This is a genomic window from Klebsiella sp. GB_Kp056, assembly GCF_040064755.1.
In the GTDB taxonomy this organism is placed as follows: domain Bacteria; phylum Pseudomonadota; class Gammaproteobacteria; order Enterobacterales; family Enterobacteriaceae; genus Klebsiella; species Klebsiella quasipneumoniae.
Window position 1 is genome coordinate 1 of the sequence record NZ_JBEAJA010000048.1, and the last position, 57,053, is coordinate 57,053.

53 protein-coding genes (1 of these 53 running past the window's edge) are annotated in these 57,053 nt (G+C 59.2%); 13 read left to right on the forward strand and 40 right to left on the reverse strand.

Features of this window, described 5'->3' with window-relative positions; translation table 11 throughout:
• Positions 1–102: 102 nt before the first annotated feature.
• Positions 103–1,302, reverse strand: coding sequence for an S-methyl-5-thioribose kinase (gene mtnK, locus ABLV52_RS11880; RefSeq protein ID WP_348890421.1), 1,200 nt, complete (start codon positions 1,300–1,302; stop codon positions 103–105).
• Between the two features lie 101 nt (positions 1,303–1,403).
• On the opposite strand from mtnK, the gene mtnA reads away from it, so the two are divergent.
• The gene (mtnA, locus tag ABLV52_RS11885; protein WP_117127642.1) at positions 1,404–2,432 is read left to right on the forward strand and encodes an S-methyl-5-thioribose-1-phosphate isomerase; all 1,029 of its coding nucleotides are present in this window, start codon (positions 1,404–1,406) and stop codon (positions 2,430–2,432) included.
• A gap of 58 nt (positions 2,433–2,490) precedes the next feature.
• On the opposite strand, the gene ABLV52_RS11890 is transcribed toward mtnA, so the two are convergent.
• The 7 genes from ABLV52_RS11890 to codB all read right to left on the reverse strand — a co-directional run bounded on the left by ABLV52_RS11890 (position 2,491) and on the right by codB (position 11,017).
• Positions 2,491–3,759: a histidine phosphatase family protein gene (locus ABLV52_RS11890; RefSeq protein WP_348890422.1), complete on the reverse strand. Its 1,269-nt coding sequence runs from the start codon at positions 3,757–3,759 to the stop codon at positions 2,491–2,493.
• 26 nt (positions 3,760–3,785) lie between these two features.
• Complete coding sequence (locus ABLV52_RS11895) at positions 3,786–5,144, reverse strand: MFS transporter (RefSeq protein ID WP_023288801.1); 1,359 nt, start codon at positions 5,142–5,144, stop codon at positions 3,786–3,788.
• A gap of 110 nt (positions 5,145–5,254) precedes the next feature.
• Entirely contained in the window at positions 5,255–6,064 is an 810-nt protein-coding gene (locus ABLV52_RS11900; protein WP_023288802.1) for an inositol monophosphatase, read from the reverse strand.
• Between the two features lie 121 nt (positions 6,065–6,185).
• Positions 6,186–7,142: a LacI family DNA-binding transcriptional regulator gene (locus tag ABLV52_RS11905; protein WP_072096504.1), complete on the reverse strand. Its 957-nt coding sequence runs from the start codon at positions 7,140–7,142 to the stop codon at positions 6,186–6,188.
• Between the two features lie 145 nt (positions 7,143–7,287).
• A complete protein-coding gene (codA, locus tag ABLV52_RS11910; RefSeq protein WP_348890423.1) occupies positions 7,288–8,526 on the reverse strand; it encodes a cytosine deaminase in 1,239 nt (412 codons plus the stop codon).
• Positions 8,523–9,758 carry a PucR family transcriptional regulator ligand-binding domain-containing protein gene (locus tag ABLV52_RS11915; protein ID WP_023288805.1) on the reverse strand — a complete coding sequence of 412 codons (1,236 nt, stop codon included), beginning with the start codon at positions 9,756–9,758 and terminating at the stop codon, positions 8,523–8,525. The genes codA and ABLV52_RS11915 overlap by 4 nt, the downstream gene beginning before the upstream one ends.
• Positions 9,755–11,017: a cytosine permease gene (gene codB / locus ABLV52_RS11920; protein ID WP_044521587.1), complete on the reverse strand. Its 1,263-nt coding sequence runs from the start codon at positions 11,015–11,017 to the stop codon at positions 9,755–9,757. The genes ABLV52_RS11915 and codB overlap by 4 nt, the downstream gene beginning before the upstream one ends.
• Before the next feature lie 452 nt (positions 11,018–11,469).
• Here codB and ABLV52_RS11925 point away from each other — a divergent pair, with 452 nt between their 5' ends.
• Genes ABLV52_RS11925 through ABLV52_RS11935 form a run of 3 tightly spaced genes read left to right on the forward strand, consistent with a single transcriptional unit; the run spans position 11,470 to position 14,615 of the window.
• The gene (locus ABLV52_RS11925) at positions 11,470–12,078 is read left to right on the forward strand and encodes a methylthioribulose 1-phosphate dehydratase (protein WP_008805607.1); all 609 of its coding nucleotides are present in this window, start codon (positions 11,470–11,472) and stop codon (positions 12,076–12,078) included.
• A 12-nt stretch (positions 12,079–12,090) separates the two neighbouring features.
• The gene (locus tag ABLV52_RS11930) at positions 12,091–13,587 is read left to right on the forward strand and encodes an FGGY-family carbohydrate kinase (protein ID WP_348890424.1); all 1,497 of its coding nucleotides are present in this window, start codon (positions 12,091–12,093) and stop codon (positions 13,585–13,587) included.
• Positions 13,584–14,615, forward strand: coding sequence for a 2-hydroxyacid dehydrogenase (locus ABLV52_RS11935; protein ID WP_348890425.1), 1,032 nt, complete (start codon positions 13,584–13,586; stop codon positions 14,613–14,615). Before ABLV52_RS11930 ends, ABLV52_RS11935 begins: the two co-directional genes overlap by 4 nt.
• A gap of 41 nt (positions 14,616–14,656) precedes the next feature.
• On the opposite strand, the gene ABLV52_RS11940 is transcribed toward ABLV52_RS11935, so the two are convergent.
• The 5 genes from ABLV52_RS11940 to ABLV52_RS11960 are packed head-to-tail and all read right to left on the reverse strand — an operon-like array spanning position 14,657 to position 20,124.
• A complete protein-coding gene (locus tag ABLV52_RS11940) occupies positions 14,657–15,598 on the reverse strand; it encodes a sugar kinase (protein WP_023288809.1) in 942 nt (313 codons plus the stop codon).
• A gap of 11 nt (positions 15,599–15,609) precedes the next feature.
• Positions 15,610–16,614 carry an ABC transporter permease gene (locus ABLV52_RS11945; protein WP_348890426.1) on the reverse strand — a complete coding sequence of 335 codons (1,005 nt, stop codon included), beginning with the start codon at positions 16,612–16,614 and terminating at the stop codon, positions 15,610–15,612.
• A complete protein-coding gene (locus tag ABLV52_RS11950; protein ID WP_132134030.1) occupies positions 16,611–17,600 on the reverse strand; it encodes an ABC transporter permease in 990 nt (329 codons plus the stop codon). Before ABLV52_RS11950 ends, ABLV52_RS11945 begins: the two co-directional genes overlap by 4 nt.
• Entirely contained in the window at positions 17,597–19,099 is a 1,503-nt protein-coding gene (locus tag ABLV52_RS11955) for a sugar ABC transporter ATP-binding protein (protein ID WP_074186689.1), read from the reverse strand. Before ABLV52_RS11955 ends, ABLV52_RS11950 begins: the two co-directional genes overlap by 4 nt.
• A 44-nt stretch (positions 19,100–19,143) precedes the next feature.
• Complete coding sequence (locus ABLV52_RS11960; protein WP_023288813.1) at positions 19,144–20,124, reverse strand: sugar ABC transporter substrate-binding protein; 981 nt, start codon at positions 20,122–20,124, stop codon at positions 19,144–19,146.
• A gap of 408 nt (positions 20,125–20,532) precedes the next feature.
• On the opposite strand from ABLV52_RS11960, the gene ABLV52_RS11965 reads away from it, so the two are divergent.
• Entirely contained in the window at positions 20,533–22,842 is a 2,310-nt protein-coding gene (locus ABLV52_RS11965) for a molybdopterin-dependent oxidoreductase (RefSeq protein ID WP_348890427.1), read from the forward strand.
• A 107-nt stretch (positions 22,843–22,949) separates the two neighbouring features.
• Here the strand turns inward: ABLV52_RS11965 and ABLV52_RS11970 are convergent, their stop codons facing one another.
• Entirely contained in the window at positions 22,950–23,492 is a 543-nt protein-coding gene (locus ABLV52_RS11970) for an acireductone dioxygenase (RefSeq protein ID WP_023288815.1), read from the reverse strand.
• Positions 23,489–24,178, reverse strand: a complete 690-nt coding sequence (gene mtnC, locus ABLV52_RS11975) for an acireductone synthase (protein ID WP_348890428.1) — start codon at positions 24,176–24,178, stop codon at positions 23,489–23,491. Before mtnC ends, ABLV52_RS11970 begins: the two co-directional genes overlap by 4 nt.
• 141 nt (positions 24,179–24,319) lie before the next feature.
• Here mtnC and ABLV52_RS11980 point away from each other — a divergent pair, with 141 nt between their 5' ends.
• Positions 24,320–25,465 (forward strand): pyridoxal phosphate-dependent aminotransferase, encoded by a 1,146-nt coding sequence (locus ABLV52_RS11980; RefSeq protein WP_074186690.1) that lies wholly within the window; start codon positions 24,320–24,322, stop codon positions 25,463–25,465.
• Here the strand turns inward: ABLV52_RS11980 and ABLV52_RS11985 are convergent, their stop codons facing one another.
• The 4 genes from ABLV52_RS11985 to dsbG form a co-directional block, all read right to left on the reverse strand.
• On the reverse strand, positions 25,466–26,092 hold the full coding sequence (locus ABLV52_RS11985) for a ParB/RepB/Spo0J family partition protein (RefSeq protein WP_110211977.1): 627 nt from the start codon (positions 26,090–26,092) through the stop codon (positions 25,466–25,468).
• A complete protein-coding gene (locus ABLV52_RS11990) occupies positions 26,077–27,300 on the reverse strand; it encodes a DUF3440 domain-containing protein (RefSeq protein ID WP_048334386.1) in 1,224 nt (407 codons plus the stop codon). The genes ABLV52_RS11985 and ABLV52_RS11990 overlap by 16 nt, the downstream gene beginning before the upstream one ends.
• A gap of 113 nt (positions 27,301–27,413) precedes the next feature.
• Complete coding sequence (locus ABLV52_RS11995; RefSeq protein ID WP_348890429.1) at positions 27,414–28,346, reverse strand: LysR family transcriptional regulator; 933 nt, start codon at positions 28,344–28,346, stop codon at positions 27,414–27,416.
• Between the two features lie 180 nt (positions 28,347–28,526).
• Positions 28,527–29,276 (reverse strand): thiol:disulfide interchange protein DsbG, encoded by a 750-nt coding sequence (dsbG, locus tag ABLV52_RS12000; RefSeq protein WP_023288821.1) that lies wholly within the window; start codon positions 29,274–29,276, stop codon positions 28,527–28,529.
• 410 nt (positions 29,277–29,686) lie between these two features.
• Here dsbG and ahpC point away from each other — a divergent pair, with 410 nt between their 5' ends.
• A complete protein-coding gene (gene ahpC, locus ABLV52_RS12005; protein ID WP_002894394.1) occupies positions 29,687–30,250 on the forward strand; it encodes an alkyl hydroperoxide reductase subunit C in 564 nt (187 codons plus the stop codon).
• Between the two features lie 370 nt (positions 30,251–30,620).
• The gene (gene ahpF, locus ABLV52_RS12010) at positions 30,621–32,186 is read left to right on the forward strand and encodes an alkyl hydroperoxide reductase subunit F (protein WP_017899084.1); all 1,566 of its coding nucleotides are present in this window, start codon (positions 30,621–30,623) and stop codon (positions 32,184–32,186) included.
• 76 nt (positions 32,187–32,262) lie between these two features.
• Here the strand turns inward: ahpF and uspG are convergent, their stop codons facing one another.
• The 4 genes from uspG to dcuC form a co-directional block, all read right to left on the reverse strand.
• Positions 32,263–32,691 (reverse strand): universal stress protein UspG, encoded by a 429-nt coding sequence (gene uspG, locus ABLV52_RS12015; protein WP_002894401.1) that lies wholly within the window; start codon positions 32,689–32,691, stop codon positions 32,263–32,265.
• Between the two features lie 188 nt (positions 32,692–32,879).
• Entirely contained in the window at positions 32,880–33,290 is a 411-nt protein-coding gene (gene rnk / locus ABLV52_RS12020; RefSeq protein ID WP_032455114.1) for a nucleoside diphosphate kinase regulator, read from the reverse strand.
• A 177-nt stretch (positions 33,291–33,467) separates the two neighbouring features.
• Entirely contained in the window at positions 33,468–34,265 is a 798-nt protein-coding gene (gene rna, locus ABLV52_RS12025; protein ID WP_348890430.1) for a ribonuclease I, read from the reverse strand.
• Between the two features lie 92 nt (positions 34,266–34,357).
• A complete protein-coding gene (gene dcuC, locus ABLV52_RS12030) occupies positions 34,358–35,731 on the reverse strand; it encodes an anaerobic C4-dicarboxylate transporter DcuC (RefSeq protein ID WP_023288824.1) in 1,374 nt (457 codons plus the stop codon).
• 335 nt (positions 35,732–36,066) lie between these two features.
• Between dcuC and pagP the strand changes: the two genes are divergently transcribed.
• Both pagP and cspE read left to right on the forward strand, forming a co-directional pair.
• Positions 36,067–36,588, forward strand: a complete 522-nt coding sequence (pagP, locus tag ABLV52_RS12035; RefSeq protein ID WP_223171797.1) for a lipid IV(A) palmitoyltransferase PagP — start codon at positions 36,067–36,069, stop codon at positions 36,586–36,588.
• 194 nt (positions 36,589–36,782) lie between these two features.
• Positions 36,783–36,992, forward strand: a complete 210-nt coding sequence (gene cspE / locus ABLV52_RS12040) for a transcription antiterminator/RNA stability regulator CspE (RefSeq protein WP_002439184.1) — start codon at positions 36,783–36,785, stop codon at positions 36,990–36,992.
• 68 nt (positions 36,993–37,060) lie between these two features.
• Here the strand turns inward: cspE and crcB are convergent, their stop codons facing one another.
• Complete coding sequence (gene crcB / locus ABLV52_RS12045) at positions 37,061–37,444, reverse strand: fluoride efflux transporter CrcB (protein WP_002894459.1); 384 nt, start codon at positions 37,442–37,444, stop codon at positions 37,061–37,063.
• 89 nt (positions 37,445–37,533) lie between these two features.
• Here crcB and ABLV52_RS12050 point away from each other — a divergent pair, with 89 nt between their 5' ends.
• Both ABLV52_RS12050 and tatE read left to right on the forward strand, forming a co-directional pair.
• Positions 37,534–38,322, forward strand: a complete 789-nt coding sequence (locus ABLV52_RS12050; RefSeq protein ID WP_348890431.1) for a deaminated glutathione amidase — start codon at positions 37,534–37,536, stop codon at positions 38,320–38,322.
• A gap of 242 nt (positions 38,323–38,564) precedes the next feature.
• Positions 38,565–38,771 carry a twin-arginine translocase subunit TatE gene (tatE, locus tag ABLV52_RS12055; protein WP_023288827.1) on the forward strand — a complete coding sequence of 69 codons (207 nt, stop codon included), beginning with the start codon at positions 38,565–38,567 and terminating at the stop codon, positions 38,769–38,771.
• A gap of 190 nt (positions 38,772–38,961) precedes the next feature.
• Here tatE and lipA read toward each other — a convergent pair whose 3' ends face one another.
• From lipA to leuS, 15 genes are all read right to left on the reverse strand, one after another.
• On the reverse strand, positions 38,962–39,927 hold the full coding sequence (gene lipA / locus ABLV52_RS12060; RefSeq protein WP_023288828.1) for a lipoyl synthase: 966 nt from the start codon (positions 39,925–39,927) through the stop codon (positions 38,962–38,964).
• A gap of 180 nt (positions 39,928–40,107) precedes the next feature.
• Positions 40,108–41,067 carry a YbeF family transcriptional regulator gene (locus tag ABLV52_RS12065; protein WP_348890432.1) on the reverse strand — a complete coding sequence of 320 codons (960 nt, stop codon included), beginning with the start codon at positions 41,065–41,067 and terminating at the stop codon, positions 40,108–40,110.
• Between the two features lie 129 nt (positions 41,068–41,196).
• A complete protein-coding gene (gene lipB / locus ABLV52_RS12070; protein WP_065882532.1) occupies positions 41,197–41,841 on the reverse strand; it encodes a lipoyl(octanoyl) transferase LipB in 645 nt (214 codons plus the stop codon).
• 104 nt (positions 41,842–41,945) lie between these two features.
• A complete protein-coding gene (ybeD, locus tag ABLV52_RS12075; RefSeq protein WP_002894474.1) occupies positions 41,946–42,209 on the reverse strand; it encodes a DUF493 family protein YbeD in 264 nt (87 codons plus the stop codon).
• 112 nt (positions 42,210–42,321) lie between these two features.
• The gene (gene dacA / locus ABLV52_RS12080) at positions 42,322–43,521 is read right to left on the reverse strand and encodes a D-alanyl-D-alanine carboxypeptidase DacA (RefSeq protein WP_023288831.1); all 1,200 of its coding nucleotides are present in this window, start codon (positions 43,519–43,521) and stop codon (positions 42,322–42,324) included.
• A 139-nt stretch (positions 43,522–43,660) separates the two neighbouring features.
• On the reverse strand, positions 43,661–44,809 hold the full coding sequence (gene rlpA / locus ABLV52_RS12085; RefSeq protein WP_348890433.1) for an endolytic peptidoglycan transglycosylase RlpA: 1,149 nt from the start codon (positions 44,807–44,809) through the stop codon (positions 43,661–43,663).
• Between the two features lie 11 nt (positions 44,810–44,820).
• Complete coding sequence (gene mrdB, locus ABLV52_RS12090) at positions 44,821–45,933, reverse strand: peptidoglycan glycosyltransferase MrdB (protein ID WP_004885876.1); 1,113 nt, start codon at positions 45,931–45,933, stop codon at positions 44,821–44,823.
• Positions 45,933–47,834, reverse strand: coding sequence for a peptidoglycan DD-transpeptidase MrdA (gene mrdA / locus ABLV52_RS12095; protein ID WP_023288833.1), 1,902 nt, complete (start codon positions 47,832–47,834; stop codon positions 45,933–45,935). Before mrdA ends, mrdB begins: the two co-directional genes overlap by 1 nt.
• A gap of 27 nt (positions 47,835–47,861) precedes the next feature.
• A complete protein-coding gene (rlmH, locus tag ABLV52_RS12100; RefSeq protein ID WP_002894620.1) occupies positions 47,862–48,329 on the reverse strand; it encodes a 23S rRNA (pseudouridine(1915)-N(3))-methyltransferase RlmH in 468 nt (155 codons plus the stop codon).
• Positions 48,330–48,332: 3 nt separating this feature from the next.
• Positions 48,333–48,650, reverse strand: coding sequence for a ribosome silencing factor (rsfS, locus tag ABLV52_RS12105; RefSeq protein WP_023288834.1), 318 nt, complete (start codon positions 48,648–48,650; stop codon positions 48,333–48,335).
• A 222-nt stretch (positions 48,651–48,872) separates the two neighbouring features.
• Positions 48,873–49,502 (reverse strand): adenosylcobalamin/alpha-ribazole phosphatase, encoded by a 630-nt coding sequence (locus ABLV52_RS12110; protein ID WP_348890434.1) that lies wholly within the window; start codon positions 49,500–49,502, stop codon positions 48,873–48,875.
• A 72-nt stretch (positions 49,503–49,574) separates the two neighbouring features.
• Positions 49,575–50,225 carry a nicotinate-nucleotide adenylyltransferase gene (gene nadD / locus ABLV52_RS12115; RefSeq protein WP_181404711.1) on the reverse strand — a complete coding sequence of 217 codons (651 nt, stop codon included), beginning with the start codon at positions 50,223–50,225 and terminating at the stop codon, positions 49,575–49,577.
• Complete coding sequence (holA, locus tag ABLV52_RS12120) at positions 50,218–51,249, reverse strand: DNA polymerase III subunit delta (protein WP_032428664.1); 1,032 nt, start codon at positions 51,247–51,249, stop codon at positions 50,218–50,220. The genes nadD and holA overlap by 8 nt, the downstream gene beginning before the upstream one ends.
• Positions 51,249–51,839, reverse strand: a complete 591-nt coding sequence (lptE, locus tag ABLV52_RS12125) for an LPS assembly lipoprotein LptE (RefSeq protein WP_004885890.1) — start codon at positions 51,837–51,839, stop codon at positions 51,249–51,251. Before lptE ends, holA begins: the two co-directional genes overlap by 1 nt.
• A gap of 14 nt (positions 51,840–51,853) precedes the next feature.
• Positions 51,854–54,436: a leucine--tRNA ligase gene (leuS, locus tag ABLV52_RS12130; RefSeq protein WP_044521615.1), complete on the reverse strand. Its 2,583-nt coding sequence runs from the start codon at positions 54,434–54,436 to the stop codon at positions 51,854–51,856.
• Positions 54,437–54,664: 228 nt separating this feature from the next.
• Here leuS and ABLV52_RS12135 point away from each other — a divergent pair, with 228 nt between their 5' ends.
• The gene (locus ABLV52_RS12135; protein ID WP_032455125.1) at positions 54,665–55,147 is read left to right on the forward strand and encodes a zinc ribbon-containing protein; all 483 of its coding nucleotides are present in this window, start codon (positions 54,665–54,667) and stop codon (positions 55,145–55,147) included.
• Between the two features lie 366 nt (positions 55,148–55,513).
• On the opposite strand, the gene ABLV52_RS12140 is transcribed toward ABLV52_RS12135, so the two are convergent.
• On the reverse strand, positions 55,514–57,053 hold the 3' portion of the coding sequence (locus ABLV52_RS12140) for a filamentous hemagglutinin N-terminal domain-containing protein (RefSeq protein WP_348890435.1). The gene runs 239 nt beyond the window's last position; 1,540 of the gene's 1,779 nt are visible here — the last part of the coding sequence; its start codon lies beyond the right edge, outside the window — the gene reads right to left on this strand; the stop codon is at positions 55,514–55,516.

A 57,053-nucleotide genomic window follows, 5' to 3' on the forward strand; every position in this document is an offset into this window, starting at 1 on the left:
CGCAAGCGCAGCGCCGCCGGGCAATCCCTGAAGATTGCACTTTTTTAGGGTTTGCGCCCTCTCCCTGGGGGAGAGGGCTGGGGTGAGGGCAACAGGCCGCGCTCAGCTGTACTGGCGCACCCGCGCCAGCAGCTCGTCGACGCTGTCGATACGCTCGGCCAATACGATCAGCGCTTTGCCCAGGGTAATGGCGTGGCGCAGGCACTCATGCCGCATAGCGTCATCCTGGATAGTGTCGATATCCGCGACGTGCGACAGCCCGACGCTGCGGCGGATCAGTTCGCTGCCGCAGAAGCCGACCGCGTCCGCCCAGACCTTTTTCAGAAAGGCGGAGGCGTAGCCGGGGTAAGCCAGCGCCGCGTCGCGGGTTTTCTCCGCCGCCAGCGCCTGGAAGCGCTCGGCAAAGGTGGTCCACAGCTGGTGGATGTCGTTCAGCCGCTGCTCGCGCGCGGCGGCGGCGTCGCGAATGCCCAGCTGGCCCGGCAGGCCGCAGTAGTTCAGCAGCAGGTTGCCGATGGCGGTGCCGATATCGAAGCCGATGGGGCCGAAGTAGCCGAACTCGGCGTCGATGGCCTTCAGGCTGCCTTCGGCAACGAAAATCGACCCGCTGTGGATATCGCCGTGCAGCAGCGCTTCCGCATGGGCAAAGAAACGGTGCTTCAGCGCCGCCACCGCCAGCTTAAGCTGGGCGTCGTCGTGCAGGGCGGCGACATCGGCCTCCAGCTCCGCCGGGTAGTTATTGCGCGCGTGGATCTGATACGGGTCGTTAAAGAACAGATCCTCGGTGATCTCGCACATCGCCGGGTTAATAAACTGCGCCACCTGCGCCTTTTTCTCGTGGGGATGGAGATAGAAATCGCTGGTGTGAAACAGCACCTGCGCCAGATAGTCGCCAAGCTGGCGGGCCGCCTGAGGGTAGTAGACGTTAGCGATAAGCTCCCCGCGCCAGATGCGGTGGTCAGAAAGATCTTCCATCACCATCACCGCCAGTTCGGGATCAAAGTGATGGATTTTTACCGTGTGCTGCGGGCTGTGCTGATAGTGGGCGACCAGGGTCTGCGCTTCCAGACGGGCGCGGTCAAGGGTCAGCGGCCAGGATTCGCCGACGCAGCGCACGTAGGGCAGGGCCTGTTTGACGATCGCCCGGCTGACGCCCTGGCGATCGAACACTTTAAACACCAGATTGAGGTTGCCATCGCCCACTTCCTGCGCGCTGACCAGCTCAGATGGGTTGTCGATGCCGGCGAACTGCTGCGCGTAAGCCACGGCGTCGTGGGCGGTGAAGGTATGGTATTGCGACATTGCCTCGATCCTCGAATTCTGATTAAGCCGTTCAGACGTCTATACTTCTGGATTTCATCCTGACACAATGTGATACAACAACGCAACAGGGATTTAACGACATGCAGACATTACAGACCACCAGCCTGCGGGTGAGTGAAAATCAGCTTTTTATTCTCGACCAGCAGGCCTTGCCGCAGGAAAAACGCTGGCTGGCGGCGGATAACGTTGCGCTGCTGGTGGACCATATTCACGCCCTGCGGGTGCGCGGCGCGCCGTTGATTGGCCTGTCCGCCAGCCTGCTGCTGGCCCTGCTGGCCCAGCGCGGCCTGAGCCGGGATGAACTCCAGCAGGCGCTGGAGACGCTGCGCGCGGCGCGGCCGACGGCGGTCAACCTGATGAATAATCTGGATCGCATGAAGCAGGCGCTGGCCCGGGAGGATTACCCGCAGGCGCTGGAAGCGGAAGCCCTGCGTCTGGTCGAAGAAGATAAACAGCTGTGCGACCGCATCGCTGAGGCGGGCAGTGCGCTGGTGAAGCCCGGTAGCCGTCTGCTGACCCACTGCAACACCGGTGGCCTGGCGACCGCCGGGGTGGGGACCGCCCTGGGCGTTATCGCGCTGGCGCACCGGCAGGGAAAGGTGGCCAACGTGTGGGTCGATGAAACCCGGCCGCTGTTGCAGGGCGGACGTTTAACCGCGTGGGAGCTGGGCGAACTGGGCGTGCCCTATCAGCTGATCACCGATTCAATGGCCGCCAGCCTGATGGCGCAGGGACAGGTGGATGCGGTGTGGGTCGGCGCCGACCGTATCGCCGCCAACGGCGATGTGGCGAATAAAATCGGCACCTATTCGCTGGCGGTTTTGGCCCATTACCACCAGATCCCGTTCTACGTCGCTGCGCCGCAGACGACCCTCGATCGCCATTGCCCGAACGGGGCGGCCATCCCCATTGAGCAGCGCGCCGCGGCGGAAGTGACCGGGGTGGCGGGCAGCTTTGGCGCGGTACAGTGGGCGCCGACCGGGGCCGCCGTTTACAATCCGGCGTTCGACGTCACGCCTGCCGGGCTGATTAGCGGCTGGGTGCTGGACAGCGGGGTGGTCACCCCGGCGCAAGTTGCCGCCGGGGCGTTTGCGCCGGACCACGGATAGCGGACCCTGTGCCGGGCCTGGAAAAACGGTTTCCCGGGCCCGGGCAATCGCCAGGCCGCTACGGCAGGACCATCGCTACCGCCGGGGCGGAGGGCCGGTCGATACGCTGACCCAGCGCAGTGATAGCCGCCTGGAAGGGACACAGCGTACCGACGTCGGTCTGACGGCAGCCCGGCTGACGCCACTCCTGACGCAGCATCGGGTGCTGCGCATCCGGCGTCTGCAGACGACGCAGGTCGTCGAGGCCTTGCGCCTGGAAATAGACCCGCAGATAGCGTTCCCCGCTCTTCGCGTCGCGCCAGCGCTCCAGCACCAGGCTACTGCCCGGCGGGATATTTCCCCGGCTGTAGCCCGGCAGCTGCCAGCTAAAGTTCATCAGCGTGCGCACCATGGCGATATTGGTGTCATGGGCCACCAGCAGCAGCCAGCGTACGTTCGGATTCGCCTCTGGTTTGACGCCGTCGAGCATGGCGTTGAGCAGCACCGACCCGCGTTTTTGCGCGGTATACAGCACGTCGTTGCTCAGATCGTAGTTTTCCGTTAACAGCGGCAGCAGGGCGGTGATCTGACTGGCCTGGGTGATCTTGCCCCACGCCAGCTGGCTGAGAGGCAGGTTTTCACTCCAGCCGAGACGCAGCGTCTCCACCATATTGGCCATCACGCTCAGTCCGCTAATGGTGGTTTTCCCGCTTTTGCTCTGCTCGACCTGCCACGGGGTGTCGAAGACCGGGCAGGGCTTATCGGCCTGACAAACCGCCTGTTTCAAAAGCTGGATGGCCGGCGCCAGCGCCTGCCGACGCTGCGCCAGATCCCCGGCCTTCTCTTTTACCGCCGCCAGCTGGCGGGCGGGGTCGGTTTGCGTGGCGGCGAATTTGTCGGTCTGAAACAGCGGATCGGCGTCCCCGCTGACGTAATGGATAGCGACGCCGCAGCCGGGGAAGGCGCCATCCACCAGCGCCTGGGCGGTCGCCCGCGTCCGCTGCAGCGGGCTGGCGCGCACGTAAATCGACTCCGCCGTCGGGCATCCCGCCTGCAGCAGGCCAAGCTGGCGATAGTGCTGGCCTTCCTCACGCCCTTTATTGACCACGGCGGCATAGCCATGACCGGTGAGCTCGCCGTCATGGGTGGTCCACTCGGTCCACGGTCGTCCGGTGGCGGCCTCGATGGCTTCCCGGTTGCCGGCCGTCGGCGGACGAATCCCGTGGCGGCTAAGCTCCACCACTTTCTCCAGCTGCCAGTCCGCGGCGGCGGCAGATTGCAGCGCCAGCAGCGGCAGCGCGCAGGCGATAAACAGGCGTAACAGCCCCTGATGTCTTGCAGGCATCATATCTTCTTCCTTAATTCGTTAATCGGTTATGAGGAGAACGAGGTCTGCCGTTCGACGGCATGGCGCCGGGCGACGATGGCGGCAGTGGTAAAACAGAGTAGCGCGGAACCCAGACCGGTACCCACCCAGAACAGCGCCAACGTGCTGAAATCATACAGCGTTTTGCCGTTCTCAAGGATAGCCGTTTTATCAATAATGATCCCGGTGAGAAACTCGCCCAGGCCGGCGCCGGCGTAGCTGGCGATGCCGATGGTGCCGAGCGCGGCCCCCGCCGCTTTGCGCGAGGAGATATCGACGGCGATCAGCCCGCCGAGGAAGCAGGTCAGAGCGCCAATGGTTGCCCCGAAGATAATCATCGCCAGAATATCAGTGTAATAATTGTGCGGCGACCAGAGCATCAGGGCGAAGCCGGCGGTGTTCAGCAGGCTGATAAACCCGGCCATCACGCTGCGGTTGCGCGGGAAAAAGCGGTCGGAGAGCATACCGGCGATGATGGTCCCGGCGATGCCGGCGATGGCGTTGACGCCGATAATCCCGGAGGCCTCCAGCGTGGAATAGGCTTTATCCTGCTCCAGAAAGAAGATCCCCCAGGAGTTGACGGCGTAGCGGTCGATGTACATAAAGGCGGAGGCGAGGGCGAGGGTCCACAGCGCCGGGTTGCGCAGCGCCAGCAGCTGGTTTTTAAACACCGAGCCGCGGGCTTCGGCCTCCTCCTGCGGTTCATCGCGGATGACGTTGATGGACGGGAAGCCGCTGCTCTGCGGCGAATCGTGCATGAACAGCACCAGCAGCACCACGCCGGCGGCGCCGAGCGCGGCGGTGGACAGGTAGCCCATCTGCCAGCCAAACCCGGCGATCACCGCGGCGATCACCATATAGGTGACGGCCTCGCCGATATTATGCGCCGTCGACCAGATGCCATAGAAGGTGCCGCGCTCCTTAACGCCGTACCAGCGCGCCAGCGAGACCGCGCAGGGGCCGACGCCCATCGACTGCGCCCAGCCGTTGATCCCCCAGAAGATTGCCAGCAGCAGGGCGTTGGTGGTCATCCCCATCATCAGGTTCATCCCGGCGCTGAGCAATAAACCGAGGCTCATATAGCGCACCACGTTGGCGTGATCGGCGATAAAGCCGTTGACCAGTTTGCCGATGGCGTAGCTGAAGAACAGGGTGGAGCCGATCATGCCGAGCTCCGTCGGGGTGATCCCCAGCTCCACCAGCGCGCTTTTGGCGACGGTGAACGATAACCGGCAGACGTAAAAGGTGACGTAGGCCAGGGTCATGGCGATAAAGGTTTGCCAGCGCACCCGGCGAAAACGGTGTTCATCAAACGCGGCGCCCGCTTTCGGCGGCGACGCCCGGAAAAAAGCGATAATTCCAGACATAGGTGGTTCTCCGCAGGTCGGAGGCCTGACTGATTGATGTGGTTCGTCCGTGAATGAAGTTATCGTTACTGTGTAGAGTACATAATCAGAAATAGCCTGACCCGTAAGGGTTAATGTAATGGTTGTAGGATCATCTTTTTCAGCTGCGGGTAGAGCGTCTGGCTGGCCAGCAGCAGCGGGTTGCCGCGCTGGATCCCCTCCTGCGCCAGAAAATCGTTGCTGGCGCCGCCCGCTTCGCGCATCAGCACCAGCCCCGGCAGGGCGTCCCATGGGTTCATGTGCGGCTCGTAGTAGCCAATCAACCGGCCTGCCGCCGCCCAGGCGCTCATCAGCGCGCCGGAGCCGTTGCGGATAAACATGCCGCCGTCGCTGAGCAGCGCCTGCAGAAACGGCAGAAAGTCCGCCGGGGTGACGCGATGCGAGGTGCCGACGCCCATCACCCCCTCCCTGACCGTCGTCGCGGGGTGCGGACGGATCGGGGCGTCGTTGAGCCAGGCGCCATGGCCCCGCAGGGCGTGAAACAGCTCGCGATGGTTGGGGTCATAGACCACGCCGATGACCGGTTCGCCGTCGGCGACGATCGCCAGCGACAGGCACCAGGTGTGCAGGCCGTTGAGGAAACAGCTGGTGCCATCGATGGGGTCGACCACCCATAGCACCCGCGCGTCGGACAGGCGGGCGCCGCTCTCTTCGCCGAGAAAGCCATCCTCCGGAAACGCGCTCTGAATGCGCTGTTTCACAAAGGCCTCCACCCGCTTATCGGCCACGCTGACCACATCCTGCAGATCGTCGCCCTTATGGTCGACGGTCAGCGCTTCGCGTTGTTGATAGTATTCAAACGCCAGCTCAGCCCCCGCTTTCGCCAGCTCGCAGGCCAGGCGGTAGCGGGCCTGTAGCGCTTCTGATTCCTGAGATTGCATAGTGACTCCCTATTTTGCACACGTGTGCATTTTGCGTGAAAAAAACAGCCCCGAAGGGCCGAATGAGTGTGGCCGGGTTTCACAGAAGATTCTGTGATCGATCCAGCATAAAATGATTTTTTCATTTCGCACTTTGACGAATAATTAGTTTCACCGGCACTTCGCGATGGCGCGAGGGCAGGCTGAAGCGGGCGATCCGCGTCATCAACAGATCCACCGCGTGGTGGGCCAGCAGGGCGGTATTCTGTTGAACGGTGGTGAGCTGATAGGGGCGCCAGTCCGCCTGCGGGATATCGTCAAAGCCGACGATGGCCGGTAGCGGGGCGGCGGCGGGGGCGTCCCGCAGGCCGTCCAGGGCGCCCAGCGCCAGCATATCGGTGGCGCAGAACAGGGCCTGCACCCCGGGGTTTTCAGCAACTAATTCTCTGGCGGCCTGGTGGCCGGCCTGATAACCGCCGCCGTCGCAGAAGCGGCTGGTGACCGTCATGCCCGACGTCTGAGCGATGAAAGCGTCATAACGCTGGCGGGTGCTGAAGTTCTCGCGATTTTCGCCAATAAAGCCAACCTGCCGCCAGCCTCGACGACTGAACAAGCCCGCCACCAGCTTCGCCCCCTGGGCGTTATCGCTGCACACCCGGTCGCAGCCGGCGAGGTCCGCATGACGGTTGATCAGGGTGACGGGGATCTTGCGCGCCAGGTACTCTTCCGCCAGCGACAGCGGCGGCGCGCCGGAGGTGATGATCACGCCGGCGACGTGGTAGCTCAGCAGCTGTTTAAGCGAAGGGGCGAGCTGCTGCGGATCGTCAGCGTTCATCAGCAGCGGCATAAAGCCGTTGAGCGCCAGCTGATGGACCAGCGGCGCCAGCAGTTTGCTGCGAAACGGGTTGTCAAAACCGGCGGTGACGATGCCGATAAAATTACTACTGCCGGTGATCATCGTCCGGGCGATGATATTCACCTGATAGCCCAGAGCTTCCGCGGCGCTCAGCACCTTCTGCCGGGTCTTCTCCGACACCGAGGCGCCGGGGGTGAAGGTCCGGGAGACCGCCGAGCGAGAGACGCCGGCCAGTCTGGCCACATCCTCGGCCTTAATCCATTTTTTATCGCTCATCGTCGTTTCGCGCCGTCTGTTTTCCAGGAAGCCGACGCCCGGGCGGGCGTCGGTCACGCACACTGCCTGAAAAGGTATCACAGAAAGGCGCCGACGCGCAGCGCCTTGCGCCTTATGCCGGGTAGCGGATGTGCTCCACCTCACGCTGTAAAATCACCTTACCGTGGCGAATAGAGGTTAGCACCCGCGCCTGGCGGCGGACGGCCTCGTAGTCGTTTTCCGCATCGAGGATCAGCAGGTTAGCCGGGCGGCCTTCGGCGAGGCCGTAGTTATCGCCCAGACAGAGCGCTCGGGCGCTGTTGTCGGTGACGAAGTCAAGGCAGCGCTGCAGATCGTCATAGCCGAGCATATGACAGATGTGCAGTCCGGCATCCAGAATGCGCAGGATATTGCCGTTCCCCAGCGGATACCACGGATCCTGAATTGAGTCCTGAGCAAAGCAGACGTTGATGCCGGCGCGATCCAGCTCCGCCACCCGAGTGACGCCGCGCCGTTTCGGCCAGCTGTCAAACCGGCCCTGCAGATGAATGCTTTCGGTCGGGCAGGAGATAAAGTTGATCCCCGAGGCTTTCAGCAGGCGAAACAGCTTCGAACAGTAGGCGTTGTCATAAGAGCCCATCGCGCAGGTGTGGCTGGCGGTGACCTGCGCCCCCATACCGCGCACCCGGGCCTCTTCCGCCAGCACTTCGAGGAAACGCGACTGCGGATCGTCGATTTCATCGCAGTGGACATCCACCAGGCGGCCATAGCGCTGGGCGAGGTCCATCAAAAACATCACCGAACTGACCCCTTTGTCGCGGGTGTTTTCATAGTGCGGAATACCGCCCACCACGTCGGCGCCCATCTCGATGGCGCGCGTCATCAGCCCCCGACCGTCGGGGTAGGATTCAATCCCCTCCTGCGGAAAGGCGACAATCTGCAGATCGATGAGATCGGCGGCCTCTTTTTTCACCGCCAGCAGCGCCTGCAGGGCCGACAGCGACGGGTCGGTGACATCCACATGGGTCCGGACGTGCTGGACGCCGAAATCGCGCAGCATGCCGATGGTTTTTAGCGCCCGCTGGCGGGTGTCCTCCGGGGTGATGCTCGCTTTGCGCTGGCTCCAGCGGGTGATGCCTTCAAACAGGGTGCCGCTGCGGTTCCACTCCGGCTCGCCCGCGGTGAGGGTGGCGTCAAGATGAATATGCGGCTCGACGAAGGGGGGGATCGCCAGCCGGCCCCGGGCGTCGATATCGCCGGCGTCGGCGGTCTGCATCGCGGTTTGGGCGGTCATGCGCTGAATGAGGCTGTCCTGCAGCTCAAGGGTAAACAGCGCCTCCTGGCGGCGCAGGCGGGCGTTAACAATTTTCATGGTTGGTCCTGTAAATGGTTTTGCGATAAACGCCAGATCACCAGCGCGACCGAGGCGTTGAGATGAAACTGAGGGTGGCTGACCGGGTAGCCGGTCAGTTTTTCAATACGCTGGATGCGCTGATGCAGGGTGTTGCGATGGAGACCCAGCCGGTCGGCAGCCCGCACCACGTTGCCGTTCTCCTGCTGCAGCGTCTCGAGGGTCTCCAGCAGCAGCCACGGCGCTTTACGGCCCGGCTCGATCAGGCAGCCCAGGGTGTCGTGCATAAAATCGTTGAGCAGCGCCGGGTCGCTGACCGCGGACAGCAGTTTGATAAACCCCAGCTGCTGATAGTCGCTGATCCGCTGGGTCGGCCGCAGGGTATCGCAAAGATCCAGCGCCTGTCGCGCCTGCGACAGCGCCCGCGGGTAGCCCTGCAGCTGCCTGACCGGCGCGGAAAGGCCGCAGAGCAGCGACAAACTCTCTTCTCCCTCCGCCAGCGTCTGCAGCCACTGCTGTAGCCACTTTTTCTGCTGAAAGCCTTCCCCCTCCTCATCCGGCAGCAGGAAAAGGAACATGTTGCTGCGCTCCAGCAGCGGGAAGGGGTTGCCCTGCTGGTTGAGCTGCAGCTGCAGCTGCTGGCGCACGCTGCGGTGGGCCTGCTGCAGCCAGGCTTCGGCCTGTTCGGGCGGAAACTGGCGAAACAGGCGGGACAGTCCCTCCAGGCGCAGCGCCGCCAGCCGCAGCGGGCGGGTAAAATCGAGCTGCTGGTGGAGGGCGCGCTGGTGGAGCATCTGCAGGTCCGGATAGTCGCCGGTGACCAGCTGCATCAGGATGTCGCGCTGCGACTGCAGGGCGCTTTCGCTGCGGACCAGCGCGGTGCCGACCCGCTCGGTGACAATCACCATCTTCAGCAGGTAGGGCTGCTCGATCAGCGGAATGCCCAGCTCGTCGGCAAGCGCGATCAGCGTGGCGGGAATGGCGTGGATATAGGCCTCGCCGGTGAGGATCACCATCCCGGCGATGCCGCGCTGTTTGCCCTCCATCAGCAGCTGGATCAGGTTGGCTTCATCCCGGGGATGGTTGATGCCGGTGATAAAGACCAGCTCGCCGCCCATGATCCACTCGGCGATATGCTCATTTTCCGCCACGTAGTACCAGCGTACCGCCCGCTGCAGCCCTTGCTTTCCCGCCCGCAGACGCAGGGCGGAGAGTCCCTCAAGGGCCAGCAGTTCGCTGACCGTCAGGCTCATGGCTCCTGCTCCGCGACGGCGGCAGGCTGACGCTTGCTTAGCAGGGTCAGGGCGATATAGACCAGCGCGGAGACGGTGATCCCCACCAGCGGCGCGATCCACGGCGACAGATAAGCCACCACCGCGCCGGCGGCGTAGGCGCCGAGTCCCAGCCAGTTAAAACGCGGCAGGCGGGCGTTCTGCAGCAGGGGATAGCGTCCGCCGCGGGCGAACCAGTAGTCGGCGAGGATCACCCCGCCGATGGGCGGGATAATGCTGCCCAGCAGCACGAGGAACGGGATCAGCATTTCGTACATACCGCCAATGGCCAGCACAATGCCCACCCCGGCGGCGGCGAGGGTCAGCGTGCGGCGACGTTCGCTGCGCAGCAGATGGCAGGCGGCGGCGGAGACGTTATAGATGGTGGGGCCCTGGATGGTCAGCAGATTGAGACACAGCATGATCACCGCGGCCACCGACAGCCCCTGCAGGATCAGCACTTCGACGATATCGGCCTGTTGATAGACGATAGCGCACCAGGCGCCGGCGACGATCATCAGCCCGTTGCCGACGAGGAAGCTGCCCATGCTGGCGAGAATGGCGGTACGGCTGGAGTTGGCCAGCCGGGTCCAGTTTGTAGCCTGGGTGGCGCCGCTGGCGAAGGTGCCAAAGACCATGGTGATGGCCGCCGACCAGGTCATGGCGTCGCCTGGCGCAATGCGGGTCATCGCCTGCCAGCCGCCGGCGTGGCGCAGCGCCAGATACATGGAGACCACCAGCAGCACGAACATCAGCGGCACCGACAGGCGCGACAGCGCGTCCAGCCCCTTGTAGCCCACCAGCGCGGTGACGCAGAACAGAATGCCAAACAGCACCATCAGCGGCAGGGTCAGCGCCTCGGGCAGAGCGAGGATCTTCACCAGCGAGATAGCGACCGTGGCCGTCCCCCACGCGTACCAGCCCAGCTCGGCGAAGCCAAGGATAAAATCGGCCAGCTTGCTGCCGATCTCGCCGAAGCAGAAGCGGCCCATCAGCACCGTATTGAGACCGCTGCGCGCGGCGATCCAGCCCAGCGATGCGGCATACAGGGCCAGCAAGGCGTTGCCGATGAAGGCTATCCACAGCAGATTGACGATGGAAAAGGAGACGCCGAGTTTACCGCCGGCGAACATCGTGCCGGTGAAAAAGGTAAAGCTGAATAACACCATGGCGATGGAAAATACGCCTTTACGTCCGGCGGCGGGCGCTTCGACGAGGGGAAAATCATTGCTGTTTGACATCCTGGAACCTCTGGCTGGTTAGATGGGCGGTGATAGCCGGAAGTAGCAAGAGATGTGCCAGGAAAAACCGGGCACGGGGAATAGCGCGCGGTGTGCAATATGCACAGTTATTGCAGGATGCAGGGGGAGTAATGCCATTTTAGTGTGCATCCTGCCATGTTTTGCACCAGTCGGGGGCAGAGGAGAGCGGCGACGGTATTCCCGGCGCAGGCGGAGAATTTCAGTCAGCAGAATCCGCCAGCGTTTTGGCGCCAGACAGGAGGGAATCGTAGCGGACTCACCGCGGTTGGTTAAATTGCTGTGAATAAAGGTTATTTAATATGCATTTATGATATAACCATTTGTCTTATGTGTGTTTCCTGAAATATTGTTCCCTCCGGTTAGCGGTGTTAGTATCGGGTAAATAGCCATTTAGACGGCTAAATAAATCATCGCTAACCTAAGGAACTGCTATGTGGCAAGAAAGACTCGCGCAACTGGTTACCACCTGTCATTGGATCGGCGCGAAAGGCTGGGCGCCGGCGACCGGCGGCAATATGTCGGTGCGTCAGGATGACACCTGGTGCTGGCTAAGCGAGTCGGGCCGCGACAAAGGCAGCCTGACGACCGAGGATTTCCTGCAGGTGGAGATCGCCACCAACCAGGCCCCTTCCGGACGGAAACCGTCGGCCGAGACCGGCCTGCACACGCTGGTCTATCGCCTGTTCCCGGAGGCCAACGTGGTGCTGCATGTGCATACCGTCAACGCCACCGTGCTGTCGCGCATCGAAAAAAGCGACACGCTGGCGCTGCAGGGGTATGAAATGCAGAAAACCCTCAGCGGGCAGCACAGCCATCTCGACACCGTTCCGGTCGCCATTTTCGATAACGATCAGGATATTGACGCCCTGGCGGCGCGGATTGCCGATTATGCGCAAACCCGCCCGCTGCGCTACGGCTTTCTGCTGCGCGGACATGGCCTGACCTGCTGGGGCAAAGATATTCAGGAGGCCCGCCGACAACTGGAAGGGCTGGAGTTCCTGTTCGAGTGCGAGCTGATGCGCCGCCGCTACGAGCCTTGAGCCGGAGCAGGTATGGATTTTTATCTTGGTATCGATATCGGCACCTCCCGGGTGAAAGCGGTGCTGTTTGATCAGCATTTCACCGCGCGCGCCAGCGCCGCGGAAAACACCTCTCCCCGCCTGTCGGCCAATGGCTACGCGGAACAGGATATGACCCAGCTGTGGCATTCGGTGCTGGCTATTCTGCGCCAGATTGCCCGCCACCCGGCGCTGCAGGCGGGGCGGCTGCGGGCCATCGGCCTCGCCGGGCAAGGGGAGGGAGTCTGGCTCAGCGATGAGCAGGGCGAACCGGTGGGCCCGGGGATCCTGTGGAGCGATACCCGCAGCCACGCGCTGATGAGCGACCTGCTGCGCCGGCCCGGCTTTGACCGCCGCTATTTCGCCGATACCGGCACCCACCTGCAGCCCTGCAATACCAGCCTGCAGCTGTACTGGCTGAAACAGTATCAGCCGGAGCGGCTGGCGGCCGCGCGCTATCTGTTTTTCGCCAAGGACTGGATCCGCTTTCGCCTGACCGGCGTGGCGGCGCTGGAGCTGACGGACGCCAGCAGCTCGTTACTCAATCAGCAGAGCGGCAGCTGGTCCTCGGTGGTGATGAACGAGATGGGGCTGGACGAACTGCTGCCGCTGTTTCCCCCGCTGCTGGCCCCGGATGCTCCGGCCGGCACGCTGAGCGACGCGGTGGCGGCGCTGACCGGGCTGCCCGCCGCGACGCCGGTGGCCGCCGGGGCGCTGGATGTCTGCAGCGCCGCGCTGGGCTGCGGCGCGGTCAACGAAGGGGACATCTACACGATCCTCGGCACCACCTGCTGCACCGGGATCGTCTGCCGCGGCCCGCAGACGGTGAACGAGGCGACGCGCTTTGTCACCCATACCGAAGCCGGACAGGTGATCTCGCTGTTTCCGATGCAGGCCGGTACGCCAAACATTGACTGGCTGCAGCAGCATATTTCGCTGGACGCCGATCTGGGTCGGCTGGAGCAGGCGATCGCGGACGTGGAGCCGGGCAGCGGCGGCGTCTTCTGGCAGCCGTACCTCAATGGCGAACGCGCGCCGTTTTACAGTCCCGACGCGCGGGCCGGCTTTATCGGCATTAGCCCGCACACCACCCGCGCCGAACTGCAGCGCGCGGTGTTTGAAGGCCTGGCCTTCGCCATTGTCGATGCGCTGCAGGGTTATCCGCAGGGCGGCGAGCTGTATCTGACCGGCGGCGGCGCCGCCTCGGCCACCTGGCTGCAGATTATCGCCGACTGTACCGGGCGCACGGTGGTCTCCAGCGCCTTTAACGAACTGAGCGCGCGCGGGGCGGCGATTCTGGCGGCCCGCAGCGTCGCTGCGCTGGCCGAGACGCCTCCGCTGGCGCAGACCCGCTATCAGCCGCGCCCTCAGGCGCATGCCCGCTATGTGGCGCTGTATCCCGTTTATCGCCTGCTGCGCGAGCAGATGCTGCCGGTATGGCAGGCCAGGCAGGCCGCTCTTCAACGTCTTTCTCAGGAAGTACAACCATGAAAATCGTTTTTACCGCCGAGCATGCTGGCGACCTTAGCGCTTTCCACCAGCTGGGCGAACTGCTGGTGGAGGGATGGGCGCTGGGCAAACCGAAACTCAGCGCCGGCCAGCTGATTGAGCTGGCCCACGACGCCGAGGTGCTGGTGACCAGCTATGATGAAGTGACGGACGCGGTGATGGCCGCCTGTCCGCACCTGCAGGTGATCGCCTGTACCCGCGCCAATCCGGTGAATATTGACACCCAGGCCGCGCAGGCGCGCGGCATCCGGGTGCTCTACACCCCGGGGCGCAATGCCGATGCCGCCGCGGAGCTGACGCTTGGCCTGATGCTCAGCCTGGCGCGCCACATTCCGCAATCCCATGCGGCGCTGAAGCGGGGGGAGTTCACGCAGGCTGATAATGCCGCCGCCGCCGCCACCCAGCAGGGCCTGCGGCGGGATGTGGTCTGGGACGTAAGCCCGGAAAGCCCCTATGAAGTGTTTAAGGGCAGTGAACTGCGCAATAAAACGTTGGGGCTGGTGGGCTATGGCAACATTGGCCGCCGGGTGGCGCGTATCGCCCGGGCGTTCGGCATGGCGGTGTGGGTGGTGGATCCGTTCGTCGCCGCAGAGGATATTAATGAGCCAGGGCTACAGAAAACGACCCTCGAGGCGCTGTTCCGCGACGCGGATATCGTCAGCCTGCATCTGAGCAGCGGACCGCACAGCGACGGGCTGGTGAATGCGGCGCTGTTAAACAGCATGAAGCCCGGCGCGCTGCTGATCAATACCTCCCGCGCGGCGGTGGTCGACGAAGCGGCGCTGATTGATGCCCTGCGTCACGGCCCGCTGGGCGGCGCGGCGCTGGACGTGTATCACCGCGAACCGCTGTGGCGCGATCACCCATTTGTCACCGAGTTTGATAACGTGATTATTACGCCGCATATCGCCGGGGCTACCCGGGAGAGTGTCGCCAAACACACGGCGATGATTGCCGCCGATCTTCAGCGCTATGTCGCCGGGGAGCCGCTGCTGTACCAGTGGCGTTAAGCCGCTTGCGCCGCCGCGCCTGCGGCGGCGCGGGTCCAGCGTCAGGGGCGATGGGCCGCCATAAAAGCCTGGGTCTGTTCCCAGTCCACCACCCCGGCATCCGATCCCATCCCGGTCGCCACCAGCGCGGCCACCGCCGAGGCGACGTCGCACGCCGCTTTCACGCTGAGTCCGCGCGCCAGCGCGGCTATAAACCCGCCGCAGTAGCTGTCGCCGCAGCCGGTGGTATCCACCGCCTCGACCGGCCACGGCGCAATATGCTCCAGCGCGCCATCGCGGCCGATAAGCCAGGAGCCGTTCTCGCCGTCTTTCAGAATGCAGGTGCCCACGCCCAGCGCAAAGAAAAAGCGGGCGATGGCCTCCGGCTGCGTCTCCCCGGAGAGAAAGGCGGCTTCCTCCAGGGAAGGCATGAAATAATCCACCGACGGCAGCAGGGGCCGCAGCAGTTCCAGAGTGTGTTCATTCGGGGCGATAAGATCAAAGCTGGTGGTGACCCCGCGCGCTTTGGCCGCCTGCAACAGCCGCGCGCTCTGTCCCTGGTCCATTGCCGCCAGCAGTCCGGTCCCGCCGTGATGCAGGAAGCGACAGTCAAGGACGGCGTCAAATTCCGCCTCGCTGACGAACAGGGCGTCAGACGCGCCCCGGCAGTGCAGGGCCGGACGTTCGCCGTTGGGGCGAATCGGCAGGATCGTCGCCGAGGTCTCCTTCAGCGCGGTGCGCTGGATAAGCGAGCAGTCGATGCCCAGCCGGGCATAGCTGGCGAGGATAAAGTCGGCTTTTTCATCTTCGCCCAGGCAGGCCACCGCTGCGGTGCGGATCCCGAGCTTCGCGGCGTTAATATTGGCCCCCGCGGCGGTACCGGCGGGGTTGAGGCGAATTTGCTCAATAAAGGCGACGCCGCCGCGCGGCGGGATCGCCACCACCGGGCGCCCGGCGATATCCAGAATAGTCAGGCCGACAAACACGGCGTCAAAGGTTGCCATCGTTCTCCCGTTTAGCGATGCGTTTGGCGCAGGCGCGCCTGCCAGAAGGATAGGGCGAGGGCCACCACCAGAATCACCCCGACCAGCGCGTCCTTCACCAGATAATTGAGCCCCATCAGATTCAGACCATTATCAATAATGGCGAGGAACAGCACGCCGCCCAGCGTGCCGGCGATGCTGACCCGGCCCAGACGGTTAAAGGCGGTGCCGATAAACACCGCCGCAATGGCGTCCATCAGATAAGACTGCCCGGCCAGCGGGGTAAATTGCCGCAGGTTGGCGGAGAGGATCACCCCGCCGACGGCGCAGAGGGCCGAGGCGGCCACCAGCACGCCGAGCATGGTCAGGCGATCGCGGATCCCGGCGATGCGCGCCGCTTCGCTGTTCTGACCGATGGCGCGGATATATTTGCCCCACAGGGTACGCTCGGTGACTAGCCAGGCCGCCAGCCACAGCGCCAGCACGATCGCGACCGGCGTGGGGATGCCGCCAAGGTTACCCACCGCCAGGTCGTGATACTCGGGGGCCATCCGCCGATAGGCTATCGCGCCGCCGCCATCGGTATAGATGCGTTCCGCGCTGCTGGCGATAAACCAGGTGCCAAGGGTGGCGAGGAAGGGGCGGATCCGGCAGATGAGGATCAGAAAAGCATTGAGCAGGCCAATCAGCACCCCGCCGAGCAGGGCGCAGCCCACCGCCGCCTGCCACGGCAGATGCCAGGTTTTCAGGGCGACGAGGGCGAAGGCGGCGCCAAAATCGAGCGCGACGCCTACCGACAGGTCAATCGCGCCCGCGCTGACGATCAGGGTCATCGCCATCGCCACAATCAGCAGGATCGCGCTGCCCTGCAGCAGGTTGGCCCAGTTATCCACGGTTAAAAATACCGGATTCGCCCAGCCGAACAGGGCAATGGCCAGCAGGGTGATGACGCCGAATCCGGCCCGCGACAGCCAGGCCAGCGGGCTGCTGGCCGTCTGTTCCGCAGGCGCTGGGGTTTTCAGGGTGATTTGGCTCATGCCTCGCCTCCTTTGTGTCTGACCGCCGATGCCGCCAGCACCACCAGGATCAGGCCGCCTTTAATGGCGCCCATCCAGAAGATATTGACCCCCAGCAGGCCGAGCCCGTTAGAGAGGGCGTTAACAAGGATCGCCCCCAGCAGCGCGCCCCAGATGGTGACCACCCGACGACGCGAGAAGGCGGCGCCGATAAAGGTCGCCAGCACGGTTTCCAGCAGCAGCGGCGTGGCCGTTCCGCTGGAGCTGCCGGAGCCCTGGCTGAGCAGCGGCAGAATAGCCAGCCCGGCGGCGATGCCCGCTAACAGCCAGACCAGCAGGGTTAAGCGGCGCACGTTCAGGCCGCTCATCTGCGCCATATCGCGATTGCCGCCCACCGCCTGCACATGCTGGCCGAAGCGGGAGTGATGGAGCAGGAACTGGAACAGGATAAACACCCCCAGCAGATAGACCAGCGGCCAGGGCAGGCCCAGCACGCTGTTATCGCGAAAGGCGACCATCAGCGGATCGCTGACCGCGATGCGCCGCTGGCCGGTCAACAGGTCCGTCAGGCCGGTAAACGCCACCGAAGTCGAGAGGGTGGCCAGCAGCGGCGGCAGGCCGGCCGCCAGCACCAGGAAGCCGTTGATCGCCCCGCAGAGCAGGCAAACCGCCGCCAGCAGCGCCAGCAGCAGGAGATACGGCGCGTGCCATTCGGCCAGCCCAAGGCTGAGCAGCGCGACGCCGAGCACCGCGGTCGCCGGCAGGGAGAGGTCGATGCCGCCGGAGACCACGTCATCTCCGCCAACGGCGATGACGCAGACCAGGCCGAAACAGAGGATCGCCAGCGGAACGCTCTGGACCAGCATCAGGCTGATATTTTGCCAGCTGAGGAAGTAGGGCGACTGCACGCTCAGCCACACCAGCAGCGCCAGAAACAGGATCAGGGGGAATTTTTCAATAAGCGTCGCCAGGCCCGGACGGCTGCGACGCTGGATAGCGGTACTCATGGTGAAGGCTCCTGTCCGCCGTTGATCGCCACCAGCAGGGCGTCGAGGGTCAGCCCGCGGGTGGGCAGATTGGCCGCCAGCGCGCCGCGCCAGAGGACGAGGATCCGGTCGCATAGTCCGAGTAATTCGGTGGCGTCGCTGGAGGAGACCAGCACCGCCCGTCCTTGATCGGCCAGCTGGCGCGTACGTTGATAAATATCGCGGCGGGCGCCGATATCAACCCCAAGGGTGGGTTCATCGAGAATAAACAGCCGGGCATCGGTGCCGAGCCAGCGGGCGAGGATCGCTTTTTGCTGGTTGCCGCCGCTCATGTAGCGTACCGGCAGGGCCGGGCGTCCCGGGCGGATCGCCAGCTGCGCTATCCAGTCGCGCGCTTTCTGCTCGGCAAGCCCCCGCCGCTCCCAGCCAAAGGTGGCGGTCTCGGGCAGCGAGGCGAGATTAATGTTGTCAGCGGTGGTGAAAGGCAGGATCAGCCCCTGATGACGGCGGTCACGCGGGACCAGCGCCATTCCGGCGCGGATCGCCTGCTTTGGCGTACGGATACGTCGCGGCTGGCCGTCGAGGTGGATCGTACCGCGCTCCGCCGGGCGCAAGCCGTAGAGTAAGTCAACCAGCACATCGCGCCCGGCGCCGAGCAGACCGGCGACGCCGACGATCTCCCCCGGGTGAATATCAAAAGAGAGGTCCTGTAGCTGCCGTCCGTCGCTCAGCTGGCGCACCGAGAGTAATGGAGCCGCCCCGTTGTCTGCCGCCGGGCGCTGGCGCGGGGTATACAGCTGGTCGATTTCCCGGCCGACCATCATGGCGATCAGCGCCTCGGTATTCTGCAGCAGGTCGCGGTCCGGGTAGCCGACCACTTCCCCGTTGCGCAGCACGGTGCCGCGGTCGCAGAGGGTGGCTATCTCATTGAGGTAGTGGGAAATATACAGAATGGCAATGCCCTGGTCGCGCAGGCGCAGAATGGCGGAGGAGACCAGACTGGCCTCCTGGGCCTCGAGGGGGGCGGTGGGCTCGTCGAACACCACCAGCCGCGCCGCGCCGTCGATCAGCGCGCGGGCGATTTGCACCAGCTTGCGCTCGGCCAGGCTCAGATCCCGCACCAGGCGTTCGGGGTCGATCGCCAGCTGCCAGTTTTGCTGGAAAAATTGCGCCGTGGCGGCCCTCATCCGTCGGCGATCCAGCGCCCCCCAGCGGGTGCGATACTCCTGACCCAGAAACACCGATTCCGCGACGGTAAAGTGCGGGATCAGGTTGAGCTCCTGGTGGATCACGCGGATGCCGGCGGCTTCGATGGCTGCCGGGTTGCCGAGGGGCAGCGGGCGGCCGTCGAGGGTCGCGCTACCGCTGTCGGCCTGATAGACGCCGGCGAGGATTTTGATCAGCGTCGATTTACCGGCGCCGTTCTCGCCAATCAGGCCATGAATTTCCCCCGGATTGAGGCGCAGGGTAACCGCATTAAGCGCCGTTACGCTGGCAAAACGTTTGCCGATCTGGTCCATGACCAGACCCGCGGCGGGGCGCTCCCCGCCAGGGTGTTGATTTATCACTGCAGTTCGCCGTATCCCAACTGTTTATACACCGCTTTCGCTTCCTGCGGACCTTTCACCGGTATGACCGGGATAAAGGTTTGCACCGGCAGTTTCTGACCGGCAAAGTAGCGGGCCACGTTATCGGCGGAGGTCTGGCCGATCAGATGCGGCTGCTGCGCGACGTTAGCCACGAAGGGGCTGCCGGGCTCCGCCATGATCTCCAGTGTCTCCGGGCCGGCGTCGATGGCCGTCACTTTCACGTCCTTATCACGACCGGTCTCTTCCAGCGCCTGGACGATGCCGATGGCCGGTTGATCCCAGCAGGCGACATGGATGGCATCCAGTTTGCCTTTCGGATACTGGCTGAGTAATTCGAGGGTTTTCTTCCGCGCGTCTTCCGGCGAGTTGGCGAACTGTTCCGCGAGCTCAGGCTGGATAATATGAATATCCGGGTAATCCTTAAGGACATATTTCCACTGATCGTAGCGAATTCCGCAAATACGCAGCGCGCTGGAGAACGCGTTAAATACAGCCACATTACCTTTGCCGCCTAATTCGTCCGCCATGTAGCGACCGATGGTGGAGCCCAGAGTGTAGTTATCGGAGGTGGAATTGTTGACCGAATATTGTGAAACATGATCCACGGTGAATACCGGGATGCCGGCATCACGTAATGCTTTAAATTTGGGTTCGACGGCGCTGTCGCCGAGAATACTAATTACCGCGTCCACCTTGCGTGACAGTAAAATATCGTGATTATTGGCATGAACCTGATTATCCCGGCCGCCATCGACGCCAATGACTTTGCCCCCCAGCTTCTCCACTTCCTCTGTCGCGCCTTTGAAAGCCTCGCGATCCCAGAAATGCTGGGTGCCTACGACGGCCACGCCAATGGTTTTTCCCTGTAAGGAGAGGGCGTCAGCGGCGGTGACGCTCAGCGAGGCAAGGGAAAGCAGTCCCAGCGCGGCAGGCAATAATTTTCTCTTCTGCGACATTGTTATTATGATCCTGTGATGAAGGTGGTTGCGGACCAGTAGCATGACAAGAAGCACCTCGCCACCTCAAATACAAAATAAGTCTAAGTTATGCCGGCAATGTTATATCGCGGAAACGCCAGAGAAAAAGTTTATTTTGTCATGAAGAACCTGAAAATATTTCATGATGCCGGGTAGGCCTTTTTATTTTGTGGTTTTATTTTTGGTTTGTTCTGTGTTTATTTAGCGGATAAAGACAATTTTCTTAATATTATGAGTGCATGGGAAATACGGCCTCTACTGCGAAAAAGAGAAGATTGCGCGGGCTAACGCTTTTTTTAGCAGAGCAATGTCTGGCCGGGTAAGGAATATTACCGCATTTCCCCGCTTTATTTTAACGAACCTTAGGCTGAGAAGAACGCGGGCGCTATGAAGAAACAGCATAATTATACGGTGATGCACTGGGGAACCTGGCAGGTGGAGAGCCGCGAGGGCGAGATCGTGGCGGTTAAGCCGGTGCCCTGGGATAAAAACCCCTCACGCATCGGTCAATCGCTCCCCGACGCGGTGACCAGCCAAACGCGCATTCGCCGCCCGGCGGTGCGCGCCGGCTATCTGCAGCACGGGCCGGCGTCACGAGAAGGGCGAGGCAAGGAGCCCTTTGTCGAAGTCAGCTGGGAGGTGGCCCTGGACCTGGTGGCTCGCGAGCTGCGCTCGGTCAAGGCGCGCTGCGGCAATGAGGCGATTTACGGCGGCTCCTACGGCTGGGCCAGCGCCGGGCGCTTTCACCATGCGCAGAGCCAGCTGCACCGTTTTCTTAAGGGCTTTGGCGGGTATACCGCCAGCACCAATACCTATAGCAGCGCCGCGGGCGAGCGCATTCTGCCGCATATTCTTGGGCCGCTGAGCCCGCTGCACCGTCAGCATACCCATTTTTCCGAGCTGGCGCGGGAGTGTCAGCTGTTTGTCGCGATTGGCGGTCTGCCGCTGCGCAATGCCCAGGTCAACGGCGGCGGCGCCAATGACCATATGCTGCCGTACTGGCTGGATAAGATGCAGGCCAACGGCACGCGGTTTATAAACATCAGTCCGGTGCGCAATGACCTCAGCGCGGTGGCCGACGCCGAGTGGCTGGTCATTCGGCCGGGTACCGATACCGCACTGCTGCTGGCGCTGAGCTATGTGCTGATCGCTGAGTCCCTCTACGACCAGGCGTTTGTCGCCAGCCATACCGTCGGGTTTGCCCCCTATCGCGCCTATCTGTTGGGCGAGCATGACGGCGTGGCGAAAACCCCGGCGTGGGCGGCGGCGATAACCGGCCTGGACGCGCAGCGCATCGCCGACCTGGCGCGGGAGATGGCCCACCACCGGACGATGGTGAATATCTCCTGGTCTATCCAGCGCGCCCGTCAGGGGGAGCAGGCCTACTGGGCGACGGTAGCCCTGACCGCGCTGCTGGGACAGATCGGCACGCCGGGCGGCGGCCTCGGGTTTGGCTATGCCTGTACCAACCTGGCGGGGGCGGTGCGAAAAGCGTTTTCCGGCCCGCGCTTGCCCGCCGGGGAGAATGCGGTGGACAGCGTCATCCCGGTGGCGCGGCTGTCCGATATGCTGCTGCACCCGGGAGAAGCCTATGAGTTCGACGGTCAGCAGCTGCATTATCCCGACATCCGTCTGGTCTACTGGGCGGGAGGCAATGCGTTTCATCATCACCAGGATATTAACCGACTGTGCGAGGCCTGGCGCCGTCCGGAGACGGTGGTGGTGCATGAGCAGTACTGGACCGCGCAGGCCAAATTCTCCGACATCGTTCTGCCGGCTACCACCTCGCTGGAGCGAGAGGATATCGGCAGCGGCGGTCACGACGGGTTTATGATTGCCATGAGCGCGCAGATCCCGCCGGTGGGCGAGGCGCGTGATGATTACGCTATTTTCCTCGATCTTGCCGGGCGGTTGGGCTTCGGAGAAGAGTTCAGCGAAGGGCGGGACGCCGGGCAGTGGCTGCGCCATCTCTATGAGGAGTCAAGACCGCGGGCGCAGGAGGAGGGCATTGCGCTGCCCTCGTTCGAGGATTTCTGGCAGCAAGGGGTGCTGGAGTACAGCGCGCCGGCGCGGCCGCAGGTCTTTCTCGCCGATTTTCGCGCCGATCCGCAGCGCTATCCGCTTTCCACGCCCTCCGGCAAGATTGAACTCTTTTCCGCTACCGTCGCCGGGTTTGGCTATCGCGAATGCCCTGGCCATCCCTGGTGGGATGAGGAAGAGGCCGCCCGGCAGCGACAGGAGGCGGCGCGCTGGCCGCTTCATCTGCTCTCCAGTCAACCGCGCGCCCGCCTGCACAGTCAGTACGACCACGGCAGCGTCAGCCGGGCGACGAAAATTCAGGGACGTGAGCCGTTGTGGATGCATCCGCAGGATGCGCAGGCAAGAGACATTCGCGAAGGCAGCGTGGTGAAAGTGTATAACGACCGTGGGGCGATTCTGGCGGGCGTGCACCTGAGCGAGCAGATTTTGCCGGGGGTGGTACAGATGTCCACCGGCGCGTGGTATGACCCTCTGGATCCGAATGAAAAAGGATCTCTCGATAAGCACGGTAATCCCAACGTGTTAACCGAGGATCGCGGCAGTTCGCGCCTGGGACAGGGCTGTAGCGCCCAGAGCTGTTGGGTGGAGATCGCCCCGTGGCGAGAGGAACTGCCGCCGATCACCGCCTTTGACCCGCCGAAGTTTATTGCGGTTTAGGTGTCAGGGATCGCCGGCGGCGGGTCGGCTATCCCGGAGAAGGCGCGGTATGCGCCGCCTCCGGGAAAGCGCGCGCCAGGCGTTTTAAGGCTGATGACAGGGCGACGTTACGCCAGCCGTGGGTAGGCGCTGGCGATATCGTCGCCGGTAAACTGGGCGATCCAGCCTTCCGGGTTATCAAAAATGCGAATGGCGGTGAAGTTCGGTTCTGAACCCATATCAAACCAGTGCGGAGTGTGGGCGGGAACCGAAATCAGATCGTTCTTTTCGCACAGCACCTGGAACACCTCGTCGCCAATGTGCAGGCAGAACAGGCCAGCGCCCTCGACAAAAAACCGCACCTCGTCTTCGCCATGAGTGTGTTCGTTCAGGAATTTTTCCCGCAGCGCCTCTTTCTGCGGGTTATCGGCGCGCAGGCTGATGACGTCCCAGCTCTGATAGCCCTTTTCGGCGACCAGTTTGTCAATCGCATGCTGATAGGCGGCAATCACTGTTTCAGCGCTGGGGGCCGCGCCGAGATCGCGGTCAGCCTGCCAGCGCTCAAAACGGACGCCTTTGGCGTTAAGCTGCTCCTGAATCGCTTTGGCGTCGGTGCTGTGCCAGACCGGCGTTTGCGGATCTTTCACGGAAAAAAGGGTTAATGCGCTCATGCTGGGATCTGCTCCGGATGAATGTCGTCAAAACGCTGAACCTGAGGGTGGCGGCTTGCCGGGTCGCGGTCGCCGCGTACCAGCTGGACAGTGCGCAACCCCGCGGCTTCGGCGGCGTCGAGTTCCTGATGGATATCCGACAGGAACAGGATGGCCCCGGGGGCGTGGCCCAGGTGTTCAGCAATATTGCGGTAGGACTGCGCTTCGCGTTTGGCGCCTACCAGGGTATCGAAATAGCCCGTAAACAGATGAGTAATATCACCTTCATCGCTGTAGCCAAATAACAATTTCTGCGCTGCCACGGAGCCAGAAGAATATACATACAGATCAATGCCCTGTGCTTTCCATTTCTCCAGCGCCGGCAGCACGTCCGGGTAGAGATGGCCGGTAAAGTCGCCGTTGAGGTAGCCATCGCGCCAGATGACCCCCTGCAGCGCCTTCAGCGCAGTGGATTTCCGATCTTCGTCCATAAAAGCGAAGAGGGTAGCAATCAGGTCGGCGGTGCTGGCGGCGGGGGCGTCTGTCTCGCGGCGCAAGTTGTCGAGGATCGTTCTCACCGGTTCAGCGTGCTGTTGAGCGGTCACAAAGCCGGCCAGTCGTTCGCGGGCGTAGGGGAACAGCACGTTATGCACGAAGCGGATATCGCTGGTGGTGCCTTCTATGTCGGTCACGATGGCGCGGATCATGGTTTCTCCAGAGTGGGCGTAGCGTGGAATAACATTAGCATTTAGACGTCTAAGCGTCTTGATTGCCAAATATTAACATCGTGTTATAGTGGCTTCAACAACAGCATTACAATCGGTACAAAAAGAATGAGTAATAACCCATTGATTCCAGAGAGTAAACTCCCGTCACTTGGCACCACCATTTTTACCCAGATGAGCGCTCTCGCCCAGCAGCATCAGGCCATAAACCTGTCGCAGGGCTTTCCCGATTTCGACGGCCCGCGCTATCTTCAGGAGCGTCTGGCGTACCACGTGGCGCAGGGGGCGAATCAGTATGCCCCGATGACCGGCGTGCCGGCGCTGCGCGAGGCGATCGCTGACAAGACGGCGGAGCGGTATGGATATCGACCCGACGTCAACAGCGATATCACGGTCACCGCCGGGGCGACAGAGGCCCTGTACGCGGCGATTACCGCTCTGGTGCGCCGCGGCGACGAGGTGGTCTGTTTCGATCCCAGCTACGACAGCTATGCTCCCGCGGTGGCGCTGGCCGGCGGCGAATTACGCCGTATTGCCCTTCAGCCGCCGCATTTTCGCGTCGACTGGCAGCAGTTTGCCGCGACGCTGAGCGACAAAACCCGGCTGGTGATCCTCAACACCCCGCACAACCCCTCGGCCACGGTCTGGCAACGCGAGGATTTTGCCGCCCTGTGGCAGGCGATTGCCGAACGCGAGATCTATGTTCTCAGCGACGAGGTCTATGAGCATATCAACTTTGCCGAGGACGGCCACGCCAGCGTGCTGGCGCATCCGCTATTGCGCGAGCGGGCGGTGGCGGTCTCTTCGTTTGGCAAAACGTTTCATATGACCGGCTGGAAGGTTGGCTACTGCGTGGCCCCGGCGGCCATCAGCGCGGAGCTGCGCAAGGTGCACCAGTATCTGACCTTCTCGGTAAATACCCCGGCGCAGCTGGCGATCGCCGACATGCTGCGCGAGGCGCCGGATCACTACCGAGAACTACCGGCCTTTTACCGTGAACGCCGCGATCTGTTTATTGAGGCGCTGCGCCCCAGCCGGCTGGAGCTCCTGCCCTGTGAGGGGACCTATTTCCTGCTGGCGGACTACAGCGCCATCTCCGACCTTGACGACGTCAGCTTCTGCCGCTGGCTGACGACAGAGGTTGGGGTGGCGGCGATCCCGCTCTCCGTCTTCTGCGCCGACCCGTTCCCGCACAAGCTGATCCGCTTGTGCTTCGCTAAACAACCGGAGACCCTGCTGGCCGCGGCGGCGCGTTTGTGCGAGCTGTAGTTACTTTATGGTCCACGCCTGAGAGAACTGGCGGTCGGCGAACATCTCTGCCAGGCCGCTAATTTGCTTCAGGCGCAGCACCTCATCGGCATCCATTCCCAGCTCTTTGCCGATCTTCTGCGGCGTCCAGCCGAGGCGGGTTAGCTCGCGGACAATATCTGACATGGCGTGGATTTGGTGGCGTCCGCGCGCCCGGTTGTGGCGTATTGTCGCTGCCATCAGCCCGTCGCGTGAGGCGTTTTCATTCGTCAGGCAGGTGACCGGTAGATAGCCTTTCAGCTTTTTTTTCAGCGACGCTTTGCTGCAGGCCAGCTCATGGCGGTGAAAACCGTCGACAATCGCGTACCCCTGCGGTCCCTGCCTGATGACCACCACCGGCTGGGTAAAGCCATCGGCCTCCAGCGAGGTCTGCAGCAGGCGTTTCTCCGGCGGCGCCACGTTATTCGGATTATAGTCGTTCGGGATAACCTGCTCCTGTTTGACCCACAGCACACAGTCAACGGGCTGCGAGCGGAAGGGGCTGTGTTGGTGGAGCACCTGGCGAAACGCGTTGATAGCCTCGATACGCGCTTCGTCATCCAGCGTTTGCAGGAAATCCTCCAGCGCCTGCGTTAGTTGTTGTTGCATAATATCCCCCATTGTTGGCGATGTTTTTCCATACGTTTTCGGTAGCGCTGATAGTGGCTGCTTTTGGTTGGGCTGAAGGAGAGCTGGCGGCACCAGTAGTCATTATTGAGTAGCACTTTGCAGATCCGTCGCCAGGAGGGGATATCTTTGGTGCCAACGTCCGCGGGCTGAGTATCAGGGATCTCTTCCATGCCTTTTTTCTGGTACCAGCGCAGGTAGACGGCGATCTTATTGCGGTAATGCTCGGCGGTGGTTTCCGGCATGCTGTCGAGCAGAAACAGCGCATAGCTTTTCCATGTCAAATGGTCCGGTTTGTCGATTTTTCGGTGACCGTAGAATTGGTTATCATGCCCGGCATAGACGCCGCCGCTGTGCGCGCCGCTCACCCGCTGGCACATCGCGGCCCAGCGCTCCGGCTCCAGCACATGGTACAGCCATAGCCCCTGGCGCTGCTCCGGACCGAAGGGCTCGCAGATGCGCATATAGCGCAGCGGCACACCGGCCTGATACATCAGATCGTACAGCGGGTTATAGGGCTGGCCGCTTTTAGCAAACCAGGTCCAGATATCGGCGGTTTTCCAGTCATAGATCGGGTAGATGTACCAGGCGTGGCCGCCCGGCGCCGAGGTGGTCCACGGTTTATCGTCGGCGAAGCGCTGTTTTCGCTGAGAAGAGATGGTCATAAAGCGATTCAGCGACTCATCTGCCCGAATACCCACCAGCACGGCGGCGGGACGGCGCTGTGAAAACCACTCGGCAAAGTGGCTGACGAAGGCTTCAAAGCTCATCCCCGGCTGGTAAAACGAAAAATAGCCCGGGTGGGTAATGGCCCAGGAGGGGGGCTGGCGGACCCAGGCGGTGCCGGGCTGCCAGCATTGCCATTGCGGCTTATACTGCGTCAGGGCATTTTGGGTAGTGAGCGGCAGGGCGACCCAGTAAAAGGTATCGATAACATCCTGATAGAGGGCGCGCAGTTTTTCACAGTGAGCGATGGTGCAGGAGAACTGCGCTTCCCAGTCAATAAACAGCACACTGATTTTCTTACCCTGTAACCGCGCTGCCTGCGCGGTTAAATGGAGCATAACGGTAGAGTCTTTTCCGCCAGAGAAAGAGACGCAAATGCGTGAAAAATTATCCATAACCCAATCGATCCGCTGCTCCGTCGCCTGCAGCACCGATTCCGCTAAGGGATATTTGATAAACGACATGACCATTAATCCTTTAATACTAGAGATTCCCGTTCGCTCAGTATAAACGATGACGAGCGGGAAATTAATGGTCGACTTTCCCTTCCTTTGGGGAGGGTCAATAAGTCGGATCGTTATTGGCTGTTATTGAATTGGGGACGTGATATCTCTCTGTCATTCATTAAAATGGTGATTAATTCAGATAAAAAATGATTTTGTGCGGATGATTGATGGTAGTTAATATATATCGTAATGTCTGGAAAAAGTTCGTTTATATCGAGGACGTGAAGTTGCATGGCTGGCGAAATAAAATCATATAAATAGGACGGCAAGAAGCCAATCAGATCGGTTTTATTGATCATGTTAAGAATGGTCATAAAAGAGTCGCTGCGAAAGGCAATATTACGCGGGTTCAGCCAGGGCGTGCTGCTTTGCTGAACGCGCTGGATAACGGGATCGTTGGTAATATAGTGGGTGAAAAACTCCTGCGCCAGCGCGTCAACTGACCTGAGCGCCTCGCGCCGCGGATGGTTCGTCCGACACACCGCGAGGGTCTGCACCGTCTGATAGGGCTGACAGATGGTGGCGCGGTTGGTGATGGGCATTCGGGTGAACACCAGGTCAGCCTGGCGATATGCCAGCAGCTCCTCTGCCGATTCGGTGGTGGTCAGGTTATGGTGTTCAATTTGCAAGTTGGCCTGATGACAAAGCTGGTTAATCATAAAGTGGCTGTTTACTGAACAGAACAGCGGGGGGCCATATATTACAATACGTTTACGCAGATCGGAGCGGTTATTGAGATTGATCGTTTTTTCCAGCTGCTCCAGATTTTGCTGCAGGTGGTAATGAAGATTCACGCAGGCGGTGGTGGGCGTCATTCCCTTCCCGACGCGCACAAATAGCGGATCGTCTAACTGCTGACGCAGACGCTGCAATGACTGACTTACCGCTGACGGGGTGATAAATAACATCGCCGCCGCTTTGCTGATGCTTAAATGCTGATAGATACATTCAAAAATAACCAATAAATTTAGATCGAACTTTTTCAGATCGTAAAGATTTGCCATTAACACAGTCCTGTTTATTGCCAGTATAAGTTAAAATATTTCTAACGATAATATATTGCGTCTTAGTATTTGCGGTGTGAATTTAATTGTGGGCAAATAAAATTAAGTTTTGCTTAATATATCTTACTATCGGCAGTGGCACCAGCGGTCGGATTCGCCAGGCGCCACACCGGGACGAAATTACTCTTTTTCACCCATCATAATAGACAGCTTCTCTTTATCCGGCAGGCCGACCACCTGCTGCAGCATATTATCCTTATTCATATAATAAATAGCTGGCGTGACGTTGGCCCCCAGATCGTCCATTAGCTGCTGGTTGACGTTGAGCATTTTCATCTTCTCCGGCGGGATAGCCTTCGGTATCGTCAGGGCCATTTTGCCGTTCGATTGCTCGTAATCGTGCCAGGTTTTCGCCGGATCTTTACTGGCGAGGATCGCCGCGGCGGTGGCCGGGCTCTCCGGCTTGATCACGCCCACCAGCAGGGTGCGGATCTGCACTTTACCGGCCTCCACCCAGGGACGGGACTGCTGCCAGAACTGTTTGCAGTAAGGGCAGAAGGGATCGGCAAAGACATACAGCACGATGGGGGCGTCTTTGTCGCCATCCTGCAGCCAGTGGGCGCTGGCCATCTTCTTCCACATCTCCTGTCCCGCCGGCGTGTAGAGCGCTTTTTGAAATAACTGCTCGCTGAGGTTGTTGCCGTTTTCGTCGTACATATAACCGGAAATGGCATGTTTGCCGTCAGGCGTGAGGTAGATGGCGACGCCCATATCCTGGTATTTCCCCAGCCAGCCCTTCATTCCCCCCGGCGCGTCAAAGGGTTTGATGATGGTAATGCCCTGTTTTTCAATTGCTTTTACCGGGGCGGGCAGTTCTTCCGCATAGCTACAAAAAGGCAAAAGGCTGAGCAACAGCAGACGTTTTAACATGAGTATTCCTTGTAAAATCAGCAGGAAAGGAAGAAACATTGCCAAACCTATTACAGTTATAGGCAGGATCAGCAGAACGACGGATTGCCCTTTCCTGGCGTGGGTGATGTAATCCTGGATGCTGTTACATTAAGGTAATGTAGAGCGCAACACATAGCCAGTCTGACTGGCGCTGAACCTACCTTCGGGTATTTCAGGTAACGGGGCCGCCTGAAAGGGTGGCCTTTTTACTTTTGTCGCGGCAAATGATGCGAAAAACAGCGAACTGCGCTGAACGCGTCGACAGGTTCACATAGTTGTCTTGTTCCGGTTGTTAGATAACGCTTATTGATTCGATAATGTAAACGCATTGGTCGGGTCAGGAAAAATTCGTTAACTTAGACCTCAACGAAAACACGGAGGAAGTATAGATGTCCTTAATTAACACCAAAATCAAACCGTTCAAAAACCAGGCATTCAAAAATGGTGAATTCATCGAAGTCACCGAGAAAGACACCGAAGGCCGCTGGAGCGTCTTCTTCTTCTATCCGGCTGACTTCACCTTCGTCTGCCCGACCGAACTGGGCGACGTGGCTGACCATTACGAAGAACTGCAGAAGCTGGGCGTAGACGTTTACTCTGTTTCTACCGATACCCACTTCACCCACAAAGCGTGGCACAGCAGCTCTGAAACCATCGCCAAAATCAAATACGCGATGATTGGCGACCCGACTGGCGCCCTGACCCGTAACTTCGACAACATGCGTGAAGATGAAGGTCTGGCTGACCGCGCCACCTTCGTGGTTGACCCGCAGGGTATCATCCAGGCGATCGAAGTTACCGCTGAAGGTATCGGCCGTGACGCGTCTGACCTGCTGCGTAAAATCAAAGCGGCGCAGTATGTTGCTTCCCACCCAGGCGAAGTGTGCCCGGCGAAATGGAAAGAAGGCGAAGCGACGTTGGCTCCATCCCTGGACCTGGTCGGCAAAATCTAATAATCACGGCGTCTTTCGCATCATAGCGGCGTTGGCTGCGCTTAATCACCCCGGTTACTTACTCGTGTAAGCTCCCGGGGGGTCATAAGCTTGCCGCCTTGCTCTAACGCGAAATACTGGTGAATTAAAATTTCCGTCGTCTTTCATGCCATAGCTGCGTTGGCGTCGCCTGCTCACCCCGGTCGCTTACTTCAGTAAGCTCTCGGGGATTCTCAGGCTAGCCGCCTTGCTCTGACGCGAAATACTTTGGAAATTACTTCAGTCATGGGCGCACCTGCGCCCATTTCATTCCAACACCATGATGCAAGCGCATTCAGGCTGCCTGGACGAGGCCGCTTGCATGATGATGTTTTAAGCCCAGGAGATAACAATGCTCGACACCAACATGAAAACCCAGCTCAAGGCCTATCTTGAGAAGCTGACCAAGCCTGTTGAGCTGATTGCCACGCTGGATGACAGCGCTAAATCGGCAGAAATCAGGGAACTGCTGGCTGAAATTGCTGAACTGTCAGACAAAGTCACCTTTAAAGAAGACAATACGCTGGCGGTACGCAAGCCATCGTTCCTGATTACTAACCCCGGTTCCGACCAGGGCCCACGCTTTGCGGGCTCCCCGCTGGGCCACGAGTTTACCTCGCTGGTGCTGGCGCTGCTGTGGACCGGCGGTCATCCGTCGAAAGAGGCCCAGTCTCTGCTGGAGCAGATCCGCGATATCGATGGCGACTTCGAGTTTGAAACCTACTACTCGCTCTCCTGCCATAACTGCCCGGACGTGGTCCAGGCGCTGAACCTGATGGCGGTGCTCAACCCGCGTATCAAACATACGGCGATTGACGGTGGGACGTTCCAGAATGAGATCACCGAGCGCAACGTGATGGGCGTGCCGGCGGTGTTCATGAACGGCCAGGAGTTTGGTCAGGGGCGGATGACGCTGACGGAAATCGTCGCCAAAGTGGACACTGGTGCGGAAAAACGCGCAGCGGAAGAGCTGAATCAGCGTGACGCTTACGATGTGCTGATCGTCGGTTCCGGCCCGTCCGGCGCGGCGGCCGCGGTTTACTCTGCGCGTAAAGGGATCCGTACCGGCCTGATGGGCGAGCGCTTCGGCGGCCAGGTGCTGGATACCGTGGATATTGAAAACTACATTTCGGTGCCGAAAACCGAAGGCCAGAAGCTGGCCGGGGCTCTGAAAGCGCACGTTAGCGACTATAACGTCGATGTGATTGATTCCCAGAGCGCGACCAAACTGACGCCAGCGGCGACAGAGGGCGGCCTGCATCAGATCGAAACCGCCTCCGGCGCGGTGCTGAAGGCGCGCAGCGTCATCATTGCCACCGGGGCGAAATGGCGCAACATGAACGTGCCGGGCGAAGATCAGTATCGCACCAAGGGCGTAACCTACTGCCCGCACTGCGACGGCCCGCTGTTTAAAGGTAAGCGCGTGGCGGTGATCGGCGGGGGGAACTCCGGCGTGGAAGCCGCCATCGACCTGGCGGGCGTCGTGGAACACGTGACCCTGCTGGAATTCGCACCTGAGATGAAGGCCGACCAGGTGCTGCAGGATAAAGTCCGCAGTCTGAAGAATGTCGACATCATTCTCAATGCGCAGACCACGGAAGTGAAAGGCGACGGCAGCAAGGTCACCGGTCTGCAGTATCGTGACCGGGTGAGCGGCGATGAGCATCACGTCGCGCTGGCGGGCATCTTCGTGCAGATTGGCCTGCTGCCTAATACCACCTGGCTGGAAGGCGCGGTTGAGCGTAACCGTATGGGCGAGATCATCATCGATGCGAAGTGCGAAACCAACGTTAAAGGCGTATTCGCCGCCGGTGACTGCACCACCGTGCCGTACAAGCAGATTATCATCGCGGCAGGGGAGGGGGCGAAAGCGTCGCTGAGCGCCTTCGACTACCTGATCCGCACGAAAACCGCATAACAAGTCAGACAATAGACCTGCATAACAAAGAGGCTACCCGGGGGTAGCCTCTTTTTTTATGCGCTTTTCCTCAGCCTTACCTGACGACCATCACCGGGATATGGGCGTGACGGATGACGCTCGAGGCGTTGGAGCCCAACAGGTGGGTACTGATGGAGGGATTGCGTGAGCCAATCACCACCACGTCGGCGTTTATTTCGCTGGCCAGTTCGTTGACCATGTCGCGCACGCTGCCGAAACGCACATGCAGCTTGATCCGCGATGGGTCAATGCTGAAATGGCTGACCATGGTCTGCAGGCGAGTTTCCGCCTCGTGCTGCAGATGTTCCTCAAAACGCCGCAGGTCGGCGGTAAAACGGCTCATCGTGAAGCTCGCTGAACCGGGTAAGACGTGGAGCAGATGGATCACCCCGTCCTGCTGGGCCAGAAACTCCGCATGCCGGACGGCTTTATCGCTCAGCGCCATCTCAAAGACATCAACCGGCATAATGATAGTCTTATACATATGCAATCCTCCTTGTTCGTTTGCGTCTATATCAACATATTATATGCGGATATTGTGTCATTCAGGTCGCAAAACTGTCAGGCAGGCAGGCGCAAAGCGTAAAAAAAGGTTAGCGGGGGGAAAGACAGCAGAAAGAGGATGTGTGGACATCCTCTGAATAAAGCGCGATACGCCTCAGGCAGCGGGGATTAACGGTGGAATTCGCCAGCGGCTTCCGGCTGGTACAGCAGCGCCAGCACTTCCAGGTGCGTCGACGCCCCGCCCGGCAGCTCCCAGTGAATGGTGCTGCCGACCTTGAGGCCGAGCAGCGCGGCGCCCACCGGCGCGAGGACGGAGAGCTGGCTGGCGCTGTCGGTCACCTGCGTCGGAAACACCAGCGTCCGCACGCGCTCTTCGCCGCTGGTTAAATCGCGGAATTTAACCGTACTGTTCATGGTGACGACATCGTGCGGCATCGCTTCCGGCGCCAGCATTTGCGCGCGGTCGAGCTCGTCGTTCAGGGCATCGGCAACCGGCGAGCTGGCGAAAGCCGGCTGCTCCAGCAGCCTGTCGATACGTTCGGCATCCAGTTCGTTAATGATGATTGCGGGTCTGGTCATTGCATACTCCATGTTATCCAGGAACCTGTCCGTAAAAGAAAACCCTCGCCGAAAAAGGCAAGGGTTAAGGTTCTCCCATCATACTGAGAGTTGCCGGCAGTTTGAAGTGATGAAACGCACAATCAGCGCGCAACGCCTCCGGCGAAGGACGTTTTCTGAACAGTATGCCGCGTTGCGCTAGTGGCCAACCTTATCGAGGATAAACTGCGCGCCGCAGTTACCCGGGTGAGGCTGGGGCAGAAAGGCGGAGGTGGCCAGTGGGGCGTTGATGGTCGCGGCGTTGAGCGAGATTTGCATCTCGGTCAAATAGGCAGGATTACCGTTACAGGTTAATTTAAACGCCTTCACGCTCTGCGGACCCCAGGCGCGGGCCACGGCGGCGTCGAAGTCGGCCCGGCTGACGGTTTGGCCATAGTGTTTGGCAAGGAAATCACCAACCGGGCTGCGCTTAATTTCCCCGTTCAGGCGCACCATGGCGCCAAAATAGCTGTCGGGATCGAAGCCGAAGCAGACGCCATGTTTGGCATATTCGTAACGTTCGAGGCAGGAGGTGCCGCCCGCGCCCGGCATTACGTTATTCAGTTTGTTGGCCATCTCCAGCGACAATCCCGTCTCCGCCGCCTGACATTTGCGGTTCGCCTTCACCTCCGGCATGTCGGGTACCGGGCGCGTGGCGCAGCCGTAGCGCATCCAGCGTCGTTCATCCACTCCGCGCGCGGCAATAGACTTTGGCAGCCCGGGCCACAGACCGTGCACGGTCAGAAAATCGGCTTTATTCGCGGTTTCCTGCTGCAGGCGGCACTCTTCCGGTTCGTTGCGGTTACGGTCATACATGCTCTGACAGAATCCGGTTTGCCAGGAGAGGGCCAGGACATAGCGGTCAAAATCAGCGTATCGCGTCGCGGTGAGCGGTTCAGCGCCGGCCTGAGTGGCGGTAAGCACAAGGGCAAGCGCGGCGAATTCCTTCCTGAACATGTTTATTCCTGATTGTGGATGGCAAAAGATAACGGGGAGTTATTAAAGCATAAAAAAGGCGCCTGCTGGCGCCTTTTCACGTGGTTAGACCATTAGTGGACCGCGCTGCCCGGGACGAGGATCTCGGTCGCGACAATCACCACCAGCAGGCCAACCATCACCGGCACCGAGGTGCGTTTGACCACTTCGAACGGGGAGATCTTCGCCATCCCGGCGACGGCTACCACCACGCCGGAGACCGGCGAGATCGTGCGGCCAAGGTTAGAGGCCTGCAGCATCGGGATCGACAGATAGGCGGGATTGATGCCGGAGGAGTGCGCCAGCTTGGGGATCATCTCGACAAAGGCGTAGAACGGGGCATTGCCGGAGCCGGTGGTCATCGCCGCCAGCATGGTCAGGATCACCAGCACCAGCATCAGAATAATACTGGCCGAGCCGAAGGAAGTGGCGATGGAGATCAGACCGTTGATGAAGCCGATGGTGCTTAATCCCTGAGCAAAAACGCCGGCGGCGACCAGCAGCATCACCACCCCGGCGAAGGCGTCAGCCATCCCGCGGTAGGCGACTTCCAGTCCGCTGAAGACGTTTTTGGTGTTGAACCCGCGCAGGAATTCGAGGATCGCCGCCAGCAGCATGCAGCCGACGAGGATGGTAATAATGTGCAGTTCCGGCCCCCATTTGCCATCAAAGATCAGTACGCCAATAATCGGGGTAAACGGCAGGATGGCGTACAGCGCCGGGGCATTGGTGGTGATCTCGTTGACGTCGAGCATTTCGTGGGAAATGTTCTCTTTTTTATCCAGGTAGCGCTGCCAGAAGAAGTGGGCGATCGCCATGCAGATGATAGCGGCGATGGAGATCGGCAGCGTGGTCTTGAAGGCAAAGTCGATCAGCGGCATTTCGGCCGCTTTTGCCGCCAGCACGACGTCACCCGAGGTAGGCGAAAGGATAATCGCCGCCGGGGAGGCGCAGATGGCCGCCGCCGCACCGCGGCTGATACCAACGTTTACCATCACCGGGAACAGCGTCGCCATCAGCAGGACGCCGAGGCCGGTCGCGGAGGAGACGGCCAGCGACATCAGGCAGGCGACAAAGTAGGCGGCAATCATCAGCAGATAGGGCGAATTGATATAGCGCAATGGCTTTGAGGCTAATTTCACCACCATATCATTGGCGCCAATATGCGTCATATAGGTGGCGAAACCGCACAGCATCATGATCATCATACCCAAATCGCCGCCACGGCTCATGAGTAGAATCTTAATGTATTCAATAATGTCAGTGGCGGAGTAACCGGTGCCCTCGGTATTGCCTGGTAAGACTTTATGACCCAGCAGGGCGCTGACGATCAGCAATATTAAGCCGCCGACGAACAGCACGCCGGTGGCTGAATAGCCCTTAATGATATAGCGGGCGACGCCCACAATGACCGCAATCCCGATCAGGATCTCAACAAACGTCAGCATTCATTTCCCCTAAGCCCAAAGAATATGTAGTTAAAAAGCGCCACACCAAATTTTAATGTGCGAATGTGCCGAAAAAACGGACGAAACTCGCTGATGCAAATCAATAAAGCGATAAGAACTACGCCCCTCCCGTCCCGCCTGGATATAATCACCAGATGGATAGTTAAGCGGTTCTGATGGTCAGCGGGCGAAAATCAGGAGTTTGCCTTATTTCGTTCAACCTGTATTGAGACTATCTTTGCTATCTTAGGTGGCTTTTAAATGAAAGTGGTAATAGAAAAGTGTTGATGTTACGTCGTTTTTCATTGTTTTCTCTTGGTTTTTTAGGATGGTTATTGGTATCCGGAAACGCCAGCGCGTCGTTTTCATCGACCCTTAGCGAAGGTTACCATACCTTAAGTAATAACGTTGCGCAGACCTGGAATGAGCCGGAGCACTATGATCTGTACGTTCCAGCCATCACCTGGCACGCGCGCTTTGCTTATGATAAGGAAAAGACGGACAAGTATAATGAACGTCCGTGGGGGGCAGGCTTCGGCGTTTCGCGTTGGGATGAGAAAGGGAACTGGCACGGCCTGTACCTGATGGCGTTTAAAGACTCTTTCAATAAGTGGGAACCCATCGGCGGCTACGGTTGGGAGAAAACCTGGCGTCCGCTGACGGACCAGAACTTCCGCCTCGGTCTCGGCTATACCCTCGGGGTGACGGCGCGCGATAACTGGAACTACATCCCGATTCCGGTGATCTTGCCCTTAGCGTCAATAGGTTACGGTCCGGCAACGTTCCAGATGACCTATATTCCCGGTACCTACAATAACGGTAACGTTTACTTCGCCTGGGCTCGCATACAGTTTTAATTCGCTAAGTCTTAGCAATAAATGAGATAAGCGATGCGTCTTGTGGAAAAACAAGGACTAAAGCGTTACCCACTAAAAAAGATAGCGACTTTTATCACTTTTTAGCAAAGTTGCACTGGACAAAAGGTACCACAATTGGTGTACTGATACCCGACACAGCATTAGTGTCGATTTTTCATATAAAGGTAATTTTGATGTCTAAGATTAAAGGTAACGTTAAGTGGTTTAATGAGTCCAAAGGATTCGGTTTCATTACTCCGGAAGATGGCAGCAAAGATGTATTCGTACACTTCTCTGCAATCCAGTCCAACGGTTTCAAAACTCTGGCTGAAGGTCAGCGCGTAGAGTTCGAAATCACTAACGGTGCCAAAGGCCCTTCTGCTGCAAACGTAATCGCTCTGTAAGCAACGCGTCAGTAGAATATAAAAACCCGCTAATCAGCGGGTTTTTTTTTTGCCTGTTGATTACGCCTTTAGCGGCTGGCGGCCTGCGAGAAGAGCCAGAAGGCGACAGCCGTCATGGCAAACGAGCCCAGCAAGTTCACCGCGACGTTGAGGAGCGCCCAGCTCACTCGCCCCTGCTGCAGAAGAAACACCACTTCCGCAGAGAAGGTGGAGAAGGTGGTCAACCCGCCGCAGAAACCCGTGGTGATCAGCAGTTTCCACATCGGGTCAATGCCGGTCAGTCTATTAAACCACGCCAGCCCGGCGCCGATCACAAAGGCGCCTAACAGGTTGGCAGTCAGCGTCCCAATCGGGATAGCATGGTGCACAGGATTGAGCTTCATGCCGAGCCACCAGCGCAAAACGCTGCCGGTGCCGCCGCCAATAAAAACGGCGCAAAGAAGTTGAAACACGGTCGTTTCCTGCTATTTGATGTAAGAGAGTGTCAAGTGTAGCGCGCAACGGGCGCAATTGGCTATTCATAACCTGACGGGAGAAAAACATGCGGGTAGCGGCAGGGCAGTTTATCGTCACGCCAGTATGGCGGACGAATGCGCAAACTTGTGTGGCGATGATGCAGCAGGCGGCGCGTGAAGGGGCGGCGCTGCTGGTGCTGCCGGAGGCGTTGCTGGCACGTGATGACAACGACCCGGATCTGTCGGTGAAATCGGCCCAAACGCTGGATGGGGAGTTTTTACAGCTGCTGCTGGCCGAGAGCGCGCGTAACGGCCTGACGACGATCCTGACGCTGCATGTGCCGTCGGGGGAGGGGAGAGCAACCAACACGCTGGTGGTATTGCGTGAAGGGAAGGTTATTGCCCATTATCACAAACTTCATTTATACGACGCCTTCGCAATGCAGGAGTCCCGGCGGGTGGATCCCGGCCGGCAAATCCCGCCGGTGATTGAAGTGGCGGGTTTCCGCGTTGGCCTGATGACCTGTTACGATCTGCGTTTTCCGGAGCTGGCGCTGTCGCTGGCGCTGAACGGGGCGCAGCTGCTGGTGCTGCCCACCGCATGGGTGAAAGGGCCGCAAAAAGAGCATCACTGGGCGACGCTGCTGGCGGCGCGCGCGCTGGACACGACCTGCTACGTCGTGGCGGCAGGCGAATGCGGGACGCGTAACATCGGGCAGAGCCGCATCGTCGATCCGCTGGGGAACACCGTGGCGGGCGCGGGGAGCGAGCCGCAGCTGATCTATGCCGATATTTCCGCAGACTACCTTGCGCGGGTTCGCGAGCGTTTGCCGGTGCTGCAGAACCGACGGTTTGCGCCACCGCAATTATTGTGACGTTTTTTTAAACAAGGCTTGATTCACCTTGTTACAGATTGCTATTGTGTCCGCGCGCCAAATACCCGTATTGTTTATCCCAATAATTCGCTGTGCACGTCAGGACGGACACCCCAGCGCTCACTCCCGGAGGGGAGGCCTCGGGCTGAATCACGCAGCCCACGCACAGGTGGATTACAATATGACGGATAAATGCGTGTATGATGGCGTATTCGCAGCTTGTATAGAGAAGAAGGTTAGCTATGGGTGAGATTAGTATTACCAAACTGCTGGTAGTCGCAGCACTGATTATCTTAGTGTTTGGTACCAAGAAATTACGTACGCTGGGCGGCGACCTGGGGTCGGCTATCAAGGGCTTTAAAAAAGCCATGAACGAAGATGACGATAGCGCGAAAAAAACCACCGCTGAAGACGAAGCACCGGCGCAGAAGCTCTCTCATAAAGAGTAATTCTCCGGCTGCGTCCCCTGGCGGGATGCGGGTGGTACGGCGAAGAGGCCGCGACGTTTGACGTTGCGGCCTTTGTCGTTTTTGTCGACGCCGCGCAGGAAAGATGCAACTAACTGTTACGGGAAGGCGAAGCGAATGAAGCGGAGAGCGCCGCTGCGCCGGGACGTGACGCAGCGGGAGAAGCGGCAGGTTATTTAACTTCCATCCCTTTAGCCTGCAGGTCGGCGTGATAGGAAGAGCGAACGAAGGGGCCGCAGGCGGCGTGGGTAAAGCCCATCGCCATGGCTTCCGCTTTCATCTCTTCAAACTCTTCCGGGCTAACGTAACGCTGCACTGGCAGGTGGTGACGGCTCGGCTGCAGATACTGGCCTAATGTCAGCATGGTGACGCCATGACGGCGCAGGTCGCGCATGACTTCGATGATCTCGTCGTTGGTTTCGCCCAGGCCCACCATCAGGCCGGATTTTGTCGGGATCTCCGGGTGCGCTTCTTTAAAACGCTCCAGCAGCTTCAGCGACCAGTTGTAATCCGCGCCCGGACGCACCTGACGATAGAGGCGCGGTACGTTTTCGAGGTTGTGGTTGAAGACGTCCGGCGGGGTCACCGTCAGAATATCCAGGGCGCGATCCATGCGGCCGCGGAAATCCGGGACCAGCGTTTCGATTTTAATCGTCGGGTTTTTCTCGCGAATGGCGCTGATGCAGTCGGCAAAATGCTGTGCGCCGCCATCGCGCAGGTCGTCACGGTCCACCGAAGTGACCACCACGTAGCGCAGCCCCATATCGGCGATAGTTTGCGCCAGCTTCTGTGGTTCGTTCGCATCTGGCGCGACCGGGCGGCCATGCGCGACGTCGCAGAATGGGCAACGGCGGGTACAGATCGCGCCGAGGATCATAAAGGTCGCGGTACCGTGGTTGAAGCACTCTGCAAGGTTCGGGCAGGAGGCCTCTTCGCACACGGAGTGCAGGCCGTTCTTACGCATCGCTGCTTTGATTCCCTGGATACGGGACGAGTCTGCCGGAAGTTTGATTTTCATCCATTCCGGTTTTCTGAGCAGAGCTTCACGCTCAGTTGCCACGTTCTTCACCGGGATAAGGGCCATTTTATCGGCGTCGCGGTACTTAACACCGCGTTCCATCACAATGGGTTTACTCATAGCGTGCGTGTTCCAGTTGCGAGTCACGAAGGAAAGCGAATTAATTCAATGAAATGTTGCAATTATCAACTATTTTTGAATCAAGAGCAGGCAGTATACCATTGAAAAGGGGCAGAAAGCAGCCTGCCTGCCCGGCAAATTGTAAAATAGTTGTTGTTTTATCCTTTTCCCTTCCGTGCGCTACGCCTTAAACGCCTGGATCACGGTCTCAATGATCTCTTTCAGCAATGGCTCTTTCCCGCTCTGCTTATTGAAGTGCAGCGCAACATCAATCTGCTCTTCCCGCAGGGAGGGGAAGTCCAGGGTCTGCAGCGGCCAGAGACGGGATACCATGGCGAACAGACGCTCGGTGGTCAGCCCCAGCATGTCGCTCTCGGCGATCATTGCCGCCTGGGTTAGCAGGTTGAAGGTGCTGAAACCGCAGCGGCGCTCGCCCATCTCTTCCTGCAAACGTCGGTGGAGGGTGGGGTAGCGCTGGCCTTCCGGCAGCAGCAGCGCAAATTCATACTTCGCGAGGGTAGTTTCATCCTGTGGACCGTCCAGCGCGGGATGCCCTGCGCGGCAGTACATCTGCACCCGATCCTGATACAGGACATGATGGCTTATCGCATGACCGCTGTGCAGATGGGTATCAATTAACAGATCCACCTGGCGCTGGTCAAGCTGCCGCGCGGCGTCGGTGAGGGCGATGTTGTGCAGCAGGATCTGCGGAAAGACCGGCTTCAGCGCGCTGGCCAGGCCAGGCATCAACAGCGCCCCCATGGCTGGCGTGGTGGCGATAGTGATCACCCGCTGCTGATGCGGGCTGCCGGTGATATCCAGCGCGCTGAGGAAAGCCTCCATACCGCGACTGATATACTGGTGAAGATGGGTGGCATAGGCGGTGGGCGTTACGCCCTGGCCTTTGCGGATAAACAGCGGATCGGGGAACAGCGCCCGCAGTTTGTTTATTGACTGGCTAATGGCCGACGGTGTGATATTGAGTATCTTCGCGGCATTGACGATACCTTTGTGTACGTACACGGCTTCGAAGATGGTCAACAGATTGAGGTCAATATTACGCAGGATGCGAAACATCTGACGGTCGTAACGTTCGTCCTGTCGGTCAGGAGATTCTGACGGCGGCGTATTCTCTGGCACGCGATGAGTCCGGTTGGGAATGATAGGCCAAGTATAGCGGCCCACCGCGTTGCCGTGCGTGACAATTGATTGCAAAAATAATGTGTTACTCGTTCAGCACCCCGCCGTCAGCGGGGCGCTGGTCTGCCCTTAACCCTGAGGAAGGTATTCGTGCGGGGGATTGTTCAGCAGCGCCAGCAGATGGGCGACCAGCCGCGGAGCGACTCTCTCCGGAGTGGCTTCCGGCTGCCACTGGCGCATTTGCGTCATCTCCATACCGGCATAGCCGCAGGGGTTGATACGCAGAAACGGCGTCAGATCCATAGCGATATTGAGCGCCAGGCCGTGGAAAGAGCAGCCTTTGCGGATCCGCAGCCCCAGAGAGCATATTTTGCGATCGCCGACGTAGACGCCAGGGGCGTCGGCGCGGGGGTGCGACTCAATACCGTATTCGGCAAGGGTATTGACGACCGTTTGCTCCAGCAGCGTCACCAGTTCACGTACGCCCAGCTTGCGGCGCTTGAGGTTCAACAGGACGTACATTACCTGCTGTCCCGGGCCGTGATAAGTTACCTGGCCGCCGCGATCGCTCTGGATCACCGGAATATCACCGGGCACCAGCAAATGTTCCGCTTTGCCGGCCTGACCCTGGGTGAAGACCGGGTGATGTTCCACCAGCCAGATCTCATCAAGGGTATCTTCATCACGGGCGTCGGTAAATTCGTGCATCGCCTGCGAGACGGGTTCGTAAGGTTGCAGGCCAAGCTGCCGGATTAGAATTTTATTGTGCTGCAAAACAACATCTCCGCCGGGAAGAGAGAATTCAGGTCGGGGAGTATATCACAGCCGTGCGGGAGGGAATGAGAAGACCCGGCATGGCGGCCGGGTCAGGGAAAAGGTTACAGCACCATCCGAACGATATCGATATTGCCTAACTCTTCGTACAGCGTTTCCACTTGTTCAATGTGAGTGGCGTTGATGGTGATGGAGACCGAGTGGTAGTTACCTTTGCTGCTCGGTTTTACTGACGGCGAGTAATCACCAGGCGCATGGCGCTGTACCACTTCCACCACCTGATCAACCAGCTCAGGCAACGCCTGCCCCATTACTTTGTAAGTAAATGGCGTAGGGAATTCAAGCAGTTCGTTAAGTTTGGTTTTCATGTCAGCTCCGGTGTTACGACAAAATAATAACTCCCACCAAGGGCGGGAGTTATCAGGTTACTTGGATGAATAGTATATGGGGATGGAAATCACACTTTCAAGTGTTCGATTTTTAACCAAACCAGTGGTGGAACATTAATTTAATGTAATCAATAATTTTACCGAAGAAATTACCTTCCGGAATTTCCTGCAGCACCACCAGCGGGCGCTGGTCAATGGTTTTACCATCCAGCTGGAAGTTAATGGTGCCGACGACCTGGTTTTTCTGCAGCGGGGCGTGCAGCTCAGTGTTATTCAGCACGTAGCTGGCTTTCAGATCTTTCATCCGGCCGCGCGGGATGGTCAGGTAGACGTCTTTATCCACCCCCAGCGAAGCGCGATCGCTGTCGCCGAACCAGGCCGGTTCGGAAGCAAACTCTTTGCCGGCTTTAATTGGGTTGACGGTTTCGAAGAAGCGGAAGCCCCAGGTCAGCAGTTTTTTGCTTTCCGACTCACGCCCTTTGAACGTCCGGCCGCCCATTACCGCCGAGATCAGACGCATCTGCCCTTCGGTGGCGGAAGCGACAAGGTTGTAGCCCGCTTTGTCGGTGTGGCCGGTTTTGATGCCGTCGACGTTCAGGCTGTTATCCCACAGCAGGCCATTACGGTTCAGCTGGCGGATACCGTTGAAAGTGAACTCTTTCTCACGATAGATGGAGTACTCGTTCGGCACGTCGCGGATCAGCGCCTGGCCAATCAGCGCCATGTCGCGCGCCGAGCTGAACTGGCCGTCAGCATCGAGGCCGTGAACAGTCTGGAAATGGGTGTTTTTCAGGCCGAGGGCGTTGACGTAGTTGTTCATCAGGCTGACGAAGGCGTCCTGGCTGCCGGCGACATAGTCGGCCATCGCCACGCAGGCATCGTTACCGGACTGCAGGTTGATACCGCGGATCAGCTGGGAAACCGGCACCTGCATCCCCGGCTTGAGGAACATCAGGGAAGAGCCTTTGAATACCGGGTTGCCGGTGGCCCAGGCGTCGTTGCCGACGGTGACCAGATCGGACTCTTTGAATTTGCCCGCTTTCATCGCCTGACCGATAACATAGCTGGTCATCATTTTGGTCAGACTGGCCGGGTCGCGGCGGGAGTCGGCGTTGTTTTCAGCCAGCACCTTGCCAGAGTTGTAATCGATAAGGATCCAGGATTCGGCGTCAATCTGCGGGGCGCCTGGGATCATCGTTTTGATATTCAGGTCATCGGCGCGGGCAGCGGAGGAGAGCGCTGCAACGGAGAGCGCCGTGATGAGTAAACGAGCGGTGAAAGAGGTCTTCATGGTCAGAACAACGGCATCCGTGATGGAGTTAAAAAAAGTGCCTTACTATAGCAAATGCTCTGCGGGCCAGCATCCGACATTGCGCATGAGTTTGTTAATGACTTTTACATGCGCAAGATGAACGGGCTGCCCGCGGCCTTTAGTTGGCGCGTGTAATAAAGGACTGCAGCTGCGCTTCGCTTTGCAGGCGCTGCTGAACGGCGCTGGCCTGCGCCTTGTCGGCAAACGGCCCCAGCTGAATACGCCACACCGCGCCGTTTTGCATGACCCGGCCTGGCACAGAGAACTGCTGGCTCAGACGCTGCTGATACTGCTGCGCCCGCGCCTGGTCGCTCACTGCGCCTACCTGCACGACAAAGCTACCGTTGGCGCTGGAGGTGCCGGAAGACGAAGCGGCAACGGCGCCGGCGGCTGCGGCGGTGGCCGCTGCGGGCGCGACGCTACCCTGGATGGAGCCGGGCGCGGTCACCGGCGCTGCTGGCGTGGCGCCGGCGGCAGGTGCCGTCGCTGCGGCGGCCGCGGGTTCGCTGCTCTCCAGCACGCCGCTGTTCAGCGGCGTTGGGGCGCCGAGGAAACCGCCGCTGTTCACCGGTGCGCCAACGCTGTCTTCCGGCTTCAGCGTGCTGTTGCTGATCGGGCGAACGTCAGTGGGCGCGGGCTGGCTCATGCCAGCGGCGTCACCGCCGTCCAGATTCGGACGGGCGGGCAGGGCGTAAGTCTGTTTGGCGACGGTGGTACAAGCCATTCCCGGGCCGGAAAGCGAACCGTCAGGCGCGACGATGATCGGGTCGATACGCACTTTGGTGTTATTCGAGGTGTTCAGGCGGTCGGCGGACGCGCGGGAGAGCGAGATAACCCGATCGTTGCCGTAGGGACCGCGATCGTTAATCCGCACGACGATCATGCGCCCGTTGGCGAGGTTGGTGATCCGCGCATAGCTCGGGATCGGCAGCGTCGGATGCGCCGCGGTCAACTGCGTCGGGTCGAAGGTTTCACCGCTGGCGGTCAGGTTGCTGTTGGGTTCCGCGTCATAGATCGCCGCGAAACCTGCCTGAGTAAAGTTTGCCGGATCCTGGACGATGTTGTAGCGCTTACCGTCGCGCTCATAATCCTGATTCGCCGTCGCGTTCGGCGTTTCATACTGCGGATCGGCGCCGCTGATCTCAACCGTCGGGCCATTACAGACGGCCGGCTGTGGAGTACTGACCGTCTTTTGTTGCACGTCATCACTCGAACATGCCGCCAGCAGCCCCGCTGCTATGCAGATCCCCAGCCATTGCTTACGCATTGCGAACCCCTTTAAACGCTTTTCGACAACATTTTTCTGTGGGTATGGATCGACATCACGATACCAAACCCGGCCATCAATACGATCAGGGCGGAGCCCCCGTAGCTCACCAGCGGCAACGGTACGCCCACCACCGGTAAAATACCACTCACCATACCAATATTTACGAAGACATAAACGAATAAAATCAACATTAAACCACCGGCCATGACCCGGCCAAATGTGGTCTGCGCCTGGGCGGCGATCCACAGTCCGCGCATGATCAGCAGAATATAGAGCGCCAGCAGGATCAGTACGCCAATCAGGCCCAGCTCTTCAGCGAGAACGGCAAAGATAAAGTCGGTATGGCGTTCCGGCAGAAACTCCAGCTGCGACTGGGTACCGTGCAGCCAGCCTTTGCCGCGCAGACCGCCGGAGCCAATGGCAATTTTAGACTGAATAATGTGATACCCCGCGCCCAGCGGGTCGGTTTCCGGATCGAGCAGCATCATCACGCGCTGGCGCTGATAATCGTGCATCAGGAAGAACCACAAAATCGGGATAAAGGCGGCGACCAGCACCACCGCAATACCGATCAGGCGCCAGCTGAGGCCGGAGAGGAACAGCACAAACAGACCGGAGAGGGCGATCAGAATCGAGGTTCCGAGGTCAGGCTGCGCCGCCACCAGCAGCGTCGGCAGGAAGATCAGCACCAGGGCAATACCGGTATTCTTCAGAGAAGGCGGGCAAACGTCGCGGTTAATAAAGCGCGCCACCATCAGCGGCACGGCGATTTTTGCAATCTCCGACGGCTGAAAGCGGACGATACCGAGATCCAGCCAGCGCTGCGCCCCTTTGGAGATGGCGCCGAAGGCGTCGACGGCCACCAGCAGAATAATACAGAAAATATAGAGGTAGGGCGCCCAGCCCTCATAGACCCGCGGTGGGATCTGCGCCATGACGATCATGATCACCACGCCCATGGCGATCTGGCCGATTTTACGCTCCATCATGCCGACGTCCTGACCGCTGGCGCTCCAGATAACCAGCGCGCTGTAGGTCAGCAGCGCCAGCAGGATCAGCACCATAGTGGGGTCAAGATGGATCTTATCCCACAGCGATTTTTTGTTCGGATTATCCGTCATTATTGATCCTCCCCTGCGGTTACCGCCGGGTTTTCGCTTGGCAGCGTGGTGTTATTATCGCCCAGCATGATGTGATCGAGGATTTGGCGCATAATCGTACCGACCGCCGGGCCGGCACCGCCGTTTTCCAGGATCATCGCCACGGCAACCTGCGGGTTGTTATAAGGCGCAAACGCCGTCATCAGTTTATGGTCACGCAGACGCTCAGAGATTCGGTGCGCGTTATAGGTTTCGTTGGCCTTCAGGCCGAACACCTGGGCGGTACCGGACTTGGCCGCGATTTTATACGGCGCGCTGGCGAAATATTTGTGCGCGGTGCCGTTGCCGCGGTTAGCCACGCCGAACATGCCGTCTTTGGCGATTTCCCAGTAGCCGGAATGGATGTCGCCTACCGGCGGCTCATGAGGCTGGACCCACGGAACGGGCTTGCCGTCTTCCACGGTGCTTTGCAGCAGGTGCGGCACTTTCACCACCCCGTCGTTAATCAGGATCATCAGCGCTTTGTTCATCTGGATCGGCGTGGCGGTCCAGTAACCCTGGCCGATGCCCACCGGAATGGTGTCCCCCTGGTACCAGGGTTTCTTAAAGCGTTTGAGCTTCCATTCGCGGGTCGGCATGTTGCCCGAGCGCTCTTCGGCGAGGTCGATACCGGTATAGTGGCCGTAGCCGAACTTGCTCATCCACTCCGAGAGGCGATCGATGCCCATGTCATAGGCGACCTGATAGAAATAGGTATCCGCGGACTCCTCCAGCGCTTTGGTGACGTTCAGGTGGCCGTGGCCCCATTTTTTCCAGTCACGATAGCGTTTTTCCGAGCCGGGCAGCTGCCACCAGCCCGGGTCGAACAGGCTGGTATTGCGCGTGATCACCCCGGCGCTCAGCGCCGAGACGGCGACGTACGGTTTGACCGTCGATGCCGGCGGATAGACCCCTTGCGTCGCACGGTTGACCAGCGGCGTGTTGGGATCGTTGAGCAGGCCGGAGTAATCTTTGCTGGAGATGCCGTCGACGAACAGGTTCGGGTCGTAGCTCGGCGTCGAAACCAGCGCCAGAATGGCGCCGGTACGCGGGTCGGTGACCACCACCGCGGCGCGGCTGCCGGCCAGCAGCGTTTCGATATACTGCTGTAGCTTGAGGTCGAGGGTGAGATAGATGTCGCGTCCGGCCTGCGGAGGCACCTCTTTGAGCTGACGAATAACGCGGCCGCGGTTGTTTACTTCAACCTCTTCGTAGCCGGTCTGACCGTGCAGGACGTCCTCGTAATAACGCTCAATACCCAGCTTACCGATGTCATGGGTCGAGGCGTAGTTGGCCAGTTTGCCCTCTTTATCGAGGCGGTCGACGTCTTTGTCGTTAATTTTCGACACGTAGCCGATGACGTGCGTCAGCGCCGAGTTATAGGGGTAGTAACGGCGCTTGTAGCCTTTGACTTCCACGCCGGGAAAGCGGTACTGGTTGACGGCAAAGCGGGCCACCTGCACTTCGCTGAGGTTGACCTTGACCGGAATCGAGGTAAAGCGATGGGAGCGGGCGCGCTCCTTTTTGAAACCGGCGATATCATCGTCGGTTAAATCGACGACGTCGCGTAGCGCATCCAGCGTCTGCTGCACGTTATCGACTTTCTCCGGCATCATCTCCAGCTGATAAATGGTGCGGTTAAGCGCCAGCGGGGTGCCGTTGCGATCGTAAATAATGCCGCGGCTTGGCGGGATCGGCACCAGCTTGATGCGGTTTTCGTTCGAGCGCGTCTGATAATCGTCGAAGCGAACGATTTGCACATTGTACAGGTTGGCGATCAGAACGCCGGTAAGCAGCAAAATCCCCAAAAAAGCGACCAGCGCCCGGCGCACGAACAGCGAGGATTCAGCCGTATAGTCGCGGAAAGAATTCTGTAATTTCATTCGCTGCTCAGTCTACCCTGATCATCATTACTCACGGTGGTACGGATGGTTGGTGGTAATGCTCCACGCCCGATACAGGCTCTCGGCCACCAGTACGCGCACCAGCGGGTGAGGTAAGGTGAGGGTGGAGAGCGACCAACTCTGTTCCGCCGCTGCTTTACAGGCTGGAGAGAGGCCTTCCGGGCCGCCGACCAGCAAACTGACGTCGCGCCCGTCCTGTTTCCAGCGTTCCAGTTCGCGCGCCAGCTGCGGCGTATCCCATGGTTTACCCGGAATATCCAGGGTCACGATGCGGTTTTTACCGGCAGCGGCTAACATCATCTCGCCCTCTTTTTCGAGGATGCGCTTGATATCAGCGTTCTTGCCGCGCTTACCGGCAGGGATCTCCACCAGTTCGAACGGCATATCTTTGGGAAAACGGCGCAGATACTCGCTAAAGCCGGTCTGTACCCAGTCCGGCATTTTGGTGCCAACGGCCACCAGCTGCAACTTCACGCATTAACTCCAGAGTTTTTCCAGCTCGTACAGACGACGGCTCTCTTCCTGCATGACGTGAACCATCACGTCGCCGAGGTCGACGACGATCCAGTCGGCGGCGGCTTCCCCTTCAACGCCCAGGGGCAGCAAGCCGGCGGCGCGGGATTCCTGAACCACGTGGTCGGCGATGGACATCACATGACGCGTGGAGGTGCCGGTGCAGATAATCATGCAATCGGTGATGCTGGATTTGCCATGTACATCAATGGCAACGATGTCCTGACCTTTCAGGTCATCAATTTTGTCGATAACAAAATCCTGGAGTGCTTTACCCTGCAAGTGTTCCCCCTGGGTGCGTGAAGATTGATAATCATAAAGAGCCTGACAGTATACCTGAACTAATGAAAAAGTCGGGTGAAATGTCTGTCGGTAGGCGTTCGCGGCGGAGTATCATCCCATCCCTCGCCGAGGATTGCATCGCCATTTTTGTAAAACAATTTCTGCAAACCTGCTTTGGCGGATGCTGCCTGGCAGCGGAGAATAGCAGCCTGCTCTGGCCTGTCAATGGTTCGGCGGGAATTCTTCTTGCGGCTGCCAGACGGCCTGGCTATTTAATACCCGCAGGGTGGTGAAATCGTCGCGAATGTCGAGGAGACTCCAGGCGCCATGGGCTATCGGAAAGTGCCACATCGCCGCGGCGGGCATCTGCAACAGCAGGGCGGTCAGCAGGCTCAGGACGCCCTGATGGCCGACGATCAGCAGGTGGTCAAGATGGCGGCAGTCGGTCAGCGTGGGGGTAAACTCGCTAACGCGGTGGGCAAAACGCTGAAAGCTTTCGCCGTTGGTCGGGGCCGCGTGCTGCCAGTCAGCGCACCACGCGGCATAGTTTTCCCCATCTTCTCGCTGGAGGTCGCGATGATGGCGCATCTCCCAGTCGCCGAAAAACATCTCATTGAGCGCGGCATGGCATTCGCGCGGGATAGCGCGATCGCCAAGCAGCAGATCGGCCGTTGTCCCGGTCCGCGCCAGCTCGCTGCAGAAGACTTTATCGAAAGGCACCGCGCGCAGTCGTTCACCGAGCGCTCGCGCCTGAGCGACGCCGCGCGGCGTCAGGGGCGTGGGGGCGTGGCCGCTGTATAACCCGGCAACGTTAGCTTCGGTTTCGCCATGGCGAACTAACCATAATTTCATGAACAGGCTCTGACAGGCGTTGGAGAGGTGGCGTTACGATAGCGCTTTTTTCGCGCCAGGCCCAGCCCGGGGTCAGCAATAGAGACCCTGCTCGCGGATGTAGTCCAGCACCGCGGCCGGCAGCAACTCGGCGCAGGACTCGCCGCGCTCAAGGCGCTGGCGAATGATCGTCGCCGAAATATCGAACCACGGGGTCTCAGCCAGGTAGATCACGCCGGAAGGGCGGTGATGCAAAGACTCCACGTCGTGGGTTAAATGGCGATCCAGCCAGCGCTGATCGGCCTCATGGGCCATGGTCAGCGGGTAACCCGGCCGGCGGCAGACAATCAGGTGGACATTGTCGAGGATGGTTTCATAGTTATGCCAGGTGGGAAAGGTGAGCAGCGAATCCTGGCCAATGATAAACGCCAGCGGCTTGTGCGGCCCCTGCTCCTGGCGCCACTCCTGCAGCGTTTGCGCCGTCCAGGAGGGGGTATCGCGCCGCAGTTCGCGTTCATCGAGCGTGAACAGCGGCTTATCGGCAATCGCCAGCTTCAGCATGTGCACGCGCTGGGCGCTGGTGGCTTCCGGCTGGGGACGGTGCGGCGGGACGTTATTAGGCATGATGATGACCTTGCTCAGGCCAATCTGATTCGCCAGGATCTCGACCGGCTTGAGGTGACCATAATGCACCGGATCGAAGGTGCCGCCATAGATTGCCTGTAAGTGAGTCATATCAACCATCAATAAAAACGTCCGCCAGGGCTTTGTGGCAGAGCAACAACGAAAGACTTTCCAGTTCGGGCCAGACGTCGTACCCGTAATCCTGTTTAAAGGTCAGTTCCGCGCGGGTCAGAAGGGTCACCGCCTGGCGCAGCTGTTCGCCGCTGAGTCGGGCGAGGGCGTCGCTGAGCAGCTGACGGCGGTTTTGCCAGACCCGATGTTTATCAAACAGCGAACGCAGCGGCGTCTGTGCCGACTGGCGCTTGAGGGTGACCAGCAGCAGCAGCTCCCGCTGTAGCGTACGCAGCAGGATCGCCGGCTCGCAGCCTTCAAGACGGAGCTGCTGCAGAACGTGCAGCACGCGCTTACTTTTACCTGCCAGCAGGGCATCGACCCAATGGTAAGGGGTAAAGTGCGCGGCATCGTTCACCGCCTGCTCAACGCGGGGCAGGGTCAGCTTACCGTCCGGCCAGAGCAGCGCCAGACGCTCCAGCGCCTGCGCCAGCGCCAGCAGATTGCCTTCGTAACAGTAGCACAGCAGCTGGCTGGCCGCGTCGTCGAGCTGCAGCTGATGCTGTTTGGCCCGCGCGGCCAGCCAGCGCGGCAGCTGCGCGTATTCCGGCGTCTGGCAGCTGACCTGGACGGCGCGCTGAGCCAGCGCGGTGAGCCACGCGGCATTCTCCTGGGCTTTGGTCAACTTACTGCCGCGAACGATCAGCAGCAGGTCGTCGTGCAGCAGACCGACCAGCGTCGCCAGCTGTTCGTTGATCGCCGCGTTGGGGCCGTTTTCCGGTAGGATCAACAGCAGGGTTTGCCGGCTGGCAAACAGGCTCATCGCCTGGCTTAAGGCGAAAAGCGCCTGCCAGTCGGTGCTGCTATCGATAGTGAAGGTGTGGTGTTCGGTAAAGCCCTGCGCGGCAGCGGCTTCGCGAATAGCGTCCTGGCTTTCCTGCAACAGCAGAGGATCGTTGCCAAGCAGCAGATAGGCCGCGCGCAGCCCTTCAGTGAGCTGCGCGCGGAGCTGTTCCGGGTACAACCGAATCATCATTGACCCAGCGTGGTGGAGACACGGTTACCCGAGGACGCCGGCGCGGTGCTGCCCGCGACCGGTTTTTCTTCCTGCTGGGTGGCTTCAACATCCGCTACCTGAACGCTTGGCAGTTTACGAATCAGCTGTTCCGCCGCTTTATCGTACATTTCCTGGATAATCATATCCTGCTCGGCGTCTTTGGCTAGCGCCGCCTGCGGGTTATCAAAGAACGAACGATAGACCTTGGTGGTTATCGGATAGATATCGTGACCCGGGATCAGGACGCTGGCATGAACGGTCATGACCATCTGATATTCCGCCGTACGACCGTCCTGGAACACCGATGCCGTATCTTTCTGAATCGACGATCCATCGAGGCGCAGAGAAGGGACATCTTTACGCAGCGTGCTGGCGTCGATCAGTTCCACGCCGTTAAGACGCAGCTGATTACGCACCGCGCGGCTTAACGGCCCGTTCGGATCGCTCGACTGGAAGATCATGGTTTTCATGGTGGTGGGCACCTTGGTAGTGCTACGCAGATGCCAGCCACAGCCGGCGGTGGCAAGCACCGCCAGAGATAACAACATTGTTACCAGATATCGCACGCTTCCTCCCGCGCTTAGCCAACGACCAGATTGAGCAGTTTACCCGGAACGTAAATCACTTTACGCACGGTTTTGCCGTCGAGATACTTCGCCACCAGATGCTCCTGGCCGGCGCGCTCGCGGACCTGCTCTTCAGTTGCGTCTACCGCAACGGTAATTTTACCACGAACTTTGCCGTTGACCTGGACGACGACGAGGGTGCTGTCTTCCACCATCGCGCTTTCATCTGCCACCGGCCACGGCGCGTTGTCGATATCGCCTTCACCGTTCAGCTCACGCCACAGGGTGAAGCTGGCGTGCGGGGTGAACGGGTTGAGCATACGCACAACCGCCAGCAGGGCTTCCTGCATCAGAGCGCGATCCTGCTCATCTTCCTGCGGCGCTTTCGCCAGCTTGTTCATCAGCTCCATGATCGCCGCGATGGCGGTGTTGAAGGTCTGACGACGACCGATGTCATCGGTCACTTTGGCGATGGTTTTGTGGATATCGCGACGCAGCGCTTTCTGATCTTCACTCAGCGCCGCCACGTTCAGGGCCGCAACGTCCCCTTTGGTGGTGTGTTCGTAGACCAGCTTCCAGACGCGTTTCAGGAAGCGGTTCGCCCCTTCGACGCCAGATTCCTGCCACTCGAGGGTCATATCCGCCGGGGAGGCGAACATCATGAACAGACGCACGGTATCCGCGCCGTAGCGCTCAACCATGACCTGCGGGTCGATGCCGTTGTTTTTCGACTTGGACATCTTGCTCATGCCGGTGTACACCAGCTCGTGTCCCGCCGCGTCTTTCGCTTTCACGATGCGGCCTTTTTCGTCACGTTCGACGATGGCGTCAACCGGGGAGACCCAGTTACGTTCGCCGTTTTCGCCTACGTAGTAGAAAGCGTCAGCCAGCACCATGCCCTGGCACAGCAGCTGTTTCGCCGGCTCATCAGAGTTGACCATGCCCGCGTCGCGCATCAGTTTGTGGAAGAAGCGGAAGTAGAGCAGGTGCATGATCGCGTGTTCGATACCGCCGATGTAGATATCGACCGGCAGCCAGTAGTTGGCCGCTTGCGAATCCAGCATCCCTTCCTGATACTGCGGGCAGGTGTAGCGCGCATAGTACCAGGAGGATTCCATAAAGGTGTCAAAGGTGTCGGTTTCGCGCAGCGCCGGCTGGCCGTTAACCGTGGTCTTGGCCCATTCAGGATCGGCTTTGATCGGGCTGGTGATGCCGTCCATGACCACGTCTTCCGGCAGGATCACCGGCAGCTGATCTTCCGGGGTCGGCAGCACGGTGCCGTCTTCCAGGGTGACCATCGGGATCGGCGCGCCCCAGTAGCGCTGACGGGACACGCCCCAGTCGCGCAGGCGGTAGTTAATTTTACGCTCGCCGACGCCCATGGCAGCCAGTTTGTCGGCAATGGCGTTGAAGCCCGCTTCATAATCGAGGCCGCTGAACTCGCCGGAGTTAAACAGCACGCCTTTCTCGGTCAGCGCCTGCTCCGAGAGATCTGGCTCAGAACCGTCGGCGGCGAGGATCACGGGTTTGATGTTCAGCCCGTATTTGCTGGCGAACTCGTAGTCGCGCTGGTCGTGACCCGGAACGGCCATCACCGCGCCGGTGCCGTACTCCATCAGCACGAAGTTAGCCGCCCACACCGGAATTTCTTCGCCGGTCAGCGGGTGGATAGCTTTAAAGCCGGTATCGACGCCTTTTTTCTCCATCGTCGCCATGTCGGCTTCCGCCACTTTGGTGTTGCGGCATTCGTCGATAAAGGTGGCCAGCGCCGGATTGTTGGCCGCAGCCTGCTGCGCCAGCGGGTGACCCGCAGCGACCGCCAGGTAGGTACAGCCCATAAAGGTGTCCGGGCGGGTGGTGTAGACGGTCAGCTTGTCGGCGTAATGGTTAACGTCAAAGGAGATTTCCACCCCTTCAGAACGGCCGATCCAGTTGCGCTGCATGGTCTTCACGGTGTCCGGCCAGTGGTCCAGCTTATCCAGATCGTTCAACAGCTCATCGGCGTAGGCGGTGATTTTAATAAACCACTGCGGGATCTCTTTACGCTCGACTTTGGTGTCGCAGCGCCAGCAGCAGCCGTCGATAACCTGCTCGTTGGCCAGTACGGTCTGGTCGTTCGGGCACCAGTTCACCGCGGAGGTTTTTTTGTACACCAGGCCTTTTTTGTACAGCTCGGTGAAGAACTTCTGCTCCCAGCGGTAGTATTCCGGGGTGCAGGTCGCCAGCTCGCGGCTCCAGTCATAGCCGAAGCCCAGCATTTTGAGCTGGTTTTTCATGTAGGCGATGTTGTCGTAGGTCCACGGCGCTGGCGCGGTGTTGTTTTTTACCGCCGCGCCTTCCGCCGGCAGACCGAACGCATCCCAGCCAATTGGCTGCAGGACGTTTTTACCCAGCATGCGCTGATAGCGGGCAATCACGTCGCCGATGGTGTAGTTACGCACGTGACCCATGTGTAGTCGACCAGAAGGATAAGGAAGCATCGACAGGCAGTAATACTTCTCTTTGCTCTCGTCTTCAGTTACTTCAAATGTACGATTTTCGTCCCAGTGAAGCTGGACTTTCGATTCTATCTCTTCCGGGCGGTATTGCTCTTGCATGGCAGCCAGTGGTCCTGTTTTCAATACAGCTACAAAATGTAGCCAATGGATGTGTTATTTCAGATCGGCATAGCATAGCCCAAACGCCAACGTCAAAACAGCCTTTCACACATTTATACAGAGATGAAAGCGGTGGAGAATATTTCACGACTCTGTGGCTTGGCTGGCAGAGCAATCCGCAGATAACGGCTATCATAAGAAGAAGTTAACCACACCGGAGGCGAAAAGATGAACAAGGTTGCTCAGTTCTACCGAGAGCTGGTGTCGACGCTCAGCGAGCGGTTACGCAATGGAGAACGTGATATTGATGCGCTGGTGGAGCAGGCCAGGGTCGAGATTAGCCAATCCGACGAGTTAACGCAGAGCGAAATCGACAATGTGATCCGCGCTGTTCGACGCGATCTGGAAGAGTTCGCCCTCAGTTATGAAGAGAGTCAGGATGAGCTGACTGATAGCGTCTTTATGCGGGTGATCAAAGAGAGTCTCTGGCAGGAACTGGCGGATATTACCGATAAAACTCAGCTTGAGTGGCGCGAGGTGTTTCAGGATCTCAACCATCACGGTGTCTATCACAGCGGTGAAGTGGTGGGGCTCGGCAACCTGGTCTGTGAGAAGTGTCATTACCATCTGCCGGTTTATACCCCGGACGTGCTGCCGCGTTGTCCAAAATGCGGGCACGATCAGTTCCAGCGTCGTCCGTTCGAGCCCTGATCGATCGGGTCTGGAGCATAATTAGTGCGTAGGGCCCGATTCAAAATTTTTACTTGTAAATTTATTAGCCAATATAACTTATATATTGGCTTTCGTTTTTAGAAAATGCCGTTCATCCTTTACATCTCAACTGGTTTGCTACTCATTTTTTTCACTCAGCTATGGATTATCGTGGAGCATGGTGTGCAGCACATCGCAGGTATCACCGCATATTCTGTTGACCAAATTAGTTTGCAATAAGATGCTCTATGCGCGAGGTGATGATGGCGATCGCTTGCTAACGGTGGATAGGCTTTGCCTGATGCAAGGCGTGACCTGTTGTGGTTAATTATCGGTGATGCGCTGTCACCAGCGCATCGCTTATTTTTAACGAATAGTATTTATTTCAGCATATTTATACTGCTGTTGCCCACCCATTTCAGAGGCATAGTTATGATAAGAGTTAAGGACCAGCTTGTTAGCGGAAATAGAGCCTTTACCGCAGGTTGCCAGATTCAAAAAGCCGCAGCGGTAGCCGCCATTTTTAACAGATCCTGTGGTCATGGTAAGAGAACCATTGGCTTTGATGGTGTTGTAGTTGGTGATATTAGCATTATTTAGCGTATTCAGAGTCAAATCTCCGCTCGCAGAGATTTGCCCTTCATTAAGAATGCCGTTGGCCGCGCTAATAGTGTTATTATAGCCATCGATTGTTGCTCTGTTGCGAACATAATTACTTTCAATATTTAGTGACTTCCCATAAATATAATAAACATTGTCTAAAACATTAGTTTTAATCGATAACGAGTTTTGACCAATAATATTACCCTCCTGATCCAAATTTCCGTTAGTGATAATCGTTACATCATTACCGGAAATACTTCCTGTGTTATAAATTAACCCCGAATTGACTTTGTCATCCTTTTTAGATTGCACGGTCAGAGTGGAATGACCCCGGAGCTCACCGGTGACTTTGAGTTTATCGCCGCTGAATTCGACGTAGGTTATATTGCCGCGCATTGAACCCGCGTTGTCAATATTGTTGGCGGAAACCGCTAACTGACCATCGGAAACGGTATTTGAGCCCTTACGGGTGGTGAGATTGCCCCCGCTGGCTACGGATAACAATTGCGTTCCCTTCATCGTGCCGGCGTTAACAAGATCGCCGGTCGCGCTGATGGCAATCTGTTTACTACTGGCAATTGTGCCTTCATTGGTCAGGGTGCCCACACTACTGAGCTGCGTAACGTAAGCAGTACTATTAATTGTACCTGTATTTTTCATATCGCCCAAAGATGCCATTTTAGCCATAAGGCCGTTCGTGTTGATGGAACCTTCATTAACCAGAGAACCATAGCTGGTCATGGCGAGCGCGGCATTTGCGGTAATAGTGCCTTTATTACGCACGCCAAGACCTAAGGTATTACCCACCATGCTAATACTATTGGCCTTGATACCGCCCAGGTTGCTGATATCAATGCTGTATTCTGGAAAGATCATCTGCATAACCGTTGCTGTTTTACCCAAGGAGTTCATTTCCCCGGTCTGGTTATTATACGTAAAATTGCCCGCGCCGACGGCTGCACTGGCGGCGGTCACGGTGCCGTTAATCGCAATGGCATCCGCAAGCAGGGCGGCATAGTTAGTGGATGCGTTCATACCTTTATCACCGATGGTGATTTTCCCTTGCGTGACCGTATAGCTCTCAATTGCGCCGGTATCGCTCAGGTTGACCTGGCCTGTGGTAAGTATTGCGTTGTTGGTGTTGATAAAACTGCACCCGGAGCAGGTGATGCCGTTGGGGTTGGCGATCACGACATCGGCTTTTTGCCCGTTAACTTCGATAAAGCCCTGCAGGTTACTCATTTTATTGGAGGTGACTTCATTTAAAATAACGGAAGCGCTGCCGTTGGTCAGATTATTATTC

Excerpts from the sequence above, each read along its gene's own strand:
- mtnK (WP_348890421.1), bottom strand. The coding sequence starts at position 1,302 with ATGTCGCAATACCATACCTTCACCGCCCACGACGCCGTGGCTTACGCG.
- mtnA (WP_117127642.1), top strand. The coding sequence starts at position 1,404 with ATGCAGACATTACAGACCACCAGCCTGCGGGTGAGTGAAAATCAGCTT.
- ABLV52_RS11890 (WP_348890422.1), bottom strand. The coding sequence starts at position 3,759 with ATGATGCCTGCAAGACATCAGGGGCTGTTACGCCTGTTTATCGCCTGC.
- ABLV52_RS11895 (WP_023288801.1), bottom strand. The coding sequence starts at position 5,144 with ATGTCTGGAATTATCGCTTTTTTCCGGGCGTCGCCGCCGAAAGCGGGC.
- ABLV52_RS11900 (WP_023288802.1), bottom strand. The coding sequence starts at position 6,064 with ATGCAATCTCAGGAATCAGAAGCGCTACAGGCCCGCTACCGCCTGGCC.
- codA (WP_348890423.1), bottom strand. The coding sequence starts at position 8,526 with ATGAAAATTGTTAACGCCCGCCTGCGCCGCCAGGAGGCGCTGTTTACC.
- ABLV52_RS11915 (WP_023288805.1), bottom strand. The coding sequence starts at position 9,758 with ATGAGCCTGACGGTCAGCGAACTGCTGGCCCTTGAGGGACTCTCCGCC.
- codB (WP_044521587.1), bottom strand. The coding sequence starts at position 11,017 with ATGTCAAACAGCAATGATTTTCCCCTCGTCGAAGCGCCCGCCGCCGGA.
- ABLV52_RS11925 (WP_008805607.1), top strand. The coding sequence starts at position 11,470 with ATGTGGCAAGAAAGACTCGCGCAACTGGTTACCACCTGTCATTGGATC.
- ABLV52_RS11930 (WP_348890424.1), top strand. The coding sequence starts at position 12,091 with ATGGATTTTTATCTTGGTATCGATATCGGCACCTCCCGGGTGAAAGCG.
- ABLV52_RS11935 (WP_348890425.1), top strand. The coding sequence starts at position 13,584 with ATGAAAATCGTTTTTACCGCCGAGCATGCTGGCGACCTTAGCGCTTTC.
- ABLV52_RS11940 (WP_023288809.1), bottom strand. The coding sequence starts at position 15,598 with ATGGCAACCTTTGACGCCGTGTTTGTCGGCCTGACTATTCTGGATATC.
- ABLV52_RS11945 (WP_348890426.1), bottom strand. The coding sequence starts at position 16,614 with ATGAGCCAAATCACCCTGAAAACCCCAGCGCCTGCGGAACAGACGGCC.
- ABLV52_RS11950 (WP_132134030.1), bottom strand. The coding sequence starts at position 17,600 with ATGAGTACCGCTATCCAGCGTCGCAGCCGTCCGGGCCTGGCGACGCTT.
- ABLV52_RS11955 (WP_074186689.1), bottom strand. The coding sequence starts at position 19,099 with ATGGACCAGATCGGCAAACGTTTTGCCAGCGTAACGGCGCTTAATGCG.
- ABLV52_RS11960 (WP_023288813.1), bottom strand. The coding sequence starts at position 20,124 with ATGTCGCAGAAGAGAAAATTATTGCCTGCCGCGCTGGGACTGCTTTCC.
- ABLV52_RS11965 (WP_348890427.1), top strand. The coding sequence starts at position 20,533 with ATGAAGAAACAGCATAATTATACGGTGATGCACTGGGGAACCTGGCAG.
- ABLV52_RS11970 (WP_023288815.1), bottom strand. The coding sequence starts at position 23,492 with ATGAGCGCATTAACCCTTTTTTCCGTGAAAGATCCGCAAACGCCGGTC.
- mtnC (WP_348890428.1), bottom strand. The coding sequence starts at position 24,178 with ATGATCCGCGCCATCGTGACCGACATAGAAGGCACCACCAGCGATATC.
- ABLV52_RS11985 (WP_110211977.1), bottom strand. The coding sequence starts at position 26,092 with ATGCAACAACAACTAACGCAGGCGCTGGAGGATTTCCTGCAAACGCTG.
- ABLV52_RS11990 (WP_048334386.1), bottom strand. The coding sequence starts at position 27,300 with ATGTCGTTTATCAAATATCCCTTAGCGGAATCGGTGCTGCAGGCGACG.
- ABLV52_RS11995 (WP_348890429.1), bottom strand. The coding sequence starts at position 28,346 with ATGGCAAATCTTTACGATCTGAAAAAGTTCGATCTAAATTTATTGGTT.
- dsbG (WP_023288821.1), bottom strand. The coding sequence starts at position 29,276 with ATGTTAAAACGTCTGCTGTTGCTCAGCCTTTTGCCTTTTTGTAGCTAT.
- ahpC (WP_002894394.1), top strand. The coding sequence starts at position 29,687 with ATGTCCTTAATTAACACCAAAATCAAACCGTTCAAAAACCAGGCATTC.
- ahpF (WP_017899084.1), top strand. The coding sequence starts at position 30,621 with ATGCTCGACACCAACATGAAAACCCAGCTCAAGGCCTATCTTGAGAAG.
- uspG (WP_002894401.1), bottom strand. The coding sequence starts at position 32,691 with ATGTATAAGACTATCATTATGCCGGTTGATGTCTTTGAGATGGCGCTG.
- rnk (WP_032455114.1), bottom strand. The coding sequence starts at position 33,290 with ATGACCAGACCCGCAATCATCATTAACGAACTGGATGCCGAACGTATC.
- rna (WP_348890430.1), bottom strand. The coding sequence starts at position 34,265 with ATGTTCAGGAAGGAATTCGCCGCGCTTGCCCTTGTGCTTACCGCCACT.
- dcuC (WP_023288824.1), bottom strand. The coding sequence starts at position 35,731 with ATGCTGACGTTTGTTGAGATCCTGATCGGGATTGCGGTCATTGTGGGC.
- cspE (WP_002439184.1), top strand. The coding sequence starts at position 36,783 with ATGTCTAAGATTAAAGGTAACGTTAAGTGGTTTAATGAGTCCAAAGGA.
- ABLV52_RS12050 (WP_348890431.1), top strand. The coding sequence starts at position 37,534 with ATGCGGGTAGCGGCAGGGCAGTTTATCGTCACGCCAGTATGGCGGACG.
- tatE (WP_023288827.1), top strand. The coding sequence starts at position 38,565 with ATGGGTGAGATTAGTATTACCAAACTGCTGGTAGTCGCAGCACTGATT.
- lipA (WP_023288828.1), bottom strand. The coding sequence starts at position 39,927 with ATGAGTAAACCCATTGTGATGGAACGCGGTGTTAAGTACCGCGACGCC.
- ybeD (WP_002894474.1), bottom strand. The coding sequence starts at position 42,209 with ATGAAAACCAAACTTAACGAACTGCTTGAATTCCCTACGCCATTTACT.
- dacA (WP_023288831.1), bottom strand. The coding sequence starts at position 43,521 with ATGAAGACCTCTTTCACCGCTCGTTTACTCATCACGGCGCTCTCCGTT.
- rlpA (WP_348890433.1), bottom strand. The coding sequence starts at position 44,809 with ATGCGTAAGCAATGGCTGGGGATCTGCATAGCAGCGGGGCTGCTGGCG.
- mrdB (WP_004885876.1), bottom strand. The coding sequence starts at position 45,933 with ATGACGGATAATCCGAACAAAAAATCGCTGTGGGATAAGATCCATCTT.
- mrdA (WP_023288833.1), bottom strand. The coding sequence starts at position 47,834 with ATGAAATTACAGAATTCTTTCCGCGACTATACGGCTGAATCCTCGCTG.
- ABLV52_RS12110 (WP_348890434.1), bottom strand. The coding sequence starts at position 49,502 with ATGAAATTATGGTTAGTTCGCCATGGCGAAACCGAAGCTAACGTTGCC.
- nadD (WP_181404711.1), bottom strand. The coding sequence starts at position 50,225 with ATGGTTGATATGACTCACTTACAGGCAATCTATGGCGGCACCTTCGAT.
- holA (WP_032428664.1), bottom strand. The coding sequence starts at position 51,249 with ATGATTCGGTTGTACCCGGAACAGCTCCGCGCGCAGCTCACTGAAGGG.
- leuS (WP_044521615.1), bottom strand. The coding sequence starts at position 54,436 with ATGCAAGAGCAATACCGCCCGGAAGAGATAGAATCGAAAGTCCAGCTT.
- ABLV52_RS12135 (WP_032455125.1), top strand. The coding sequence starts at position 54,665 with ATGAACAAGGTTGCTCAGTTCTACCGAGAGCTGGTGTCGACGCTCAGC.